Below are 57,671 nucleotides of genomic sequence, written 5' to 3'. Positions count from 1 at the left end.
ACCATTGGTATCAAAGTAACTTGAACTTATATTATATGCAGGTAAACTCGCCGCTTTACTTCCGCCCTGTAACTGAAATGAAGTCTGCTGCTTAGCAAAACGCGCCGTGTTAAAACCAACACTGACACTCGGATTACCTGTACCCTCACGGGTTGTCGCGAGAATAGTTCCTCCAGAAGAGTTACCATATAAAGAAGAAAAAGGTCCGCCAAGTACCTCAATTTTCTCCAGAGAATTTAAATCAATATTGGATGTCTGCCCCTGTCCATCAGGCATAGAAGACGGAATTCCATCAACATAAATCCTGATTCCGCGAACACCGAATGTCGAACGGGCACCAAAACCTCTCATGGATATTTGCATATCCTGAGCATAATTTTCTCTTTCGAGAGCTTGTAAACCCGGAATAGCTTTCAAAGCATCAGAGATATTAGTTTTAGGCGTATTTTTGAGTGTATTTGCATTTACAGTATAAACAGAAGCTGTAGTATCCAACCATTTTGAATTAGTGCGTAAAGCAGTGACTTCGATATCCGGCAAATCTGCTTCATCTTTTTTATCATTGGCATAAGCCATAAATGGCAGCGCTGTCAGTGACAAAGCTAATATTTTCAGATGTGTGTGTATCATAACTACTATTCTTAAAATTAAAAATATTAATATAAAATTAACCAACCGTGACAGATAACACTTATGAATATTTACTGTCAATAAACTATTAAATATATGGCTTGTAGATTAATTTATATTTTCCTAAACATAATATTATCTTATTAACATTTTAAAATATCACATTCTGAAAATACTTTTTTCAACACTGATAGAAAAATAATCAGGTAAAAAAACTGCCGGTTTTCAGCCGGCAGTTTTTTCATTATTAAAATTTATAACAACGGACCAACCAGACGCACTGTATTCTCCACCAGCCCCCACCACTTTGAACGAGCCTGCCATGTTTTCAGTTCGATATATTCACAAGCTTTCAAATAAGTGCTCTGTAACGCCACTACTGTTTCAGTCATACTTTCATCATAAATTGCCAGACTAATTTCCATATTGAGATAAAAACTGCGCATATCCATATTTACAGTACCAAACAAAGTGTAATCACTATCTACAGTTAAAGTTTTAGCATGTAACAGCCCGCCCTTAAACAAAGCAATTTTCACCCCAGCCTGTAATAGTTTTGGATAATATGCACGTGAAGCATATTTCACCAGCATTGAATCCACTGCTTCCGGTACAATCAGAGTAACATCTACTCCCCTGGTAGCAGCCGTAGTTAAAGCCAGCAGCAAAGCATCATCCGGAACAAAATAAGGCGTCGTAATAATAATACGTCGTGTAGCGGCATGAATTGCATTAACAATTGTGTCGTAAATAACCGGACTGCCTTGTTCAGGTGCTGAAGGAATCACTTGTACCACTACACCACTTTGTTCCTGTTGTGCAACTTGCAGATTATGCAGGAGCGCCTGTTTACCGTAACTGTCTACCCATTGCTGTACCTGCATTAAATTCGATTCAGTTTCTACTGCCATATCACCGGCAAATACTGCGGCCAGAGGTTGTACCAGACTTCCTTCACAACGCATCATTACATCAACCCATTGTCCGACACCGGCATTTTTTTTGAAAAAACGCGGGTCGACCAGATTAAAACTGCCGGTATAGCCAATTTTCTGATCTATAACCGCAATTTTACGATGATTCCGCAAATCTGCACGTACAAGAAAAGTGCGCCATAATTGAACGGGTAAAGCTTCAGTCAATGTAATACCCGCATTGCGTAAACGCTGAGGCCAGTCACTACGCCAGAATTTTACACTACCAATACTGTCAACCAGCATACTGGTAACCACACCTCGTTGTGCTGCTGCAATGGCATCATTCAGCAGTTCAATAATTTCTCCCTGCGGATCAACAATATAAAAAGCCAGTAAACAGCTTGTTTTCGCATGCTGAATATCATAACGAATGGCGGCAATAATTTCTTCATCATTGGTAAGAAGCTTTAAGTGATTGTATTCGGTAGCCTCAAATCCGGTTTTATCGGCTGCAATCAAACTGATACCATGATAACGCTCATTCAGACCACTACAAGCATGCTGATTGAAATTATGCAGATATTTATTACTGAATCCCTGATAAAATTTCACCAATTCATTCTGACGACGTAGCCGACGTGAACCCAGCCTGGGTTCGCCAATTAACAAGTAGCCTACAGCCCCGATTAAAGGAAAAGCCATTAACATCAGAATCCAAGCAACGGAAACTCCCGTATTACGCTGATGGTATAATACTCTCACTACCAGAACAGTAACCACAATCACATGTAATACAACAAGAATTTCAGCCCAGGGTATATCATGTAACATATAAGTAAACCAATTATTTAATGTCTAGAATATAGTAGATTATAAATGGATAAATAATCTATATAATGAATTGAGATAAATATCAGATAAAAAATTCTGGCAGGTACAGAAAACTAAGTCTGTGACTGCCAGAAATAGCAAGTAATTATTCACATCAATTATTTGTTGCAGAATTGATTGATATTCTCTGAAATACAAATAATTAATTCTGATGATATTCTGCAGAAATGCGATGTACCGCATCTACTGCACATTTCACCATTTCCGGATTAGTATATTGATTGATACCATGACCGAGATTAAATACATGTCCGCTGCCAGCTCCGTAAGCAGCAAGTAAACGTTTAACTTCGTCTGTAATACTTTCTGAATCACCAAATAGAGCCAGCGGGTCAAGATTTCCCTGTAATGCCACCTGCTGTCCGACCAACTGACGTGCCTGCTGTAAATTGACAGTCCAGTCCACGCCTAACGCATCAGCACCCAGTGCAGCTAATTGTTCCAGCCACTGGCCACCGCCTTTAGTAAATATAATGACTGGTACCCGACGACCATCTGCTTCACGCTGTAAGCCTGAAACGACCTGTTGCAGATAGCGTAAATCAAACTCCTGAAAAGCTTTATCACTGAGAATTCCGCCCCACGTATCAAAAATCTGTACGGCCTGTGCACCTGCAGCTATCTGTTCATTCAAATAAGCAGTTACTGTCTGTGCATTAATATCCAGTATCCGGTGTAACAATTGCGGTAGCTGATAAAGCATGGTTTTCAATAAACGAAAATCCCGGCTGCCTTGTCCTTCAACCATATAACAGGCTAATGTAAACGGGCTGCCAGAAAAACCAATTAATGGTACACGACCGTTTAAAGCTTTACGTATACTATAAACAGCATCGAACACATAGCGCAAACGGTTCATATCAGGAACCTGTAAACGTGTCACATCGTTTTCATGCTGCAATGGATGAGTAAATTTAGGTCCTTCACCTTCGACAAAATGCAAACCCAGCCCCATTGCATCCGGTACAGTAAGAATATCGGAAAACAAAATAGCAGCATCCAGTGCAAAACGCTCCAATGGCTGGAGAGTCACCTCTGTAGCCAGCTCTGGATTATGACAAAGTGAGAGAAAACTGCCGGCTTTCGCCCGTGTTTCTCTGTACTCCGGTAAATAGCGTCCAGCCTGTCTCATTAACCATACCGGCGTATATTCAACCGGCTGCTTTAGTAAAGCACGTAAAAAAGTATCGTTATGTAAAACTGCCATAATTAACCTCAGGCAGTTAGTACATACAGTACCAACTGCCTGTTAAATAAAAACTAAAAATTACAACTCATCATTATTACCAATTGTGGCCAGAATTTCATTACGCTGCTGCTCGGCAGCCTCGCTCTGACCTGATTGCTCCAGTACTTTAGCTAATAACAATCTGGTTACATTATTATTACTGGCCTGCAAACTGGCTTCGAGATAAGTTTTTGCCTTTCCCCACAGTTGTTGCTGATAACTTAACTCACCCATCAACAATAGTAAGTCCGGGTCTTGCGGATTCTGTTGTAACCATTTATCGACGGTTACCATATTTTTTTGCTGTTCTTTACTACTTAGATATTGATTGGCCTGATTAAATGCAGGTAATAGTGAAGCATCATGAGTGCGCGGATAATATTTTTTTACCCATTTCAATGCCTGAGTATACATACCTAGCTGAAGATATTTTTCTGCAATATTTGCACTAAGTGTACTTTCACGTTCATCTACCGGAATCAGATTAAGACTGCTTTTCAGCTCACCCGGCTCTTTAACATTTGCCAGTAACTGCCGATAAGCCCAGTATTGGTAATTATTCTGTTCGCTTTCGCTTAACGCTCCTGCGCGGCTTAATTTATCAACTGCTTCCAAAACACCCTGAGCATCATGCTTTTCCCAGTCATATCGTAACTGCAGCTTAACAAGCTGGGTTAAATTCGGATTGATTTTAGCTGCTGCTTCCAGTGCACTTCTGGCTTGCTGATCATTGTGCTGTGATAAAGCTGATTGGGCCAGAAGCAAATAGCGGGAAAGCTGCTGTTTTTCCGGCAACTTTGCAATTTCATCTAAATAACGGTCTCGTGTTGTACTGTCATCCATCTGATCAGCACTGTGCGCAGCCAGTAATAAGGCCAGAGCACGACTGTGCTGCCCCTGTTTATTACGTAAGACCCGCTCAGCCTCACGCTCAGCAAACTGATAGCGACCTTCAAAGTAGGCTAAACCAGCATGATTTAATGCTGTTTCAACCTGATGGCGCTGATGATTGATACGCCAGTGATGCCAATGACCGGGTAAATGCACAAAACCCATAATAATGCGTAAAAATATATACAACAGCACTACCGTTAGCAGCACAAGACCAATAAACAGCTGCAGATTGATACGTATCAGAGTTTGCTCAACTACAATATACACATCACCACTGTAATATTTCGCACCAAGTACGACACCCACTGCAACAATAAACAGAACAATCAACCATAATAGAGATCTCATAATGAATGGTCTCCCTGTCTGGAAGATGACGCTGCAGAAGCATTATTACTGTTTATAGGGCTAGCCTGTTGTTGTTCGGTATGTACCGGTACATTGCTGGCAGATGATGCACTTAAATCCGGCAACGCCGTTGACATATCCATTCCAGACTGATTCTGGTATTCACGTACAGCAGCCAGGCTGGCTGACAGACTATTGTCCTGACTAGTTTGCACGTTAAGTGTCTTTAACTGAGTTAATTCTTTCAGCCACGACTGCGTTGCTGCTGAACCACTGTCAAAATATTGCTTAACAGCAGCTTCTGCACCATTTAAATCAGCAACATAGACTTCTCCGCGACGCTGAATCAGAGCAATACGTGCATCCAGCAATCGCAGCCGCAGATTTTCACGTACAAAATATATCTGTTCAGGCGACATTAGCATTGAATCATTGTGATTAATGTGACGCACTTCTACCATACTGCGTAAAGAGTGCAAAGTATTTTGCCATGTACGCTGCCACCATGAAGCATTTGGATTTACCGGTGTATTACTTGTCACTCCGGGCTGTAACTGACTTTCAACTACTAACGGCAGACCTGCTATAGCAGACTCAAGACGATTCAGACGCAATGAAACACTGGCAACATCCAGATAAGGCCGGTTTTTCAGATTTTCCAAATCAGTGCTTATAGCCTTTTTGATAGGCAGCAATTGCGGCTGGTCAAAGCGGGATAGCCGGCCATCCAGACTTTCAAGTACATTAACTGCAACAGGAACATTACCGGAAATCAGCAACTGCTGAGAGGCAAGATTCAATGTAGCTTCTATTTCATCAACCAGCCAGTCAGTACGATTTTTTACCAGCTCCTGATAGGCACGGGTAAGCCGGTCTACATTATCACCCTGAGTTTTCTGTTGGGTTTGAATTTCCTGCAACTGACGACTTAACTCATCAATGCGTGTCAGGCTGGTTTCTATTGAAACAGCTGTTTTGCTGGCACTAATTCCAGCATTGTCGATTTTCTGATCAAATTGTATCTGCTGGTTTTTAAGCTGATTCTGTCCTTCAACAAATAAAAACCCACTGGCTCCCAGAGCCAGTAATGATAATACCAGTGCGCCCAGAGCAATTCCCTTACCTGAGCCGGATTGCGACTGTTTTGCCGGAGATGGCTGAACAGGAATACTAGATGCAGAAGCATCTGATACTGTGTTGTTTTTTTGGGAATTCATAGTTTGATGTGTCGTGTTTTGATCTTTATTGGTAGCTTCAGTAACCGCAGAAGTAGCCGATTCGGGCGGAGCACTAACTTCGCCTTGTTTATTCACCAGCATTGGCTGCTTTTCCTGTTCAGGAGGCTGGCCAGCCTGTGCATTCTGTTGTTCACTCATTCGGTATACTCCCTACTTTATATAATAGGTTAACAGCACTACTGAAGAAAATATCATCAGGTGCTGCGTGAATGCAAAAGTGCCAGTCCGCGACATAAGTCCGGAACATGAAGTGTCTGGACTCCATATCCGGATAACGCAGCATCTATGCGCGGATGGTGAACTAAGTATAACAAGCTTTTGCTAACTGCGTACAAATCCGGAGGTAATTGAGTAAACCACGCCCGGACTGCGGCAGTTGTCGTCATATACACTGCCTTCAAATTTCCCTGTTCGGCCTGTGTTGAAATAACTGACCAGTTTATAGGTACCGGATTTCGCTGATATACTTCTGCTACCTCAATTTGCCATCCTAGTTGATGCAGTTGCTTAATCAGCCAGTCGCGGCCACCTATACCTCTAATCAATAGCAATTTACCTTTACGCTGCTGCCATACAGGCAAATGTAAAACTGCTTCACTATCATGTCCGTTTTCCGGATAAACAATCTGTTTAAATCCATAACCGGATAACGCTGATGCCGTAGCAGCACCCACTGCTACATGTATTAATTTATCAGAACGTGAAACATAATTTGCAGCAATATGTACGGCACTCGGGCTAACCCAGAAAATAATATTCTGACTCTGGCTTTGACAAGATAGCCGGTTTAAAGCCGCTGATTGTGTTTGTAATTGAAGATATTCAAGTAAAATAGGTTGCCAGCCATAATGAATGCAACAGTCTATATCGGCAGTGGCTGCCAGCGGCGGACGCATTAGTACCAGACATGGTAAAGTATTCATCGGGTAGATAAAACATCATTAATTAACTGCTGCGCACCTTGATCAGCTAGCTGCTGTGCAACCATCAAACCCAGCTGCTCTGCTTCACTAATATTTGCCTTTTCACTGGCTCGCAACACTGTTACACCATCTGCAGATGCCACTAAACCACGTAACTCAAGCATGCCGGATTTTTCAGTACAATACGCTGCCAGCGGTACCTGACAGCTACCACCAAGTACACGTGCCAGAGTACGTTCTGCAGTAACACAGGCTGCTGTAACAGGATCGTGTAATGGTTGTAATAAAGTCAGTAAGTCCTCACGATGAGCGGCGACCTCTATAGCCAGAGCCCCCTGACCGGCAGCTGGCAGCAATATTTCTGGAGATAATATACACTGAATTCGCCGCTCTAAACCCAGTCGCTCAAGACCGGCTGCAGCAAGAATAATTGCAGCATATTCCTGTCTGTCAAGTTTCTCCAGACGTGTTTGCACATTACCCCGCAGAGGCTTTACCTGCAAATCAGGATACAGCAACCTAATCTGAGCTTCCCGACGCAGACTTGAAGTTCCGACTATGGCATTAGCCGGTAAATCAGCCAAACAGCTAAACTGATGAGAAACAAATGCATCAAACGGATTAGCCCGCTCAGTTATTGCTGCCAAGATAAAGCCATCCGGAAGTTGCATAGGAACATCTTTAAGAGAGTGCACAGCAATATCTGCTGTTTCCTTTTGCAAGGCTAACTCAAGCTCTTTTATAAATAATCCCTTACCACCTATTTTGGATAAAGACTGATGCAATATCTGATCACCCCGGGTTGTCATACCCTGAATTTCAACAGATAACCCCGGATATGCAGTCTGAAGACATTGCTGTACATAATGAGCCTGCCACATAGCCAAAGTGCTCTCGCGGCTGGCAATGACTAAATCATTTTTTGTCATATTAATTTACAAGAATCAAGAAAATCAGAACGGAAATTTTAGCACTAACTAAAATTTGATTTTGGTATACCACCCGTATCAGCAGGATAAAGAATGTGCATCAGGACGTTGCAGTAATTCATTAACCAGACCAGATACACCAGCCTGAGCCGGGGCGCGAATAATCTGTACATTTTGCAAGCCATCAATCGGCTGGGGATCAACAAGGTAAATTTCAGCGTTCGGTGGTATATACTGGATTAGACCAGCGGCCGGATAAACCTGCAAGGAAGTACCAATGATAATTGCAATATCAGCTGAACGCATCACTTGTATAGCCTGTTCAATCATAGGCACCGCCTCACCAAACCAGACAGTATGCGGCCTCATCGGAAAACCATTAACATCAACATCTGTTACGTTCTGATCCCCCAGGCAATCCACAATATAATTTTCATCAACACAGCTTCTGGCTTTTAACAACTCACCATGTAAATGTAAAACATGAGTACTTCCGGCTCGCTCATGCAAATCATCTATATTTTGAGTAATTATATCTACATCATAACCTTCTTCCAGACGTTTCAGAGCAACATGAGCAGAATTGGGTTCGGTTTTTAGCAGCTGACGTCTCAGTTGATTATAAAAATTAAGCACATATAATGGCTGACGCTTAAATGCCTCCGGTGTTGCCACATCCTCTACACGCTCACCTTCCCACAAACCTCCCTGATTACGAAAAGTCTGTAAACCGCTTTCAGCACTAATACCGGATCCGGTTAATACAACAATATGCTGTCTGTTTGAGTTGGGCATAAATTCCATCATCAGATATGTATAAAAGCCGTAATCGCTGCTTTCAGTCGTTGTAATCCTGCCTGTAAATCAGCATCATTCAATAACAGACTCGGAGCCAGACGCAAGACATTATTACCGGCAACCAAAACCAGCAAACCATGTTGTAAAGCCAATTGCATTAACTGAGCAGCCTTTCCGGTATATGTCTCAGACATAACACAGCCAAGTAGTAATCCCTGGCCCCTTACCTGAGAAAATACACCAGTTGATTCAGCCAATTCTTGCAATCCTGCCTTTAATTTTTTCCCTTGCTGAAGCACATTTTTCATCGTTTCCGGTGTATTAATAATATCAAATGCAGCACAGCCGACAGCACAAGCCAACGGATTACCACCAAAAGTACTGCCATGGCTGCCCGGCGTAAAACTATTCCCTATATGAGCTGTGGTCAGCATTGCACCAATAGGAATACCACAACCCAAAGCTTTGGCGCTGGAAACTATATCTGGCTGAACATCATAATATTGATGGGCAAACAGTTTTCCTGTTCGTCCCATACCTGTTTGTACTTCATCAAAAATCAATAAAGCCTGATGCCGGTCACAAGCCTCTCTGGCTGCCTGCAAAAATTCTTCAGTTGCCGGCAATACTCCGCTTTCCCCCTGAATAGGTTCAATGACAACTGCACAGGTTTTATCGTTAACAGCTGCCACAATAGCTGAGGAATCATTAAACGGAATATGTTTAATTCCGGTAGGTAAAGGTGCAAAATCATTGCTATATTTAGGTTGCCCTCCTACTGATACCGTAAACAAAGTACGTCCATGAAATCCGTTTACACAAGCTATAATTTCATGTTTTTCAGTTCCGGCAAAATGATCTCGTGCATACTTACGAGCCAGCTTGAAAGCAGCTTCATTTGCTTCAGCTCCGGAATTACAGAAAAATACTTGCTCAGCAAAGGTATTTTCTACGAGTCTTTTTGCTAAATCCTGTGCCGGCTGTGTTGTATAAATATTAGAAATATGCCAAAGCTTGTGTGCCTGTGTAGTCAGTGCCTGAATTAATGCAGGATGGCAATGCCCCAGTGCATTAACAGCAATACCGCCGGCTAAATCTATATATTCCTGACCATTATCATCCCACACCCGACTGCCCTGTGCATGATCCGGCAGGATAGGTGCAAAAGTAAAATTTGGGGTTAAGTAGTTGTGCATTTTTCTCTCTATTTATTATAAAAACATAATTTGATTTGTAAAATTATATATTGTTACAGCAATCATGAATTAAAGTCTGATGAATTAAAATATAGCCACAAAACAACTAAATTTTGTATAAGCAATGCAAGATTACCACTTAGATAATAATAAATTCAAATATGTATGCTATTTAATCAAAATATATCAATATCTTTTGCCGCTTAATAATTAAATTTGAAATTCTTTTCACTAAAACAGATACAAGCACAATCCATTAATTAACTTGGAGTTTTAAAAATCAGTCTTGATTAAAATTCAGATTTGTCAGATTGACAAAATAAAAACTACTTCAATCATATTAATATCACATCTGACGTAAGCGATTAATCCTGTTATCCAGTGTCGGATGAGTACTGAAAATCGTATCAGCAGTTTCACTGGCAATTCCGAAAGCCAGCATATCAGCAGGTAAATGGCTAGTTTCACCTTTTAATCTTTGCAAGGCAGCTATCATTTTAGGCGCACCTACCAGACGAGCCGCTCCTTCATCTGCACGGTATTCACGCTGACGGCTAAACCACATAACTATCAAACTTGCCAGAAAACCGAATACTGTCTGTAAAATCATGCTTACCAGATAATAAGTACCATGAGAAACCTCACCATTTTCTTTTCTGGCTATAACATCAGCAATACGGTTAGCCCAGAAAAAAACAAAAGTATTAACCACTCCCTGCAACAATGTCATTGTCACCATATCTCCATTGCCAATATGAGCCATTTCATGAGCAAGCACAGCTTCTACTTCATCCTGCGACATGTTATGCAGCAGACCAGTACTTACTGCCACCAGTGAGCTGTTACGTGTAGCTCCGGTAGCAAAAGCATTAGATTCAGGAGAATCATAAATAGCCACCTCGGGCATAGCAATATTCCACTGACTGGCCAGGCTGGCAACTGTATTTAACAGCCATGCTTCAGCTGCTGTTTGCGGCTGACCGATAATTCGTCCATTTACTGAATTAAGTGCCAGCGTTTTGGACATTATTAAAGAAATAATAGAACCGGTAAAACCAACAACAGCAGCCAGTAATAACAAAATACCATTGCCATTACTATAAATATTAATACCTAAAAGTGCACAAAGAATATTCAGAACAACATTAATAACAATGATGACTGCAAGATTGGTAGCAATAAACAATACAATACGTTTCACATTATGCCCTTTTAATTTCTGTAAAAATTCATCAGTACAATAATATCAGTGACATAAAAAATAATAATATTCAGTTTTCATTTAATCTGAAAACTGATATTTTATTTATAAGTTCATAAATCAATTATTTAATAGTTTTCGAAATCAAAACCTAAAATTATAATAATAAACATATAATGACATACACGTATATGCTTAAATAATATTATAGCGCTGAAATTTCAAAAACGTACTTGCCCCTGCCCCATAACGATCCATTTCTGACTGGTTAAACCATATAAACCCACCGGACCGCGTACATGGACTTTGTCAGTAGAAATTCCAATTTCTGCGCCTAAGCCATATTCATACCCATCAGCGAAACGAGTTGACGCATTCACCATAACACTGGATGAATCTACCATACGCAGGAATAACTGTGCATGAGATAAATCATTTGTAATAATACTGTCTGTATGATGGCTACCATAATAATTAATATGACTGATGGCTTCACTGACATCATTGACTACTTTTATTGAAAGAACCGGAGCCAGATACTCAGTTGACCAATCAATTTCTGAAGCTGGAATAATATCATTATGCAAAATTTTCTGAGTAAGCTGACAGCCTCGTAACTCAACACCTTTTTCTGAATATTTTTGTTGAAGTACAGGTAATAACTCTGCTGCACGACTAACATGAACCAGCAAAGTTTCCATAGTATTGCACGTGCCGTAACGCGATGTTTTAGCATTTACAGCAATATTAATCGCCATTTCTGCTTCTGCAGAAGCATCAATATACACATGACATATACCGTCCAAATGTTTGATAACCGGTATACGTGCTTTTTCATTTACCCGCTGCACCAGACCTTTACCGCCCCGCGGAATAATTACATCAATATATTCAGATAAACCCACCAGTATATCTACACCGGCACGATCAGTATCAGTCAGCAGATTAACAGCAGTTTCCGGTAAGCCGGCTTGCTTTAATGATGATGTAATGACCGAAGCGATTGCTTTATTAGTATTGATTGCTTCGCTGCCACCCCGTAACACGCAACTGTTACCTGCTTTCAGGCATAATATGGCTGCGTCCAGAGTCACATTCGGACGGGATTCATAAATCATACCTATTACACCTAACGGCACACGCATTTTACCGAGCGTAATACCATTAGGCAGTACACGAAACTCATCCATTTCACCCACTGGATCCGCTAATGCAGCAACCTGATGTACACCATCAATCATTGCCGCTATCCTGCTTTCATTAAGTTGCAACCGATCAAGTAAAGCAGTATCTATTCCCTGTTTTCGTGCTGCACTTATATCAGTTTCATTAGCAGCAAGAATCCTATTTCGTTCAGCAGACAGACCCGATGCAATAAATGACAATAACTGATTTTTCTGTGCAGTAGATGCCATATTAAGAGCATAACAAGCATCTTTGGCTGCTTTAGCCATTTCAGTAATATACTTGGTTAATTCCACGCAAATCTACTTTCTACAAAGACAACACAAAAATCATTCGTATTCTCATATAAAATCACACAAGATACATTTACCCAACTAAAACAACCCTTGCATACCCATTAAAAATTATATGATATGTTAATTAAATCCTCTTTCGAAATTGTCTTACAACGAAACAATTAATCAATATGCGTATCTGTTGAATCTTTAAACTGAGTCTGAGGTTTTAATACAATCAAATTATCTACTGCACCTATTGCAGCAATATCCTTGCCCGGATAATCAAGTTCAGTGAGGAAATGGCGTATACAATTGAGTCGTGCGCGTTTTTTATCGTCAGATTTAATTACTGTCCATGGCGCATCGCCGGTATGAGTATGGAAAAACATATCGTTTTTAGCTTCGGTATAATCATCCCAGCGATCCAGAGACTGAATATCAACAGGAGAAAGTTTCCAGTGCTTTAAAGGATCATCGCGCCGTGAAATAAAACGACGTAACTGCTCTTCACGGGAAACAGAAAACCAAAATTTAAACAAATAAATACCACTATTTACCAGCATACGCTCCAATTCCGGAGTCTGGCGCATAAACTGCAAATATTCATGAGGCTGACAAAAGCCCATTACACGTTCCACACCGGCACGGTTATACCAGGAGCGATCGAAAAATACCATTTCACCACTTGTAGGCAAGCGCTCAATATAACGCTGAAAATACCATTGACCCTTTTCAGTCTCAGTAGGCTTTTCAAGAGCCACTACCCGTGCACCACGAGGGTTAAGATGCTCCATAAAGCGTTTAATCGTTCCCCCTTTACCCGCTGCATCTCTGCCTTCGAATAAAGATACAATTTTCTGACCCGACTCCTTAACCCAGTTTTGCACTTTCAAGAGTTCAATTTGCAATTTGGCTTTTTCTCGCTCATATGTTGAACGTCTCATCCGGGTACGATAAGGATAATTTGAAGGTAATGGCGCTGTAGATGAATCTTCATCAGTATGCCTGCCTTCCAATACTCTTCTCTCAAAAACTTTCAATCTTGCTTCTTTATCATTCGTACTAATTTCATCAGACTGCTCAGTCTGTGATTGTTGCTCACTCATATTGTTCCTTTCTTTTTAAACCAAAATCAGGCATAAAATTTATTTTAAAGATTGTGATAATTCGTTTAAACATTGTAACTCAATGTTATGCAATTACACCAAACAATATGACAAATTTAAAATAAACTATTGATATAATTTTTATATATTTATAGACATACTATTCCCAAATTCAAATTTATATATTTAAAAATATATTTTACACATTGAATTTTAAGAACATTATTAATTAATTAAATATTAATGATTTAATATATTTATATTTCAATAGTAAATAAAAATGGACAATCCGAATGATTGCCCATTTTAGTAAATTACAATTTTATTAATACAAAATTTTAAAATAATGAGTCTAACTGACTATTAGTACCAGATTGCGGGACAACTGGTACTTCTCCGGCATCATCAGCATCACCACTTTTACCATTCGTTTTGGCTGTTACCGGTCCGTCAGCACGATTATCCAATGGTAAATCAGGATTAGTTGTCTGATGTTCTTTAAGAAAATATTCTCCGGATTTCTGAATAATACCGGCCGGAACAGGTGTATTCACAATAGGTTTGCCTTTTAATGCATAACGCATATATTCCAGCCATACCGGTACAGCAATTGTACCCCCAAAGGCTGAACGCCCCATACTGCGCGGACGATCATATCCTATATAAACTGCGCTAACGATGTTCGGATTAAAGCCTACGAACCAAGCATCCTTATTATCATTAGTTGTACCCGTTTTACCTGCAATATCGCTACGCCCAAGTGCGTGTGCACTATAAGCAGTACCATGATTAACTACATCCATCATCATGTGATATAAAATGAATGCATTGCGCGGATCAATAGCCTGTGGCGCATTTTGCTTAGCAACTAATGGCTGCATTTGCGCACGCAGGTTACCACGACTGTCATAAATCCGGTCAATCACATAATTGGAAACTTTAAAACCACCATTAGCAAAAATAGCATAACCTTCAGCCATCTGCATTGGCGTTACCTCACCACTACCAAGTGCCATGGATAGACTATTCGGAATCTGATCCAAACGAAAACCAAAATGCTGGATATATTGTCTGGCATAGTCAACACCCATAGCCATCAGTATACGGATTGAAACCATATTTTTGGATGCAGTTAAGGCCTGACGTAACGTGATAAACCCAGCATAACGACCGTCTGAGTTTTTAGGTGTCCAAGCACGCCCGCCTGCACCCATTCCCGGCATAACAATCGGAGCATCATTTACCACTGTCGCCGGCGTGAAGCCTTTAGCAATAGCTGCTGAATAAATAAAAGGCTTAAAAGAAGAACCAGGCTGACGTTTGGCCTGAGTCACACGGTTAAAACTTCGACGATAAAAATCATAACCACCTACCAAAGCTTTTACAGCTCCAGTCTGAGCATCCAGAGCAACAATCGCCCCCTGAAGCTCCGGCTGCTGTACAATTCGATAACTCTTACCATCACCTCGTACATGTACTACTGAGCCCACACGTACGGCAGCGTCATCCAGTTTCGCATTATTAATAGTTCGTTTAATCCAGTTATAACTACTACCGCTAATTCTGCTTTCACCTACACCGCCTATGTACACCACAATTGAATTTGAACCAAGTTCAGTTACTACAGCCGGCAACATACCGTCTACAGCAGAACGATTTGCCAGATACTGTTCTATCTGCTCATCACGAATATCTTCCGGGATTTTACTCAGGTCAAAAAATCCTTCCGCCCCACGGTAAGCCGAACCCCTATCAAAATTATTCAATGTTTTACGCAATGCTTCTGTTGCTACAGCCTGATCCTGTGAATTGACTGTTGTATAAACGCGAAATCCCTGCGTATAGGCTGCATCACCATATTTTTCATACATTTGCTGACGAACCATTTCAGCAACATAGAGCGCATTCTGATCTATAGGTTGCTGATAATGAACGTAATTTAATGGTTCTGCAAAAGCAGCATCAGCCTGAGCAGGTGTAATTTTGCCCATTTCCACCATATTATTGAGAATATAACGCTGGCGCATTTTAGCCCGTTGCGGATTTACAACAGGATTAAAGGTGGAAGGAGCCTTAGGTAAGCCAGCCAAAATCGTTGCTTCTGCCAAGTCCAGTTTTTGTACTGGTTTATTAAAATAAACCAGAGAAGCAGCAGCAAACCCATAAGCACGCTGCCCCAGATAAATCTGATTAAAATAAAGCTCAAGAATCTGATCTTTACTTAATTTTTGTTCAATCTTGTAAGCAAGAAGCGCTTCATTGAATTTACGCGTATAGGTGCGCTCATTAGTCAGATAAAAATTACGTGCAACCTGCTGAGTAATCGTACTGGCACCAGATTGCACACCGCCAGTTAAATTTGTAATCAAAGCACGGGTTATACCAATAAAATCGACTCCGCCATGATCATAAAAACGTTTATCTTCAGCGGCTACCACTGCATCTTTCAGCACCTGAGGAAAGTCATTGATTCTTGTAAAAGCACGTTTCTCCTCTCCAAACTGCCCCAGCAGTTTATTATCTGCCGAATAAATTGTAAGCGGCAGTTTGGGTTGATAATGCGTCACTGCTTCCAGAGAAGGCAGCTTCGGATAGGTAACCATAATCGCTACTGCCAGCAAACCGACAGCAAAAAGCGCCAGCCCGGCAAGCAAACCTACGGTTGAAAGTAATAATTTTCTAATCATAATCAACTAATTTTCATTTAAGGCTGCGAAATATATCCAAAATAAAGTAAACTTTGGTCTTAAATTTGTTAGCAACACAGAACAGTAATTTTCAACACCCGACATTACCCGTTTGATAAACAGACAGAAAGCCCTTTCATGAAACTGAATAATTTCAAAATAAATTCAAAGAATAAGAAGGTGGCCACAACATCCTCGAGACAAAGTCTTGGTATCAGTATTACTGATAAAAGCATTAATATGGTGCTATTAAATGCACGCAGTTTAAATCAATTTCGTCTCGAAAAATACGTTGTTGTCCCTCTACCAAAAAATATTGTAGGTAATGGCAGTATAGAAAATCATGAAGAACTTGTTGCTTACCTACAACAGGCAAAACAAAAAATACAAAGTAATTGCCGGAACATTACAGCGGCAATTTCACAAAAGCAGGTGTCAGTCCAATTCCTCGACCGTGATCCGGATACAGAGTATACCGAAGAAGAACAAATTATGGCTGAACTGAGTCAATATGACTCTCTGGATGAAGTCAGTTATGATTATCAGAAGATTGATGCAAACGATCAGGGGAAAGAATGTCTGTTACTGGTTAATGGTAAGCGGGAAGATGTAAACATACTGATGGATGTCTATACTGATGCCGAAATAATACCAAGTCAGATGGATGTAGATTTAATGGCGATAATGAATAGTGCTATCACCTGGATCAATTTCAGACAACCGGAACTTACCAATAAATGTGTTGCTGTCTTCAACATTGATTACAGTGAAACCCAGGCAATTATCATGTGCCATGGTAAATTACTCTACAAACAAGAAATTAATCTTGGCTATGATCATTTAATGCAGTCTTTAAGACGCAATTATCAGTTAACCGAAGAGGAAGCATGGAACATGCTTTATAATCCTTCCAAACCTGAAGATTACAATACAACCGTGGCACAGCCGTTCCAGCAACAGTTTATTCAGGAAATACAGAGGGTATTGCAGTTTTACTTTACTTCAGCCAGTCAGGAAAACGAAATCGATGAAATTCTGATTTTCGGCTACGGCAACAAAGGGGCTAATGAATTTACTGAAAATATTATTCAGCAGACACGAATACCTGCACAGCAAATCAACCCTGTATTACTGGCACAGCCAAGTGATAACATCCCACAGGCGAAACTACTTCAAGACAGCAGTTTATTAACCGTTCCATTTGGTCTGGCTATAAGAGGATTATAAGATGTTACCTTTATTAAAAATTAACCTGCTGCCTTACCGCGAAGCATTACAAGCCAAGCAAAAAAAGCAATTTCAGACATTATTAGCCGGAGCTGCTCTAATTGGGTTCGGTCTAGCTTTCCTCGGCTATCTGGCTGTTGAAAGTAGAGTAAGCAGCCAGGAAAGCCGTAATCTGGTGTTAGAGAACGGTATTAAAAAACTGGATTCAGAAATAGCAGAAATTTCCAAGCTGCAGGAAGAACGTAAGAACTTTATCGCGCGACAGGAAAAAGTTGAAGAACTATCAAACAAACGATTTGAAGCTGCGCGTATACTGGATACATTAAATACTGTAGCACCTTTGGGATTGTACATAACCAGTATTGAAGCTCAAAATTCCTCTACCTATATAGTCAATGGTAAAGCATTCAGTGATGCTAAAACTGCTGCATTTATGAATGCAATACCGGGACAATTATTCAGCACTCCGGAATTACTCAATATTAAACGGGTAAATAATGTACAAGAATTCAGTATTCGTATTCCTCTGAATAGCAACATTGGGCATCCATATAACATGAATCAGGCAAATCAGAATACTAATCCAATCTCAACAGATACTGCAGATCAAAATGAGTCAGCGTCTGATGCAGCAGCCGCATCAAACTGAAGGAGTAGTTGAACATGGCAAAAAATATTGATTTGAAAGCAATTGATTTAAACTCCTTACCTCAGCAAAGTAAACCTGTACAATTAGGTATTGCCGGAGCAATCATTGTTATTATTCTAATTCTCGCCTACTTCTTTGTTTACAGTGGTTTAAAAGAACAAATCAGTCAACTGCGGGAGGAAGAGGAAAAACTGAAACAAACATATACGGAAAAAAGTAGACAGGCTGCTCATCTGGATGCCTTAAAAGCAGAACTGGACTCTATTAATGGTTCATTTAATATATTATTAAAGCAGCTGCCGACACAGGCTGAAATTCCGAATCTGATTCAGGAATTACATGAATGCGCAACCAAAAACGGATTGAATATGGACAGTGTAACACCTGCCCAGGTTCAAAATACCGAATCAGATAATCAAACTGGCAAAAAATCTGAACAACAGGTAATTCAGACATTACCTTACAACATTACCCTGACAGGCAATTACAATCAGATTAGCCAGTTTCTCCGCGATGTAGGAAAATTATCACGAATCGTAACGTTGAACTCAATTGTTATCAAACGGAATGAAAAAGATAATACACTTACTTTAAACGCGGTTGCCAATACCTATAAAGCACTGACCGATGCAGAAATAAAAGCACAGAACAATGATAAAAAATAAGCCTAGTTTCTGTAAAACAGTACTTTATAATATATATGCAACGGATAAATTATGAATAAATATTTACTTTTTCTTGGTCTTTTCGCATTAGGTGCCTGTTCTTCAGCAAATGAAGATTTAGATGAATGGATGCAAAACACCAGACAGCAGGTAAAAACTCAGAATGTTAAACCCAATGAAACCAAGTTAAATATTCAGCCTACTTATACGCCACCTGTACAACCAAAACTGAATATTTTTGATCCGGCAAGATTTAAAGCCGGGGTTCAGGGTTCGAATGCACCAGATTTAAACCGACCTAAACAAATTCTGGAAAATTTTTCATTAGATGAATTACATTACGTTGGATTGATAAAGGGTGCAGGTAAAGCTCCTTCCGCATTTATTTCTGTAAACGGACATGTATATACCGTTAATGTGGGAAATTACCTCGGACAAAGTTTCGGACGTATTACGGCAATAACGCAAGATGAAATCGTTATTTCAGAATTAGTTGAAGATTCGTACGGTAATTGGACAACACATCGTGCCAGCTTACCTTTACAGGCTGAAGACAGTACCTCCACGGAAACATCCGAACAAGACGACTGATACAAGTAACCCATTTAAGAATAAAAGGTACCAAATATGAAAATTAAAACCATATCTATTTTATCCACTCTGGGTCTGGGTTTACTGAGTCAGAGTATAATGGCAGGAAATATTACTGCTATTAATGTTGGTGCACTGCAAAATCAACAACGATTGATTAAAATTCATTTTGATAAAGACCCGGCTCTACCACGTGGTTTTACAACCGAAAATCCTGCACGTATTGCACTGGATTTTGCGAGTACCGGTTTAACCGTACCGCAGAATCTGCTCAAATTTGATGATCCTGTATTACAGCAGATTGAAGCTGGTCAGACAGCCGACCGAACACGCATCATGCTTTCATTATCAAAAGCAGCACAATATAATGCAACCATAAAAGGTAATGAAGTCTGGGTTTATGTACAAGACCCGCTTCCGATTAAAAACAAAGCAAAAAATAAACAAGCTCCTGTTGATGCCGAACCTGCTCCGGTATTCAATGCACCATATCCGGCACCTAATATAACTGAACAAGTAGTTAACCGTCAGACTTCCAGTGCAGCAGATAATGCCTACAATGTTGCTGATCCGGTGCCGGTTAATGTAGATTTCCAGAAAGGAAAAAACGGTAATGGTGTGGTTTCCATTATCGGACTGAATGGTAAAGCACAGCCAACCATTAAAAGTAACGCTGCGACTCTTACTTTAACCTATAAAAATGTTCCCTTATTAACTGAACAGCAACGTAACTTAGATGTTACCGATTTCAGTACACCAGTACGAGCCATACGCTTACGCAGAATCGGTAACGACACTGAAGTCAGCATTCAGATGCAGGGTGACTGGGACTATACTCAAATGACAAGCGGCAATAATCTTGTCCTGCAGATTTCACGCAAATTTGATGTAGAAAATAAGGGAATACAAGCTAATAATAAATCATTTAAAGGTAAACGCGTATCTCTGGATTTTCAGGATATCGATGTCCGCACTATTTTACAAATTCTGGCAAAAGAATCTGGGATGAATATCGTCGCCAGTGACAGTGTTCAGGGTAAAATGACCATTTCATTGAAAGATGTTCCATGGGATCAGGCTCTGAATCTGGTTATGGAAACACGAAATCTTGATATGCGTCGTGAAGGAAATGTTATCAACATTGCTCCGCGTGATGAATTCATGTCCAGAGATACTGCCTCTCTTGAACAACAAAAGAAACTGGATGATTTAGGTCCGTTAATTTCTCAGACGTTCCAGCTCAAATACCGCAGTGTAGAGGACTTTAAAAAAATATTGCATTTGTCAGATGACGGTAGCTCAAGCGATAGTAAAAGTATTTTGAGCCCTCGCGGGAGTGCCTTACTCGATCCGGCAACTAACACTTTAATTATTACTGATATTAGTAGTGTAATTAAAAAATTTGAAAAACTGATAGCTCAGGTTGATATTTCTTCTCAGCAAGTATTAATTGAAGCAAGAATTGTTGAAACTACAGATAGTTTCGCGCGTGAACTAGGTACCAAGTTCGGTTATACTAGAGGAACTACCCATACTGATATTGGCGGTACAGTTTCTCTTCAGGATGATAATAAAGGTACGACCCGTAATCCGAATTTTGAACTTGGATTTCCAAATATTAATCTAGGTGTAACTAATCCTACTTCCGTTGTATCCTGGGTACATAAATTTGCTTCAGGCGCGTTAGCTTTGGAACTTTCAGCATCTCAGGCTCAAGGTAAAACCAAAATTATTTCTTCACCCCGTGTATTAACTCAGGACCGTAAAGAAGCCAAAATTGAATCAGGTTATGAAGTTCCGTACCAGGAAGCCACTTCAAGCGGCGCCACCTCAACCAGTTTCAAAGATGCTGTCTTAGGGTTGAAAGTAACACCACAGATTACTCCTGACGGCAATATCATTATGACATTGAATGTACAGAATGATCGTCCGATTGCCTGTTCAAATGTCGCACCGGATGTACTTCGTTCAGGCGATATCTGTATGCAAAAACGCAATGTTGTTACTCAGACCATGATTGAAAATGGTGGAACATTAATCATTGGTGGCATTTACAATGAAAATAATGAAAACAGTGTGGATAAAATACCTTTATTAGGTGATATTCCGGGCATTGGTAATTTATTTAAACACAGAAAGAATACCCAGCAACGTAATGAATTACTTGTTTTCATTACACCTCGGGTAGTTGATTCTGCCAGCGCACCTTTGAAATATTAATTAACCTTTTCACCAAAAACTTAGCCAGCCTGTAAAACAGGCTGGCTTTTTAATTATTAAATATCAATAAGGAAAAAACATTTATTAAAGTTATATTTTTTCTATTTATCAAATATAACTACTTTTCTCGCTATTATTTTTTAAAGTTAGAAAAACAGAAATATACTCATTTACAGATTATACTACTCATCAAGTATCTGCATCAGTTTACTAATGCATAAACTACAGCTCTCAGTTACAATAACAGACATGGATAATATAGCTGGCAATCTGATTCTGATCGGTTTGATGGGAGCAGGTAAAACTACTCTTGGTAAACAACTGGCAACAAAATTACATCGCGATTTTTATGATAGCGATCAAGTAATATGTGAACGTACTGGCGTATCTATTCCCACTATTTTTGAAGTTGAAGGAGAAGCCGGTTTTCGGTTTCGGGAAGCGGCCATTATCAGCGAGCTAGTGCAGCAAAAAAATATTGTTATTGCCACTGGTGGCGGTACTATTTTACAAATCGAAAACCGACTTAAACTGCAACAAAATGGCCACGTTGTTTATCTACATGCACAACCAGAAATACTGTTAAGTAGAATTCAGCACGACAAAAACCGACCACTACTTCAAGTTTCTGATCCTCTGGCAAAATTGCAAGAACTATATACCGTACGTGATCCTATCTATCGTGCAACAGCCCATACCATAATAGATGTAGACAGTCCTTATAGCTCCAAGACGATTAATCGATTAATTCGATTATTACGATACCCCTCTCAACAACTCTCTCTTTTATAACCCATCATGTATACCCTTTCTGTTGCAACTGCTTCACACCAGTACCCGATATTTATTGGCAGTGATCTGCTGAAATCCGCACAAAATATTCTTGCTCCTTATTTAAATCATAAGATTGCCATTGTTACCAATGTAACCGTTGCTGAATTGTATCTACCTCAGTGGCAGCAAATCATGAATCAGGCAGGTTATGATTATTTCAGTATTATTCTGCCAGACGGAGAACGGTATAAAAATTGGGAAACTCTCAATTTAATTTATGATGGTTTGATGCAAAACCGTGCAGAACGCCAAACCACTTTATTGGCTTTAGGAGGAGGTGTAATTGGGGATATGGTTGGTTTTGCCGCTGCGACCTATCAGCGCGGCGCACCTTTTATCCAGATTCCTACAACACTGCTCAGTCAGGTAGATTCATCTGTTGGCGGTAAAACAGCAATCAATCATCCTTTAGGAAAAAATATGATTGGAGCGTTTTATCAGCCCCAAGCCGTATTTATTGACTTAAACAGTTTGCAAACATTACCAACACGTGAGTTTTCTGCTGGTTTAGCAGAAGTAATCAAGTATGCCGTATTAGGTGATATCGAATTTCTTCAATGGCTGGAAAATAACATCACCGCATTAATGGCACAGAATCCATCAATACTGGCTGAAGCCGTTTATCGTTGCTGTCAGATGAAAGCTGAAATTGTGGGTGCCGATGAAAAAGAAGCCGGTATCCGTGCTTATTTAAATCTGGGACATACATTCGGCCATGCCATCGAAGCAGAAATGGGTTATGGTAATTGGCTGCATGGAGAAGCTGTGGCTGCCGGTACAGTACTTGCCTGCCGTTTATCTGAGCAACTGGGTTATTTGAACAAAAAAGATACGGAGCGTGTTATTGCATTATTAAATCAGGCCAGACTACCCGTTCTCCCTCCGGCGATGTCACTTAAGGCATGGCTTGGACATATGAGCCATGATAAAAAAGTAATTGATGGAAAATTACGTTTTGTTGCACTCAGACAACTTGGGCAGGCAATGATAGCTGATGATATTGTAACCGAAACACTGGCCACAACTCTGAAACCCTATATCTTGTGAAGCATGTTAGAATCTGCGCCTAATTCTATTATCGACTTTTACATTAAACACAAGATAAAGTATGACTAATCAATCCGATCTCCAGGCGGAAAATAATCACGATCATAAGCGCAGCATCCGCAGTTTTGTTCTTCGTCAAGGCCATATGACAGCTGCCCAGCAGCGTGCCATTGATACTCAATGGCCACTGTTTGGTATTGATTTTAACCAAAATCAAATTGATTTAGATATCATCTTCAATCGTCCTTCACCAAAAATTCTGGAAATTGGCTTTGGGATGGGAGTAGCAACAGCTGCAATTGCCCAAAACCTGCCTGAGTGTGATTTTCTGGCTATTGATGTACACGGCCCGGGCGTAGGTAATCTGCTAAAGCTGATTCAGGAGCAGAATATTCAGAATATACGGGTGATGCGCCACGATGCGGTGGAAGTCGTCAATTACATGCTCCATGATAATAGTTTGCATGGGATTCATATTTTCTTTCCTGATCCATGGCATAAAAAACGCCATAATAAACGACGTCTGATTCAGATACCTTTTATTGCCCAATTACTTCCCAAACTGAAGCAAAACGGCTATATCCATTTGGCTACCGACTGGCAGGAATATGCCGATCAGATGCTTGAAGTGTTATCCAACTTCCCTGAATTACAAAATACTGCTGATAATTTTGCTGCCACTCCGGCCTACCGGCCGGAAACTAAATTTGAAGCACGCGGAAAACGTCTGGGACACGGTGTGTGGGATTTGATTTTTGTAAAAAAATAACATCAAGAATTAATAAAAAGTAAAGACATTTAAGGTACAATCAACTTGATTGCATTGCGGCAATTCTTTTTTCTGTTAAATAATATTGCTGTCTTCTAAGGAACTGAGATGTTTCAGAATGTCGAATACTATCCGGGCGATCCCATTCTGGGTCTGATGGATCAATACAAACAAGATTCACGTAATCAGAAAGTAAATTTGGGTGTTGGCGTTTATTGTGATGATACCGGCCATGTCCCAGTACTGGAATGCGTTAGCACCGTAGAATCGCAACTGGTTAAAGAAAATTTACCACATGATTACCTGCCTATGGACGGACTGCCCGGTTATCGCCAGGCCTGCCAGAAATTATTACTTGGCAGTGAACATGAAGCTATTAAAAGTGCACGAGTTGCTACCATTGCCAGCCTTGGTGGTTCAGGTGCCCTGCGCGTCGGTGCTGAATTTATTCACCGTTGGTTTCCTCAGGCAAAAGTTTATGTCAGCAATCCTACCTGGGGTAACCACATCAGTATTTTTGAGGGTGCAGGCATAGAAGTACTAAAATACCCCTACTATGATCCTGAAACAATTGGCATTAAATTTACAGAATTAAAACAATTCCTTCAGCAACTGGATGCAGGCAATATTATTTTGTTACATCCATGCTGCCATAATCCTACCGGTGTAGACCCAAGCCAAGAACAATGGGATGAGCTGCTTGAGATTATCAAACAAAAACAGCTTATCCCTTTTATGGATATAGCATATCAGGGCTTTGGTGACGATATAGAAACCGATACCTATGCTATTCGTAAAGCTGTTGATTTAGGCTTATGTGTTTATATCAGCAACTCTTTTTCTAAAAATCTTTCAATGTACGGCGAGCGAGTGGGTGGTCTAAGTATTGTCTGCCCGACAGCTGAAGAAGCCCGTCTTGTACAAAGTCAGCTTAAATTTACTGTACGCCGTTTATATTCAAGCCCTCCTGCTCACGGCGGTCATGTCGTTGACCGTGTAATGAACAATAATCAGTTATTCAAGCAATGGGAACAGGAAGTCTATATGATGCGCGATCGTATTCGCGCTATGCGCAGCCGTTTGCATGAAGTCTTACAGGCAAAATTCCCAGAGCGCGATTTCAGCTATTTTGTAAAACAACGGGGTATGTTCAGCTTCACTGGTCTGAATCCGCAGCAGGTTCAACGTCTGAAAAGCGAATTTGGTGTATATATGGTTGAAAATGGTCGTATGTGTATGGCTGGATTAAATAGCAGTAATATAGAATACGTAGCCAATGCAATGGTTGCTGTATTAAAGTAGTTAGTGTTTGAACAATGAAACTGGCTGATTATTAATTAATCAGCCAGTTTCATTATTTGTATTACCAACACAATAAATTCAATTACAAAATAAATTTCTTAATTGGTTGGATGGATAGCAAACCGGCGCAACCGGAAAGCTAATGCAATATTCATGACACCGAATAATGCTGCATAAACACCAATTACCCAGGTTAATGCTATACCGCCCTGCACTGGATCAATTAACAGAATAATACCTACCAAAACCGATAAAATACCGGCAATAATCATCCACCATTCACCCTGAATAGTCTTGCGTAAACGTATTGCAGTTATAATTTGGAATATACCGGATATCAAAGCCCAAGCAGCAATAAATGTAATTAAAACCAGCCAGGTAATTCCCGGAACAAAAAATGTCAGGATACCGGCCAGAATACTTACAATACCCCAAATCAGCATTAACCACCAATCCTGATGACTTTTTCGACCATTAATAGAAATGATTACGCCCATTACACCATCTATTAAAGCATAAACACCGAAGAATATAACCATGACCATTATAGTTATGAATGGATAGAACCACGTTAGCAACCCAAAAATCAATGCAGCAATCCCACGTAAAAGTACTATCCACCAATTTTTTGAAAGTAAATTAGCTAACGGACTGCGAAATGTAAAATTATTCACAATATTTCCTTTAATTAAATGCCCATTTCTAAATGATAAAATATTAATGGATAAGATATCAATAAACGATTGCTATTGATAACGCTTATTTTTATATAACAGCCAGCCATCATGATGACGATGCTTTGGATCATGGTGTGTCCAATGGACTAATCCGCCACAGTTGTTACTGATATACTCACCAGAAAAGCCAACTGTGTCACCACGCTGCAAATTACTCAGCCTCGGTGCTAAATCAATATTATGCACTATTAAAACCGTACTATCTGTGCCTGTACGCAGTATAAAACGCTGATGACGACTGCCTTTATTATCATCAGGTAATGTTTTAATAACTTTACCTTCTCCATATACCTGTACTTTATCAAGATTTTCTTTTTGAGCTTGCTCAATCGACACATTTTCCTTTGAATTACTTGCAACAGGTGCAGCAGTAAAACTATGCCGCATAGATTTAAAAGAATTAATTACCTGTTCCTGTGCCTGACTTTTTGGCCGCTCGTCTGTTGTGCTTTGCAACCACAACCATAATCCCAGTGCCACAATAACCAGCAAAATAACTTTCTTCATAAGTAAAATTTTGATGTGCAGTTAGTAATAATTTAATTCATCATACAAAATGTAATCAGTGATAGCAAAATTAATCTTGATATAAATAAAAAATCAGGCTATCCGGAAACCCGGATAGCCTGATTCTAATAAAAACTATAATAATTTATTTTTTATAAGCTAATGCTGCTTTAATAAAGGCTGTAAACAAAGGATGGCCATTTTTTGGTGTTGAAGTAAACTCAGGATGAAACTGACAAGCAAAAAACCAAGGGTGATTCGGTAATTCAATTGTTTCAACCAAATGCTCATGCCCGGTAGATACACCACCAATAACCAAACCAGCCTGTTCTAACTGTGGCACATAGTAGTTATTAACTTCATAACGATGACGATGACGCTCGCGAATCAACTCATTACCATAAATGTTTCTCGCCAATGAGCCGTCAGCCAGTTTAACTTCTTGTGCGCCTAAACGCATCGTACCGCCAAGATTAGTATTAACATCGCGCTTTTCAATCTGCCCGTCTCTATCCTGCCACTCACTAATCAAAGCAACAACAGGATGCTGGGTTTTCAGATCAAATTCAGTTGAATTGGCCCCATCCAGATTAGCCACATCACGTGCATATTCAATCAGCGCGATTTGCATGCCCAGACAGATACCCAGATAAGGAATTTGCTTTTCACGCGCATAACGAACAGCAGCGATTTTCCCTTCAACACCACGCGTACCGAAACCACCGGGAACCAGTATGGCATCCATGTCTTCTAAGCAGGCCGTTCCTTCTATTTCCAGAGCTTCACTATCAATATAATGAATATCTACTTCAGTTTCGGTCTGAATACCGGCATGCTTTAAAGCTTCCGACAAAGATTTATATGACTCAGTTAAATCGACATATTTGCCGACCATGGCAATTTTTACTTTGTGTTTCGGATGTTGTACCAAATAAACAATCTTATTCCATGCAGTCAGATCGGCCTGCTGAACATTCAGTTGCAGCTGCTCACAGATAATATTGTCAATACCCTGATCATGAAGCATTGCCGGCACTTCATAAATGCTATTAACATCATAACAGCTTATAACCGCACGCTCTTCAACATTACAGAATAAAGCGATCTTACGTTTTTCTTCTTCCGGCATCGGCCGGTCCATACGGCAGATAAGCACATCCGGCTGAATACCGATTTCACGTAATTCTTTAACGGAATGCTGGGTCGGTTTGGTTTTTATCTCACCTGCGGCCGCAATATACGGTACATAGGAAAGATGAACAAAAAGGGTATTGGTTCGTCCCTGCTGGCTGCGCATTTGTCTGATGGCTTCCAGAAAAGGCAAAGACTCAATATCACCTACCGTACCCCCGATTTCGACAATCGCCACATCGAAACCGGCAGCACCTTCATGAATTTTGCGTTTGATTTCATCAGTAATGTGGGGAATAACCTGAACAGTGCCCCCCAGATAATCACCGCGGCGTTCTTTATGAATTACACTTTCATACACCTGACCGGATGTAAAATTATTGCGCTTTTGCATCGTAGCATCAATAAAGCGCTCGTAATGCCCGAGATCCAGATCTGTTTCAGCACCATCATCAGTAACAAATACTTCCCCATGCTGAAAAGGACTCATTGTACCCGGATCAACATTAATATAGGGATCCAGTTTAAGCATGGTTACTTTTAAACCACGGGATTCTAAAATAGCAGCAGTAGACGCAGCGGCAATGCCTTTACCCAGTGAAGAGACCACACCGCCAGTTACAAAAATAAACTTGGTCATGACAATCAGCAGGAAATTGAATTAAGCATTTTAGCCGAAAACAGCATGAAATGAAAGATACTGCCCAGTCGCATAAAAGAGTAAGAATATTATCTCCAGATTGGCGCAATAATCACGGTTGTGGCATAATTAATCACCGTAACCGCTAAATTTTTATTATGTTGCAATCTGGACATATTTTCATTGTTTCCGCCGCTTCCGGAACAGGCAAAACCACTCTGGTTTCACGTCTGAGTGCCTGTCAGCCTGATATCCGTATTTCTATCTCCCACACCACCAGAATGCCGCGAGATGGAGAACAAAATGGCATTCATTACCATTTTGTCAGCCGTGATGAATTTGAGCAAATGATTGCTGCCAATGCTTTCATAGAACATGCAAATGTCTATGGTAATTATTACGGCACCAGTTTAAAAGCTGTTGAGTCATTATCAAAACAGGGCTATAACGTTATTCTGGAAATAGATGTGCAGGGTGCTGAACAGATCCGCCGTTTATTACCGGAAGCCACCAGCATTTTTATTCTGCCTCCGTCAATGGCTGAACTGAACGAACGTCTGCGAAACAGAGGCACAGATAGTGAAGATGTAATAGCCTACCGGCTGGAAAAATCACGTGAAGAAATAGAGCAAAGCCTTTTATTCGATTATGTGATTGTTAATGAAGAGATTACTCAAGCAGAAAATGACCTGCTGGCGATTATTCGCTCAGTTGGCTTGCGTGCCAAAGCACAAAGCCAGACAATTATACAAATTTTATCCGAAAAATAATTTATTTACCTTTTATTACTTATCCTGATATCAGGAATGGAACTCAGATTATGGCTCGTATCACTGTAGAAGATTGTATCGGACGTATTCCGAATCATTTTGACCTGACCATGATAGCTGCTTTACGCGCCCGTCAGCTTGCCAACGGCGCTACTGCACTGGTCGAAGAAGATCATGATAAACCGACTGTCATTGCCTTGCGCGAAATTGCCGGCGGACAAATCGGAACAGAATTACTTAACCAGCAAAAATAATACAGGCAAACAGCCATGTACCCCCCCAGCGTGCCTTATAAACCACCAGTAAACCAATGGCGAGATAATCTTTTCGCACATACAGAATATCTGAATAAACAAGAACGCTGGGAATTGCTGGAACAGGCATGCGCCTATATATATTCTCTTGCAGACAAAACTGGCAAAACTGCATTACTGGAACGCAGTTTTGCCATTACTACATCTCTTGCCCAAAATCTGCACAGAGTACAGGCTCTTGCTGCCGTTTTAATCAAAATTGCTTTTGAAGATTTAGGTACTTCAGATTCTCACCTGCCAAGCCATGCATTAGGACAGGTGGGGATGAAAATTTTAAACGAAATTAATACCTCAGCATATACCGATATTGCCTCACAACTTAAATGCTGTGAGCAGCAAATAGAAAACAGCTATCATGCCATTATTACCGAGGCACAGAATAAATTATTGCACACCGCATCCTACCTCGGAAAAGATGATCTGCGATTACTTGGCAAAGCCTGCGAATTCGGTGCAACTGCACATCAGGGACAGTTTCGCAATAGTGGCCTGCCCTATATTACCCACCCTATAGCGGTGGCGACACAACTGGCTGAATGGCATGTAGACATTCAGGCTTTATGTGCAGGTGTATTACACGACGTACTGGAAGATACCGGTACCACCAAAGAAGAAATTATAGCCGTATTCGGAGAAACCATAGCCAATATGGTTGACGGTCTATCGAAACTGGAAAAACTGGAATATAACAGCCAGCAGGAAGCACAGGCTGAAAGTTTCCGCAAGCTTATTATGGCAATGACTCAGGACGTACGGGTGATCATTGTCAAGCTGTCAGACCGGCTGCACAATATGCGCACACTGTCAGCAAAAAAACCAGCCAGCCGAAGACGTATTGCTCAGGAAACCATGGAAATCTATGCACAGCTGGCCAATCGCATCGGATTAAACCATGTGTACCGCGAATTACAGGATCTGGCATTCAAGCATTTGTATCCGCATCGCTATGAAGTACTCGCCAAAGCTATTCAGTCATCCCGGCGTAACCGGCGTGACGTGGTAGGAAAAGTACTGCGCGCATTCAGCCAGCGTCTGGTTAGTGCCAATATCGAGGCACAGGTAAGAGGCCGGGAAAAAAATCTTTATAGCATATATGAAAAAATGCGCCGGAAAAATCTCCATTTTGCAGACGTAATGGATATATATGCATTCAGAGTTATCGTTAATAATATACCGGCCTGCTATACCGCTTTAGGCGTACTGCATAATCTTTATAAGCCTAAGCCGGGAAGAATCAAAGACTATATCGCCATCCCTAAAAATAATGGTTACCAGAGTCTGCACACCATACTGGTAGGTCCGTATGGTCTGCCAATTGAAGTACAGATTCGTACACATGAAATGGATACCATTGCCGAACGCGGTATAGCCAGTTACTGGATGCACAAAGATGGTGAACAGAATAGTTTTGATCAAGCTCAGATGCGTACTAATCAATGGCTGCAAAGCATACTTGATATTCAGGCGCATAGTGCCAACGCCATTGAATTCTTTGAACATGTAAAAACTGATCTGTTTCCAAACGAGGTATACGTTTTCACCCCCAAAGGCAAAATCATTACCTTACCGGAAGGTGCAACACCGGTGGATTTTGCTTATGCAGTTCACACCGGCATTGGTAATCGCACTGTTTCAGCACGTATTAATCACAATCTCATGCCATTACGTACCCGGCTGCACACTGGTGATACAGTAGAAATCATTACCTCCAGCAATGGTCATCCTACCCCGGCATGGCTTGATTTTGCCGTTTCCAGCCATGCACGCAGCGCCATTCGCAGCCAGATTAAAAAAATGAATCGCTCAGATGCTATCCGTCTGGGTGAGAAATTATTACAAAAAGCACTCTCCAGCCTGTTACCGGAAAACGTTTTACTTTCAGACAGCCTGAAAGATAAATATCTGGCCGATTTACAACAGAAAAATACTTCCTTTGAAAATATCCTGTGCGAAGTTGGTATGGGATTGTTGCAACCGGTTTCCATAGCCATGCACATCGCAGAGCTGGCCGGAGAACACTTTAACAACACCATTAAACTGGCACCCATTAATCTTACCGGCAATGAATCTACCCATATTCATCTGGCCAAATGCTGCCACCCTATTCCCGGCGATACTATTAAAGCCCTATTAATCAAAGATCAGGGAATCATCATTCATCGTGACACTTGCAACACCATTCTGAAAACAGATCCTGAGCTTCAGCTTGATGCTAACTGGGATATTATGCAGGCAAGCAACTATCAAACAACACTGTGTCTGAATGCAATCGATAGCCATGGCTTACTGGCCACTATTGCTCAGGCGATTTCCTCTAATGGTGGTGATATTAAGTCGGTTGAAACAACATCGAAAAAACTTGAAGGCATTGAGGGATTTATCGAATTTCGCTTTGTTTTACAGGTAAAAGATCTAGACCAGCTGAACCAGATTACACGGGATCTGCACTCTGTACCTCAGATTCGCCGCGTAAACCGCGTCTGAGCAATCTTTCCTGATAAATATTCATATATATATCCGTTAAATATCATCTTGACGAACGATATTTAATCAGACATAATTCTGCCTTATTTTTAAAATAAACCTATGTCTGTTATTACTTTGTTTATTACAGATATAGCCATTATTTACACCTTAGGAGGTGATGTTGTAAACGGTTATGCGGTACCGTAAACACCGCCCTAGCCCTAAGTGGCAATATTTAAATATTTAGCTGATTAATATAGTAATCAGCATCAAAACTCATTTATTCAGGAAAAAACATGCCTTCTGTACGTGTAAAAGAAAATGAACCTTTTGAAGTTGCGATGCGTCGCTTTAAACGCTCTGTTGAAAAAACCGGTCTGATGACCGAACTGCGTGCTCGTGAAGCTTACGAAAAACCAACTACTGAACGTAAGCGTAAAAAAGCAGCAGCCGTAAAACGTTTACAGAAACGCTTGCGCAGCCAGCAATTGCCACCAAAATTCTATTAATTGGTAGCTCCGGTTTATCATTTTTTGGTAACCGGAAATAAATACAATTGAAAACAATACCGCAGGCTATTGCTTGCGGTATTTGCATTTTACAGAAATAACTATCTGAAGCACCGCAATTTTAGCAGTATCATACTAAACTAATTTAATTTTTATTTATTGCGAGCAATATTATGAGCCTGAAACAACAACTGCAAGAAGATATGAAAACTGCCTTGCGCAATCATGATTCAGCTACCCTGTCCACCATTCGAATGGCACTGGCTGCAATAAAACAGATCGAAGTAGATGAACGAATCGAAGTAGACGATACCCGCTTCATAGCTATTATCAGCAAAATGGTGAAACAGCGCAAAGAGTCTGTACGCATGTATACCGAAGCTGGCAGAACTGATCTGGCAGAAAAAGAACAGTCAGAAATCGATCTGCTGCAAAATTATCTGCCCAAAATGCTCGACGAAGCTGAAATTGACGCAGCAATTAAAGAAGCCATAACCAGCACAGGCGCTGCGCAGCCAAGTGATATGGGTAAAGTTATGGGTGTACTGAAAAAAACACTGGCCGGTAAAGCTGATATGAGTGAAGTCAGCAAAAAAATCAAACAGCTTTTGAATTAAAAGTTATCTGCACTAACCATAACAGCAGATCAGAAAGACCGTTTTCCAATCTTTCATATTGAAGATAGCAGGCATAGTTGGCATGATTCCCAGTGAATTTATTGACGAATTATTAAATAAAATTGATGTCGTCGATGTAATTGAAGAGTTTGTACCGTTAAAAAAAAGCGGTGCCAACTACATGGCCTGCTGCCCTTTTCACAAAGAAAAATCTCCTTCCTTTTCTGTCAGCCCCAGCAAACAGTTCTATCATTGCTTTGGCTGCGGTGTACATGGTTCAGCCATTGGCTTTATCATGGAATATCAAGGATTAAGCTTTCAGGAAGCTGTGCAATTTTTGGCCGACCGGATCGGAATGACCGTACCCAGACAGATCGGCAACAGCAACTCACAGGCACATAAAGCCCTTAAACAGCAACAGCAGACACTGGAACAAACCACAGCTGATGCCGCCACCTTTTACCAGCAACAACTTAAAACCTCGCCAAGTGCTCAGAATTACTTACAGCAGCGCGGGCTGAGCGATGAAATCATTCTTCATTATGGTTTGGGCTATGCACCTGATGACTGGCAGGCACTGGCAAAAGTATTCCAGCCCTATCCAAGCAATGCACTGGTAAACAGCGGTATGGTCATCACCAAAGACGACCGCCATTACGACCGGTTCCGTAACCGTATTATGTTTCCAATCCGCAGTACCCGTGGTCAGATTATCGGGTTTGGTGCGCGCATTCTGGATTCAGGCGAACCTAAATATCTTAATTCACCTGAAACTCCCTTGTTTGATAAAGGTCGTAATCTGTATGGCCTGTATGAAGCACGTGCCGCCATTAAAGAAGCACAGCGTGTACTGGTAGTAGAAGGTTATATGGACGTAGTTGCCCTGGCACAGTTTGGTCTGGGCTATGCAGTAGCCGCACTCGGTACAGCCACCACCGCCGAACATGTGCGCTTACTGATGCGGCAAAGCGATCATATCTATTTTTGCTTTGACGGCGACAGCGCAGGTAAAAAAGCAGCCTGGCGGGCTTTAGAAAATGCCTTACCCCAGTTAAAAGACGACAAAATTTTACACTTTCTGTTCTTACCGGCCGAACACGATCCTGACAGTTATGTACGCAGCTATGGATTAAAACCATTTGAAGATGCATTACTCAATCAGAGTCTGCCACTATCAGCCTATTTCTGGCAGGTACTGACAGAAAATATTGATATGGATACACAGGAAGGCAAAGCAGAGTTAATTAAAACCGCCAGTCCTTTACTGGCGCAAATCAAAGCACCGGCACTTTCTTTTCTGCTGCGTCAGGAACTTAGTCAGAAAGTAGGTATTGATGAACACAATCTGGCACAACTGCTCGGGCAGGAACTGCCCAGACCTCAGACTATCAGACAGAAAAGTTATCAATTACCCCGCAATACTTTCCGGCAACCGCCAGTCATGTCATTAGTGCAAAAGCAGATACGCGCGCTATTGATAAATCCGCAATGGGCCGTATATATAGAACTACCAGAATATCTGGACCTGCACGGCGATTATGCATGCCTCGCCGCGCTGGCCGAACGTATTCAAGCCTCCGTTACCCCGTTAAACAGTGGTGCCGTGCTGGAACTGATGCGTAATACTGAATTTGAACCCGTTATCCGGCAGATTATTCATGATTATATGGACTCACCGGATGTCATGCAGCCAGGCAATGAAGATGACTGCACCACATTCAGACAGGGCATGCAAAAATTACTGGACAACCTTAAAACACAGCAGATTGATGCGTTGAAGCGCAAACTCCAGCATGAGCGACTAAGTGCCGACGAAAAACAGTTACTACTGCTACTTTTAAGTCCGTCCAAAATGCCGTCAGTATAAACCGGCGGTTATTGTAAACGCTTGCAGCGACAAAGTCGTTGTGAATACATCGAGTAAAATATGGCAAACTCCACACCTAAGAAATCCACTATTGATACCAGTCAGGAACAGGATGATACTCGCCCGTTAACCGCAGAAGAACAGCGTGCCCGCCTGCGTCAGCTGATTATTCAGGGTAAAGAGCGTGGTTATATTACCTACGCCGAAATCAATGATGCCCTGCCCGACGAAATGTCTGATGCCGATCAGATTGACAACATTGTATCGATGATCTCCGGTCTGGGTATCCAGGTTACAGAAGAAGCACCTGATGCCGAAAGTCTGCTCATGAGCGACAACACCGCCAACATGACCGATGACGATGCTGTAGCAGAAGCAGAAGCAGCACTATCCAATGCCGACAACGAATTTGGACGAACCACCGATCCGGTACGTATGTATATGCGTGAAATGGGACAGGTAGACTTACTGACCCGTGAAGATGAAATCATCATCGCCAAAAAAATCGAAAATGCCCTGCGTAACATGATTCAGGCCATTTCCGCATGTCCGGGATCAGTAGCAGAAATACTTGCTTTGATTGATGCCGTGCGCAAAGACGAAATCAAAGTAGACGAAATAGTCGAAGCCATTGTCGACCCGCATGAAGAGCTGCTGGATGAACTGGGCATTGGTCTTGATACCAAAAACGAAGACACCGAAATTACTGATGACAGTGATGACAGTGTAGACGTTGATGATGAAGAAAATGATGAAGAGAGTGCAGCACTGGCCGCTTCAGCTAATCTTGAAGAACTGCGCCAGAAAACACTCGAACATTTCGACGGCATTCAAAACCTGTACGATACCATGGTTGCCACCTTACAGGAAAAAGGCAGTCACCATGCCGATTACCTGAAATTACAGCAGGAAATTGCCGAACAACTGCTACAGGTGCGTTTCGCTACCCGTCAGATTGAAAGCCTGTGCGACAATCTGCGTATGCGCGTTAATCAGGTAAGACAGCTTGAACGTGAGATTCGCGATATTGCCCTGAACCGCGTCCACATGGAACGCGACTATTTTATTAAAAGCTTTACCAATCGTACTACCGACTTGGGCTGGGTAGATGAAGAACTCTCCCTGAACCGCGTATGGAATGAAGCATTGCGCCGTTTTCAGTATGCCATCATCGAAAAACAGACCGAACTGGCCAATCTGGAGCAGTCTGCCCAGATCTCACTGGATGAGCTTAAACAGATTAACAAAAACATGGTGAAAAGCGAGCAGGAAACTGCCGCAGCCAAACAGGAAATGATTCAGGCCAACCTGCGTCTGGTGATTTCCATTGCCAAAAAATACACCAACCGCGGTCTGCAATTTCTCGACCTAATTCAGGAAGGTAACATCGGCCTGATGAAAGCCGTAGATAAATTTGAATATCGCCGTGGCTATAAATTTTCCACCTATGCCACATGGTGGATTCGTCAGGCAATTACCCGCTCTATAGCTGATCAGGCGCGTACCATTCGTATTCCGGTACACATGATTGAAACCATCAACAAAATGAACCGTATCTCACGCCAGTATCTGCAGGAAAACGGCGAAGAAGCTGATTCTGCCAAACTGGCTGAACTGATGGAAATGCCGGAAGACAAAATCCGCAAAATCATGAAAATTGCCAAAGAGCCTATTTCAATGGAAACTCCGATTGGTGATGATGATGATTCTCATCTGGGCGACTTTATCGAAGACGCCAACAACGTCGCACCGGCAGATGCAGCCATGTACTCCAGTCTGCGCGAAGTAACCAAAGATGTACTTGAAAGCCTGACTCCGCGCGAAGCCAAAGTACTGCGCATGCGTTTCGGTATCGACATGAATACCGATCATACACTTGAGGAAGTCGGTAAACAGTTTGATGTTACCCGTGAGCGCATCCGTCAGATTGAAGCAAAAGCCCTGCGCAAACTGCGCCACCCTACCCGCTCTGACCGGCTGAAAAGCTTTCTTGATAGTGACGAAAATAAACAATAAACATTTTTTTGTTTAAAACCAGAATCATCCGCCAAGAGCGGATGATTTTTTATGTAAAACCTTGCAATACCCATCCGTATTGGTTACAATACGCGGCTTACGGGTCTGTAGCTCAGGGGTTAGAGCAGGGGACTCATAATCCCTTGGTCGTGGGTTCGAACCCCACTGGACCCACCAAATAACCCATAAAATTCTGTATCAGAAAACAGAGTTTTTATCAAAAAAGCCGCTGAAAGCGGCTTTTTATTGCTTATTAAAATTATATGCACAAATAATAAACACTGTAATTTTTATTATACAGACACGCATTTTCATTCAATACTCACAGAAAACACACCCTATAAATATTTTAAGCTAAAAATTATGTTTATTATATTCCGCAAATAGTATTTTAAAATATAGCTACTAAAAAATTGTTTAATTATGATTTTTATCATCTATATGCGGAATATATTTCAGACCGGATGATACATTTACATTAAAACAGTAACTTTCATTTAACATTTATTCATCATAAAAAAACTTTGGTTAATCATACTTTATAACAGACACATTTCTCCGAATTTAGCTTTAACAGATCAACTAATCATATTTTAAAAATTAACATAAAATTATTAATTTTAGAATAAAATCCTTTTTACATGCATATAGTTGCACAATTAATACACTTATTCCTGATTTTTAATCTTTTTTTTTAATTATCCGTAAATCTTGCGCCAGTACTAGCTACTATTCCGGCAATATTACTTAAACATAAAACAAAAAAACTGATAAATAACAACAATTTTTATTAACATTTTTAATTCTCACAATCACACCCAGTGTTATTAATCTGGAGAACGTTATAACTTATAAATATTAAATTTGCTTTTTTACACGTCAAAATATCAAATAGCATATTTACTTTTATTCTTATGAAAACACTTATTTTTCTAAAACATTTTGATCAACTTTCCGGCACTGATATACACTAATGTTTTTATCATAAAGTTAACCTAATTTGAATATGGTATAACATATCTTATATAATTATTTCGTATAAGATTATTTTTATTTGTTAATTAGCAATTAGTGTGTAAATTAAACAAATTCGTAAATTTATAGCTACTGTTTATTTTTAAATATTTGAGTAAGCAAGGGGAAGTGATGAATAACATATATAAATCCAAATGGAGTGAAGCAACACAGACATGGGTAGCCTGTTCGGAACTAGTACGTGGTAAAACTAAAAATAACTGTGCCAAAATCGCTGCAGCTGTTGCCCTTGCTTTAACCAGTTTAGGCTCATATGCTGCTGATCCTGCTCCCTGTGACAATAACGCAGGAAGTGTTGTAGTTTCAGGAACTAAATGTTCGTTACCTTCGTTACCAGACGACAAAACTTATACTGAAATTTCTGCATCAGGTGGCGCAGAGTTAATTGGAGAAGAAGGTAAAAAAATTGAAGCCACTGGGACAACTAAAGTCAAAAAAGTAATTAATGTAGATGGAGGATCCACACTGAAGGCTACAAATATAACGACTACAAATAAAGTTAACTCAAAAGGCACTAATGCTTTAGCTATTGCAGGCAGTTCAATAGTAGAAATTGATGAAAACCTGACAGCAACTAATATGGGGAACAAAGCGGATACTATCGTGAATTCGGGAGGGTCTACATTAACTGTTGGAAAAGATCTGACAATTAACGATGACAAAGGTTTCAGTAATGGTATACAAAATATAGAAAATAGTACGATAGGCGCTGAGAACATTACGATTACTTCGAAGAAAGTAGGTTTCAGTAATGATGGTATACTAAATAAAGATAATAGTGTGATAGATGTTAAAGGAGAAATTAGGATTACTTCGGAGGGTAGTGACGGAAACGCATCAATAGAAAATAAAGACGGTGGTAAAATTCATGCCGGTAACATAACTATAGATCAAGGAGGTAAAAATTATGCAATTCATCAAACGTCAGAAACATCATCTATTATTGTTGATGAAGATTTAAACATTACATCCGGAAATATTCCTGATGGAAATTCAACAGTTACAATCGAAGGCGGATCTATAGAAGTCAAAGGTAAAACTGATATTACAACTCATGTTGATTCAGAAAATATCGAAGAACCTGAAAACGTATCTGCTATTTCTATCACAAACGGAAAATATACAGCTAAAGGTGGAGCTGATATTAAAATTAAAGATGATGATGAAAAAGACTTTACAGCTGCTGCAGGAGTCATCATTGGAAACGAAGGAATTTTTGAAAATAGTGGTACTTTAACGGTAAATGATGGTGCCAATACTGTAATTGCTACTGATATAGAATCTAATGAACACGCAAAATTTACAAACAACGCAGGCGGGACTACAACGAGTCACGCTGATACAATTGTTCATAATTCATCTGGAATATTAACAGTAAACAATGATGGGACATTATATTCTGATGGAGATTCAGTTTTAAAAAATAATAAAAATGGTGACATTGTTGTTAACAATAATAAAGCCAGCTCTGTTATTAATGGTGATATTATTAATACTAAAAATGGTAATATTACTGTTAACAACAAAAATTCTGCCACTATTACCGGTAATATTACTAATCAAGATAGCGGTACAGTTACTATCAATAACAGCGGTAAGATCCAGAATGATAATACACGGAATAAGATTGAAAATTCCGGTACAGGTTCGATGGATATTACTAATACCGGTACTATAGCCAGCGATATTCTTAATGGAAATACTGGTGATATTGTTATTAACAACAATAAAACCAGCTCTGTTGTTAATGGTGAAACTGATTATACTAATCCTACTACTATTAATGGTGATATTATTAATAATAATGATGGGAATATTACTGTTAACAATAATGAAAGCACTTCTTTTATTAAAGGTGGTATTACCAATAGTCAGAAAGGTTCCATTACTATCAATAATAGCGGTAGTATTAGTGGTAGTGATGACACTAAAAAAATTACAAATTCCAATGATGGTGAAATTATCATTAACAATAATCATGAGGGCTCTTTTCTCAGTGACATTGAAAACGATGCGACCAGTACCGGTTTAATTAGTATAAAAAATGAAGGTCATGTAGTCAGCCATATATCAAATAAAAATACTGGTATTATTCAAATTATCAATAAAGATAGCTTTGGCGGCAGTATCGAAAATACCGGTGATATCCTGATTAATAACTATAATGCTTTTGGCAGCACTATTAATAATGATGGCAATGGTACTATTGTTATTAACAACAATGAAAACAGCTCTCCCACTGATAGATCTTCTATTTATGGCGTTATTAATAACAATCAGTCCGGTAATATTACTGTTAACAACAATGGAAACGAATCTGTAATTGATAGCGATATTAATAATAATGCTGAGAATGGTAATATTACTGTTAATAACAATACAGACAGCGCTATTATTAGTGGTAATATTACTAATAGTCAGGCCGGTTCCATTAATATCAATAACAGCGGTTTGACTGTTCTCTATAGAAAAGTTACTAATTCCGGTGCTGGTAAAATTGACATTAAAAATAAGGATAGCGGCGATTTTCAAAGTGCCATTGATAACGATGCAACCAGTACCGGCATGATTACTCTGAATAATGAGGGTACTGTTAATAGTAAAATTACCAATCAGAATACTGGTGCTATTATGATTATCAATAACGGTACCATTAATGGCTCTATCACCAATACCGGTACTAAAAATAATGTTGATAATATCTGGATTGATAACAATAAAGATTTAAAGAGCACTATTGAAAATCGCGATGGTAATATTGTTGTAAACAACAATAAAAAAGACTCTTCTTTTACCGGCAATATTTATAATAACACTGGTTATATTACTGTTAACAACAATGAAGAAGGTACTACAATTAATAGCCATATTAATAATGCTAATGGTGGCAGTATTTATATTAACAACAAGGCAAAAACCTCTACTATTGAGGGTGATATTACTAATATAAACGGTAGTGTTAAGATCGAAAACAGCGGTGAGGCTAATTACTCTAAAATTACTAATTCCGGTGGTCATCTTAACATTGATAATGAGCATGAAGGCAATTTTCAAGGTGACATTGATAATGATGCAACCGGTACCGGCATTATTTTTATTCACAATTATGGAAATACCTTTAACGGCTCTATTACCAATCAAAATACTGGTAATATTAGGATTATTAATGACAAAATCTTTAACAGCACTATCACCAATACCGGTGATACCAGTACTGTCGATAAATACAATATTAAGATCACCAACAATAAGGAGTTAACCGGCTCTATCGAAAATAATGGTACAGGCAGTATCTATATTGAAAATACCAAAGATACCGGCCGTATTAGACGTATTAGACGTATTACCGGTAATATTACTAATAACAATGCCGGTACTATCACCTTGGACAATGATGGTGAGATAGCTAGCGCTATTCTTAATGGAGGGGCTGGCGCTATTAATATTGAAAACAATAAAGACAGCTTTATTAATGGTAATATTACTAATAGTGGTGCTGGTAATATCAGCATTAAGAATCAAGATAAAGCTGTATTAAACGGCAATATTAAGAATGATGGTTCCGGATCAATTACATTTACTAACAATGGTGATGTAGATGCTAGTGTGGTTAATAATACCAGTGTAAGAATTAACGATACTAGTCTGAGGCAAATTCAGAATACTGGTAATGGCACGATTACTATTATCAATAATAAAACTTTGAACAGACCAATCAGCAATGCCAGTGAGGGTACTATTGGTATAACCAATAACGGTACTATGAAAACGGATATAACCAATACTAAAAGCAGTACAGGTGAAATTGAATTTATCAATACACAGGAATTCGAAGGTAATCTGATTAATGCTAACACAGGATTTATTTCTGCCCTAAATACCAAAAACTTTACCGGTATAACAGACAATTCCGATTCAGGAAAAATAAATCTGGATAATCAGGGTATCTGGAACAATACCGGAAACTCTGTATTAACAAAGCTGCAAAACACTACCGGGACAATTATATTTCCGAAAGTATCTGAAGTTAATGCCGGTGACAAAGACCAGTACCATACTATCACTGTTAATGGTAACTATACCGGTGGCGGTCTGATGCGTGTTAATACTGTATGGAATAAGGATGGCACTTCTTATAGCGACCGCGTTGATATTCATGGCGATGTAGACGGTGCCGCTACAACAGTGCAGACATTAAACGGTATCTATGGCGATGTGACCCTGAAAGAGATACCTATTCATTCTGCAGTTGTGGTGCATGTAGCCGGTAAGAGTAGCGGCAATGATTTTACCGGTTCCGCTCCGACTACCAATGCCGGTGAAGCTCAGCTTAAAAAAATAGATACTACTTCAGGAACTGATTATGCATGGACATTAACTGCACAAAATAAAACACCTGAACCAACTAATCCTAGTGTGTCTGGACCTACTGATCCTAATATTTCCGAACCTACTGATCCTAATGTGTCTGGACCTACTGATCCTAATATTTCCGAACCTACTGCTCCTGATAAGCCTATTTTGCCAGCACCACCTATAACAGAAGTACCAATTTATGCAGAACCGGTTTCCGGTTATGTGCAGATGCCTACAGCAGATATGGAACTTGGCTTTACCACGGTTGGTACATTACATGAGCGCCGCGGTGAAAACCAGACTTACAATATCACAGGCTCAAATAATACTGCTCTTGGTGATGATCAGCAGCAGACATGGGGCAGAGTTCTGGTTAAACATCTGGATAAAGATGGTAAAAAACGTCTGGATACCGCCGGTAATCAATCTGTATTACAGATTGGTCATGATTTTATTCTGGATGAAAATGAGAAAACCGGAACACGTCGGCATATTGGCGGCTATGTAGCTTATGGCCATAATGAAAATGATTTCCGCGATCAGTACCGAGCTAAGAATGGTTACATCGTTGATGACCATTACACGGGCAAAGGCCGTACTGATGCAATAAGTGTTGGTGGTTATGGTACCTTCTACGGCAATAATGGCGGTTATGTAGATCTTGTTGGTCAGGTAACTTATCTGCGCAATAAATACAATGCCCGTTCGAACGAATCTGTACATCAGAACGGCTGGGGTGCAGCTTTATCAGCTGAAACAGGTAAATCATTTATTGTATATGGAAATAACTGGTTCGTAGAGCCGCAGGCTCAGCTGGTATACCAATATCTGTCTCTGGATGATTTTAATGACAGAATCCGCCATGTTGACCAGCATGATCCGTCTGCACTGCGCGGTCGTGTAGGTATGCGCTTCGGCTATAATGGTGATATCCGTGATAACCTGCCGTCATCCTCTTTCTATGGCATTGCGAATATCTGGCATGATTTCGTTAATCCCAAATCAGTTGATATTGGTCGTGACAAACTAAAAGAAGATTATGCCAAAACCTGGGGCGAAGTCGGTCTGGGTATTCAGTTGCCAATCACCCGTCAAAGTAATTTCTACAGCGATATCCGTTACGAGAAAAATTTTGGCAGTGATAAACGCAAAGGCTTTAAAGGTACTATGGGTTATAAATATACCTGGTTATAATGCATTATCCGGCAGTAGCCATATGGTTACTGCTGCTTGCAGCAGGGCACAGCATTTAATGCTGTGCCCTGTTTCTGTTTAAATATTCTTTAGTTATCTTTTCAGCAGAAAAGGCTTGACATTCAACTTAGGTGAAGGTTTAAGCTGTTTTTTTCTTCATAAGAATCATTATGCACAGAAGAGACTTTCTCAGATATTCGGCCATGGTAAGCGCCGCAGCTACGCTACCGCTTTCTGCTTATGCTCTGAATACTCCGGATTTACCGGTATTGGCTATTCCGCCATTATTAGATACCAGTAAAGATAACAGGATTCAGCTTACTGTTCAGCAGGGCACCAGCCGTTTTGGCAAATATCAGACGCAGACATGGGGCTATAATGGTGCTTTGCTTGGTCCTGCTATACGTATTTACCGGGGCAAACCGGTACAGATAAAACTGCAAAACCGATTAACTGAAGCCACAACAGTACACTGGCATGGTCTGAAAGTACCGGGTGAAGCAGATGGCGGACCTCAGGCCTGTATCCCAGCCGGACAAGCACGAGTAATTGAATTTACCTCAAGCCAGCCTGCTGCAACATGTTGGTTCCACCCGCACCAACATGGGCAGACTGGCCGTCAGGTAGCAATGGGGCTGGCTGGTTTGCTGTTGCTGGAAGATACTGTCAGTACTGGTCTGCCTATCCCCAAAAACTGGGGATTAGATGATATTCCTCTGATCGTACAGGATAAAAAATTTAATACAGCCGGACAAATTGATTATCAGCTTGATGTTATGAGTGCAGCCATAGGCTGGTTTGGAGATACTCTGCTGTGTAATGGTCAGATATATCCGCAGCATAACGCGCCGCGTGGCTGGTTGCGATTACGTCTGCTTAATGGCTGTAATGCTAGAACTCTGAATTTTGCCTGTAGTGATGGCCGCCCTTTATATGTTATTGCCAGTGACGGTGGCTTTCTGCCTCAGCCAGTAACAGTGTCCGGCCTGTCGGTATTGCCCGGCGAACGTTTTGAAGTAATGGTTGACACCAGTAACGGTAAAGCTTTTGATTTGCTTACTTTACCGGTAAAACAGATGGGCATGAATCTGCCGCCTTTTGATCAGCCCTGCCCGATAGTTCGTGTGTCTGTACTTTCTTCGCGTAATGATGCATCTTTACCCGATCAACTTACCAGCTCTCTGCCTGTATTACCGGCTCTGTCTCAGCTTGTACACCGCCATTTTCAGCTGTCTATGGATCCTGAGCTGGACAGTATGGGTATGCAGGCTTTAGAGCAACTGGCGGGAAAATCAGCTATGCCAATGGAGCATATGTCTATGCATCAGTCTCATATGGAAATGATGCATAATATGCACACGGATAAAAACGCATTAGATTTAATGCATGCCAACAGGATTAACGGACTGACTTTTGATATGAATAAACCGGCATTTGCCGCCAGTAAAGGGAAATATGAGTGCTGGGAAATATCCGGTTTAGGCGATATGATGCTGCACCCGTTTCATATTCATGGTACTCAGTTTCGCATTCTTAATGAAAACGGACAACCGCCTGCTGCTCATCGCTCAGGCTGGAAAGATACGGTACGGGTAGAAGGTGGTGTAAGTAAGGTATTGGTGAAATTCAACCACAGTGCGCCAGCCAGTTTTCCTTACATGGCTCATTGCCACATACTGGAACATGAAGATACGGGAATGATGCTGGGGTTTACTGTCTGAATATACGCTCGTTATAAGTTGAATTTTTTCAGATACTTAAAAACTGAATTTAATAATACGTATGGATTAATAAAACGTTAAATTAGCTGCGCCACTAAATATTTGTCCATAAGCCGGATTAGCATAAACAATGAAATTCTGGTATGAAAAGATATGATGTTTTCAATAATATTCCATAAATGTCATCGTATCAGGTCTGTAGATATCCCGATAAAAATATAAACCACTCAAAACGATTGGTTTTGAGTGGTTTCTTATGTCAGTTATTAATTAGCTGCACTGGTACGAATCAGATAATCAAAAGCACTTAATGCTGCTTTAGCACCTTCACCGGCAGCAATAATAATCTGCTTATAAGGTACGTTTGTACAGTCACCGGCGGCAAAAACACCCGGCACACTGGTTTTACCAAAAGCATCAATTGCAATCTCGTGCATTGGCTCAGTTAAGTCTACTGTACCTTGCAAAAATCCGGTATTCGGTAATAAACCAATCTGAACAAAAATACCTTCCAATGCCAGATGATGTTCTGTATTGCTTACCCGGTCCAGATAGTTCAGGCCATTAACTTTGCCATTTTCGCCGGTTACCTCGGTAGTCTGAGCGTTCATAATAATCTGAACATTAGGCAGACTATGCAATTTTTGCTGTAATACTTCATCAGCACGCATTTTGCCGGAAAATTCCAGCAAAGTAACATGCTTTACAACGCCAGCCAAATCAATGGCAGCTTCTGCACCGGAATTACCACCACCAATTACGGCTACATCTTTGCCTTTAAATAACGGACCATCACAATGCGGACAATAAGTCACTCCTTTCGTACGGTATTCCTGCTCACCGGGCACATTCATTGAGCGCCAGTGTGCACCTGTAGACAGGATAACGGTACGCGATTTTAAAACAGCACCACTTTCTGTATGTACCTCAATCAGTCCGCCTGTAGTTTTAGCCGGTACCAGCGCACTGACTCTTTGCAAATTCATAATATCGACATCATAACTGCGTACGTGGCTTTCCAGATCATGGGCAAAACGCGGACCGTCTGTACGTAAAACTGATATGTAATTTTCAATATCCAGCGTGTCGAGAACCTGACCACCAAAACGTTCGGCCACAATACCGGTACGAATACCTTTACGTGCTGCATATACAGCGGCAGCAGCACCGGCAGGTCCCCCGCCCACAATCAGCACGTCAAACGGTGCTTTTGCATTCAGTTCATCAACTGCCGCACTGGCAGCATTGCTGTCCAGTTTAGCAACAATTTCTGCCAGTTCCATTCTGCCCTGACCAAATGGTTCACCATTCAGAAAAACTGCCGGCACACCCATAATCTGTTTCGCTTCAATCTCTTCCTGAAACAATGCTCCGTCAATAGCTGTATGGCTGATATTCGGATTGAGAATAGACATCAGATTCAATGCCTGTATAACATCCGGACAATTGTGACAGGTAATAGAATAATAAGTTTCGAAGTGATAACTGCCCTGCAAATTTTTAATTTGTTGCTGTAATGATTCTGCTTCTTTAGATGGATGACCGCCCACCTGCAATAAAGCCAGTACCAGTGAACTGAATTCATGCCCCATTGGATTACCGGCAAAAACCAGTCCTGTATGCACACCGGGATTAGTGATTTCAAAAGATGGCTTACGTTCAGACTGACCATCAGTACGCAGACTGACTTTATCGCTTAACGCCTCTACTTCCTGTAACAATGCCAGCATGTCGCGAGCACCTTTACTTTCGTCCAGCGTAGCAATAATTTCAACCGGTCTGGTTACATATTCAAGATAAGCTTTTAGTTGGTTTTTCAAAGTGTCGTCTAACATTTTACTGCTCCATTACATTAATAAAAATAAACTATAGATATTCTGTTTTTGATAGCCTGCATTTTTGTTTTAGTAAAAAGCCCGGATACCGCAGCCGGTATTCGGGCTGAATGACTGTTTATTTAACAGTAAGTTTCTGATGTGTGTATTTAAGTGTGTTAGATTTTACCAACCAGTTCCAGAGAAGGAGCCAGAGTTTTTTCGCCTTCTTTCCATTTAGCAGGACAAACTTCACCCGGATGAGAAGCAACATATTGTGCAGCTTTAACTTTACGTACCAGATCTGAAGCTTCACGACCGATACCTTCAGCAGTTACTTCCACACACTGGATAATACCCTGCGGGTCAACCAGGAATGTAGCGCGGTCGGCAGAACCCTGACCTTCACGCAGTACACCAAAATTAGTTGCCAAGGTAGCATTGCGGTCACCCAGCATAAAGTATTTAATTTTGGCAATTGTATCAGAAGCATCGTGCCATGCTTTATGAGTAAAATGAGTATCGGTAGAAACGGAGTAAACTTCTACGCCCAGTTTCTGCAATTCTTCATAGTGGTCAGCCAGATCACCTAATTCAGTAGGACAAACAAAAGTGAAATCTGCCGGATAGAAAAAGAATACAGACCATTTACCTTTTACGTCAGCATCACTGATGTCTACAAATTTACCATTATGAAAGGCAGTGGTATTGAACGGTTTGATTTCAGTGTTAACATTAGCAACCATGAAATATCTCCTTGAATGTACAGGTTGAATTAATCGATGGATGTATAGTACACAAATTTACTCAATAAATATAATCAAATGATTTTATGTAATCGATAGTTTTTATTTTACATAAAAAACAATGTATTATATTTTCAAGATTATAAAAATAACTTACAGACCAGATAAATACACTAAATTCATATATAAAAACTATTATAAACAGCCATTAGCTGTATGGGAGTTACTCTGCCAAAATCTAAAATTGCTGTAACTAAACCGGTCACAGCTTGTATGCTGCACATTACTGATATTTGCCCTGTGCATTTATCAAGATTAATATACAGATTATCATAAAAAAAGAAGTCAAATTAAGATTGATACCGGCAAAAAATTTTTTCACTTTTTAGTTTCAGTTTAATTCTGCTACTGAATATTTGCAGGTGATGTATGGTATGAAAACACATATTCTGCAATTGATAATATTTATACTGGTACTCATATGGTCTGCTTATCAGCCGCATGACTACCCTACCTGGTGGCTTGAAGTTTTTCCGGCATTGCTAGGATTGATACTTCTTGTATTCACCTATTCCCGTTTTCGTTTCAGTCAGCTTATGTACTGGGTAGTTTTAGTTCATGCAATTATATTACTGATTGGCGGACATTACACTTATGCCGAAGAGCCGGTATTTAATTATCTACGCGGTGTATTTGGCTGGACACGTAATAATTACGATAAGCTTGGACATTTTTTTCAGGGTTTTTCACCAGCTATTATAGCCAGTGAATTACTATGGAGATTACGAATTGTACGCTACCGCGGCTGGGTGATATTTTTGAGTGGTTGTGTCTGCATGACGATTAGCGCCATATACGAATTGTTTGAGTGGCTGGTAGCCATACTGAGTAATCAGGAAGCTGTCACTTTTCTTGGCACACAGGGCGATGTATGGGATACACAGAAAGATATGCTTTGGTGTCTGATAGGTTGCAGCACCATGCTTATCTATCTTTATTTTAGTAAACGGCACTTACGGAGACCATCACGTTAAAACCGCAGTTACCATTACAAGTAAAAATCAGATCGGATCCAACTGACAACAGCAAAGTATCTGATTAGTCTTGCATGGCAGCTTTGACTAAAGCTGCCATCTCTTAAAGCTCAGGTAATCAGGCGGAAACAGATTGTGTTTTTTCCAGTTTGATTTTCAATTCTTTGATATCTTCTTCAAATATCATAATTACGCCCAGATAGGCCATACCAAACATCATAGCCGTAATGAATGAGCTGGCAATTGCCATGGTATTCATCCAGACCAGACCCACAGCAAATACCAGAAAACACAAAGCAAATATGACGTTAAAATAGAACTTTACTCTTTTAAATTTTTGCTCTTTGTGTGCAAGCTGTACACTTAGTTCATTACTGTTTGTTGCAAATTCAGCAGTTTGGTTCATGTGTTCAAACTCCAGTAAATGTAAAGCTAATGAATATTATTGTAATGTCAAATTTCAAGACAAGGCTATTTTAACCGGTATTACACTCGTAATGAAGTACTATTTTAACAAATTGATATAAGAGAATAACTCTGAAAAAATTTTGTTAACGCATATTTAATCAGATATACATCCGCAAAATTATCAATTTATTTATATGACATATTGTAAATATTTTTAATTTATAACTAATATTCAAATATATATATAGTTTTAAAACTGCATAGCTTCAAAAATTTTATTTACTGTCTGTTCAGATTACGGCTAATTTTTCATCAAATTTATATATACTTATTAGCTATAAGAACTGATTTATTTGCCACACTTTATTAGGTATAAATAGAATAAAATGTTATCAGTCTGAATTTTAAAAAATTAAAAAGGCTGAAACCATCAGTCAGTTTCAGCCTTGTTTATCAATAAACAAATTACTTCTTATCTGCTAAGAAGATATTCTATTAATAACAATCGTTATTTAACTATCTTCAAACCTTTTTTCGCACCAGATTTATTACTGTCATCTGCAGGTAAACTCTCTGGTACAGAAGGCTGGCTTTCAGATACAGTGTTATCCTCGCCTGCTGTCGGGTGTTCACTGCTTTCAGTAAGAGGTTCTACATCAAACCCCATGCCGTCACCAGTTTCTCTGGCAAAAAGACTGATTACATGACCAACCGGAATCCATATATCATGGGAAACACCGCCAAAACGGGCAGAAAAACTAACCCACTCATTATCTATATTCAGATTATGTGCGGCTACAGGCCCGATATTAAGCACAATTTCATTGTCTTTTACATACTGAAGCGGTACCTGAGTTTTATCATTTACCCATACAGCAATATGCGGTGTATAACCACTATCCAGCGCCCATTCATACAGTGCGCGCAGAATATACGGTTTGGTGTTCAGCTTGCTCATTGTCCTCCCCTTTGTCAGGATAATTTAACGACGCATTGCTTTCTCGGCAGGTGTTAAGGCATCAATAAACGCTTCACGCTGAAAAATACGTTCCGCATATTTAAGCAATGGCGCAGCTGATTTTGGCAGCTTAATATCATAATGATCCAGACGCCACAAAAGCGGAGCCAGCGCCACATCAATCATGGAGAAATCATCGCCGATAATATATTTGTTTTTAGTGAATGCAGGAGCCAGCATTGTTAAGCCCTGAGTAATGGCTTCGCGGGCTTTGTTCATTTCCTTATTACTTGATTCAGGATTTTCCAGCACCAGTACATGACTGAACAGTTCTTTTTCCAGACGATATAAAACAAGACGGCCACGACCACGCATAATCGGGTCTGCCGGCATTAGCTGCGGATGCGGAAACCGCTCATCAATATATTCATTAATAATATTGGATTCATACAAAATCAGGTCACGTTCAACCAGAACAGGAACCTGATTATACGGATTCATCACAGCCAGATCTTCCGGCTTATTAAAAACGTCTACATCTTTAATTTCAAAATCCATGCCTTTTTCATACAGCACAAAGCTGCAACGCTGACTAAACGGGCAAGTGATGCCCGCATATAATGTCATCATAATTAGTTTCCCAGAATTACTGTATAATCAATACAGTGTGGTGTTTAAAAATTATTCAATTATAGACAAATGACTCTATTTTTACCAGAAAAATAGCTTAAGTTTATGTTTATTAAAATTTTTATTATATAAATTACCACCAATCACACAAAATTCATTTAAGCCGGATTAGGCTCATCAAAAAACTGCTGAGTAATCCCGAATTCACTGGCTAATGCATGAGCAAGTGCCTGAATACCATATCTTTCGGTAGCATGATGCCCTGCCGCAATGAATACCACTCCGCATTCCTGCGCCAGATGGTATTGCGGTTCGGATATTTCACCTGTAATAAATGCATCAACCCCCGAATCAATAGCCTGCTGAAAAAAACTCTGGCCGCCGCCGGTACACCAGGCCAGCCTGCGTACTGGTTGTTGTTTATCGGCACATAACAATATGGGTTTGTGATTCAGGCCTATCTCAATCTGCTGAGCCAGCTGTTCTGCAGTTTGCTCATAGGTTAAAGCACCGTACTGAATTAAATTCTGTTCACCGCCACAGCCGGTAATCTCCCAGCCTAAACGCTGAGCCAGTTGCACATTATTCCCCCAGCGCGGATGCGCATCCAGCGGTAAATGATAGCCAGCCAGATTAATATTATTGGCTAATAATGTCTGAATACGGCGTTTTTTCCAGCCTGTAATCACAGCCGCTTCATTTTTCCAGAACATACCATGATGAACCAGCAGCATATCTGCCTGCTGCTTTACGGCAAAATCAATAGCAGCCTGACTGGCAGTGACAGCACAAACAATAGTGCTAACTTCATCCCTGCCTTCTACCTGTAACCCATTCGGGCTGAAATCGCGAAACTGAGCAACCGCCAGCTCCTGAGCGCACCAGTCTAAAATTTCTTTTCTGAAAGCCATAAATTTCCTTTAATCGTGCAAAACATTGCAGTCTGCTTTGTTAATACATAGCTTTATTCTTATTACAATAAAGTCATTATACTAACAAGCACAGGGAGAAAGCTGAAAATGTCTGATTACAGCTGAGTGAATATGAAATTATAAAAAATCATTATCTTTAAATAAAAATATTTATATGCTTTGTGATTAACTAAATAAATGTTATTTTATGTTAATATTTATTAAAATAATGTAGTATTAAATTTAAAAGCTCGCAGATATTTGGAATATCAAAATGAAAATATTGCTTTTGTTATTAATTTTAAGTTTAAGCGGATGTCTTAACAGCAACAATGATAGGGAACAGGATAAAATTAAAAAATTGGAGGAACAACGGATAATCACAGACACTACAGAGATTACTGTGCGCATTCCATCAAAAGTATCAGGTAAAAAACTGGAGATTACCCTGCCACGCTGCATGTTTGGTTTTAGTATAAAAAATAAAATTATTGATGGTATAGTCGAGCAAAAGGCAGCAGCAATTATATTTGCCTTACCTACTTTATCAGGTTTTCCCAATGATGAAGAAGCAATTCATCGATGTCCTGATTTTTCTAAGCCTGTTGTAGGCCTCAGTTTTGCACCGTTATATCGCAACATAAAAGCAGAAAAACTGGAATATGGAAATCATTGGTTCAAACGGGAAAATTACCGATTCCGATTAAAAGAAAAGAAAAATAATCAGGAATTGTATTATATTGGTATTTCAGGAAAACAAACTATGTTTATTAATAAATCCGAAACCAATCAACAAGATTTAAGAATTGATTTCTGGCCATTTGATGTTAAGGATGAATACAATGCTTTTCCGCATCAAATTGATATTTATTCTGTTTTAGATAAAGAGTTTAGTGTTGCTTACACTGTATATTCCTCGAGATTTCTACATGGGAAATATAAACCACCAGTAAGCCAGAACTATTTTGCTGATGGATTAATTCAAATATATAAGCACAATGAAAGCTTACTTGATCATCCGGAAATTCAACTGGGTTTCATTCAGAATAATAACCGTATTCTGAATTATATCCATCAGCACAGTAAAGTCGTTGATTAGCTAGTGCATTAGCTAAAGATTTTTACAATAAGACAGACTTAAATATAATTTTTGGGTAGTGAAAACAATTAATATATATATTAATTAATCATAATTAAAATTTCGATTTAGCAATTTTGTGCTTTAATGAATATTTAAAGTACAATAAATATCATATTCTGACTAAATAAAAAGAATTTTTTTTCAATTTAAATCTTCAATACACAATATTTGAATGCATTATGCTTTTGCTATTTATCTGATTAAATGTTATTTTTCGGTTGATTTTATCAAAAGTAAGGGGAATTTTAAATAAATATTTAAACCAGACAGTACAAGGAAAAATATGAAATATTGGCTTTGTATACTGCTTTTATGCTTAACCGGCTGCTTTAATGGCAACAGTGAACAGGACAAAATTAAAAAATTGGAGGAACAAAAGATAATGACAGACACCACAGAGATTACTGTCCGTATTCCGTCAAAAGTATCAGATAAAAAGTTAGAAATTACACTTCCTCGCTGTTTCTTTGGTACAAATCTGAAACATCAAATTATTGATGGAAAGGTTGAAGAAATTGCTGTTAGCATTATGTACCAGTTACCTACATTTTCCGATTTCCCTAATAATGAAGAAGCCATTTATCAATGTCCTGATTTTTCTAAACCAATTACAACATTAGGTATTTTCCCATTGTTTCCCATAGTTGGCAAAACTGAATTGGAATATGGAAATTACTGGTTAAAACAGCAATACTTTAGATTTTCTATTAAAGAACAAAAAAATAATTTGGCACTATATCGTGCTGGCATTGATAGGAAATTAGCCATATTTGCTAATCAATCTGATAGTAGTCAACAAGATATTAGCATTGAATTTTGGCCTTTTGATTCCAATAATAAAGATGATTCCTATCCACATCAGACTGATATACATTCTGTATTATACGAAGAGTTTGGTTTAAGTTATACGATATATTCTTCAAGATATTTACATGGGAAGAATAAACCGGACGATCAGAACTATTTTGCCGATGCTTTAATAAATATATATAAAAATAATGAAAGTCTACTTGATCATCCAGAAATTGTAAGAGATTTTGTTAAAAATAATAATCGTGTTGTTAATTTTATTCAAAAACATAGTAAAGTAATTGATTAATTGGGAGAACTTATGAACTGTTTTACTAAAGGTGAAGATTTTAAGGGATATTTAAACTTAGAGGCATATTTAGCCGAAAATGCGTCCTATGATTTAACTGAAGCTCAACAAAAAGAATTAACATCAATTTTAAATGATATTAGAGAAAAAATAGCTAATGGTGAGGATGCAAATTATTCAAAAGCATATGAATATTTAAAATCAACTATACCACAGGGTAATCCAGATGCTGCAGGCTTAAATACTTGGTTAGACGTGGCAGTAGCTACTAATAGCCGCGGAGCTGGCGGATTTTTGAATAATGTTATTGATAAAGCTTTGCGCTTTGCTACTGATGTAATTATGCGCTCAAGACTATCGAAGTATGATGATAAGAACTATAACCATTTTTCTAATAATATGGCTGATGTGTTGCTGACTAATATAGCACAATCAGGAAAAGTCTCATTAGACGGAATTTTAAAATCAGACGCACAGGGTTTTACCCGTTTTGATCCTGAATCTTTAACACCTTCAGATTGGCCCGGTTCTGCACTGGACTGGCATAATCTTGATAATCTAGGTGCATTAAATCCACTCGGTTTTGTACAAACTTTAGGTAATCTTTATTTCGGATATAACCATTTTACCCTAGATCCTTTTAATTTCGGAAACTGGATATGTGAACATACTAGAGAATGGTTAAATTGGAATCGTGACGGTAAGTATTATATCTATGATCCTCTGGTACTGGATCTTGACGGAGATGGTATTGAAACAGTTGGTTCCAGAAAATTAAACGGGGCTGTCTTCGATCATGACGGAGATGGTATCCGCACGGCTACCGGCTGGGTAAAGGCTGATGACGGTCTGCTGGTTGTTGACCGTAATGGTGACGGTATCATTAATGACGGTACTGAACTGTTTGGTGACAGTACGTTGCTGGCTGACGGCACTAAAGCAAAAGACGGTTATGCTGCATTACGTGAATTTGACAGTAATGGTGATGGTAGAGTAGATGCGCAGGATAAACATTTCAATCAGTTACGTGTATGGCGAGATCTGAATCAGGACGGCATCAGCCAGACTAATGAATTGTTTACGCTGGAACAAGTTGGTGTTAAAGCATTGAATCTGGCTAATAAAAATACAAATACTAATCTGGGTAACGGCAATACTTTAGCGCAAATCGGAAGTTATGAAACTACAGACGGGCGTACCCATGAAATGGGTGATGTCAATTTTGAGCATAAGCCGATTTTCAGTGAGTATGCCGAAGAAGTTAAACTGACAGAACAGCAAAAACAGGCACCGAATTTAAAAGGTACAGGCCGGGTGCGTGACTTACGCGATGCAGCAGCGCTTTCAGATAAACTCGCTGAGCTTTTAAATACTTATTCGAATACCGAAACGCGGGCCGGACAATTGTCTTTACTAGATAAATTATTGCTGGAATGGGCAAAATCCGATCCTCAGTTTGATGAGAATGCTAAATATTCTCTGGGTACAGACTGGATAAGAGTTAGCTCAAATAGTGGCGGTTCAGGTTTTACACCTTCACAAGAAGGTGGCTTAAAAGTTGCAGATCCGGAATGGCTCAAAAAATTTGATACTTACAGCAATAAGCTGAACATTCTGAATGCTTTTACAGGTGAATCTTCTAAACTATTTTATGCAGGCACCGCAAAGCAACGTCAGAAACTTCTGGATACTATTGATGATACTTATAACAGTATCCGTGATAGCCTGTATGAAAGTTTGCTATTCCAGACACGTCTGAAACCATATCTGGAGAAGCTAACATTCAAATTAGAAAATGATCAGATATCTATAGATTTTTCAGATACTACTGCGGCTTTCAATCAGGTTTTCCAGCATAATCCGGAAAAAGCTTTTGTTGACTTAGGAGAATTTCTTGCCTATCAGTACGATGGTTTCTGGCCGGAAGGATTTAATCTTTTAAATCAGTATATTGATTATGCTAAAACTCATGGTGTATATGAACAATGGTGTAATCATCTGGGGCAGACGGCACAGGATAAACTGAGTGTATGCTCAGGCAGTGATGGCGACGATATTCTGATTGGTACCAATCTTCTGAGTGATGGCAGAGATATTATTAAAGGTGGTGCCGGTAATGATATTCTTATCGGCGGAATAGGCAACGATGACCTGGATGGAGGTGCTGGCTCAGATATTTATGAATTCGCACGCGGATTTGGTCAGGATGTTATTCACAATCATGATACCGGTACAGATAAAATAGATAAAATACGTTTTACTGACGGTATTTTAAGAAGTGAAGTGATATTTGTTCGCGAAGGTAATGATTTATTCCTGAAAATCAGAAATACTACCGATCAAATTAAAATAGAAAATTTCTTCATTAAAGATGGTCACGGCGGATATGAAATTGATCTGATTGAATTTGCTGATGGAAAACAGCTTAATGTAGAGGAAATCAAAGCATTATTGTTACAGGCGACAGATAATAACGATATTATTCATGGTTATGAATCAAATGATTCGCTGATGGGCCTTGCTGGCAATGATACTTTGAAAGGTCATGGCGGGGATGACTTGCTTGACGGTGGAGATGGTAATGATAACCTTGATGGCGGTGCTGGTAATGATGTATTAATCGGTGGTGCCGGTAATGATATTCTTTATGGCGGCGATGACGATGATATTATTATTGGTGGTACCGGTAATGATTATCTGGAAGGTGGTGAAGGCTCAGATCTATTCATCTTCGACAAAGATTTTGGCAACGACAAGTTACTCGAATTCAATCCCTCAGGTAAGGATATTAATACTGTATACTTTAATAATTGGATAAAAGATGATTTTATCTATTATCGCAAGGGTTTGGATTTTTATATTGTGGCTAAAAATTCAGCTGATTCATTACAACTTATCAACTTCTTCCGTGCTTCCGGTGAAAATCAGCTAGACTATATTAAATTCTCAGATGGCAGCCAGCTGGATATCTCAGATATTCGCACCCTTACTCAAAACGGAACTGATGGTGATGATGAGTTGTATGCATATGGTACAAAAGATACATATCTGAATGGCGGGAAAGGCAATGACCAGCTTTATGGTGCAAACGGTAATGATACATTGATTGGCGGCGACGGTAACGACCGTATTTATGGTGGTGCCGGTAATGATGTTCTGACCGGCGGCACAGGAAACGACTATCTGGAAGGTGGTGCCGGTTCTGATATTTATATATTCGGCAGCAATTTCGGTCATGATGTTATTAATAACTATGATTCATCCGGTAATCGTGAAGATATTATCCGCTTTACCGAT

At 39.8% G+C, this 57,671-nt stretch carries 44 protein-coding genes and 1 tRNA gene (2 of these 45 cut by a window edge); 23 read left to right on the top strand and 22 right to left on the bottom strand.

Going from position 1 to position 57,671, the window contains the following annotated elements:
• From H3U82_RS02075 to H3U82_RS02015, 13 genes are all read right to left on the bottom strand, one after another.
• A protein-coding gene (locus tag H3U82_RS02075; protein WP_198208977.1) for a TonB-dependent receptor crosses the window boundary here: on the bottom strand, positions 1 to 630 show its 5' portion. The gene continues 1,467 nt to the left of window position 1, outside the view; the window shows 630 of its 2,097 coding nt (coding positions 1-630); its start codon is at positions 628 to 630; its stop codon lies beyond the left edge, outside the window.
• 254 nt (positions 631 to 884) lie between these two features.
• A complete protein-coding gene (cls, locus tag H3U82_RS02070; RefSeq protein ID WP_198208976.1) occupies positions 885 to 2,378 on the bottom strand; it encodes a cardiolipin synthase in 1,494 nt (497 codons plus the stop codon).
• Between the two features lie 202 nt (positions 2,379 to 2,580).
• Positions 2,581 to 3,645, bottom strand: a complete 1,065-nt coding sequence (hemE, locus tag H3U82_RS02065) for a uroporphyrinogen decarboxylase (RefSeq protein ID WP_198208975.1) — start codon at positions 3,643 to 3,645, stop codon at positions 2,581 to 2,583.
• A 60-nt stretch (positions 3,646 to 3,705) separates the two neighbouring features.
• Positions 3,706 to 4,908, bottom strand: coding sequence for a heme biosynthesis HemY N-terminal domain-containing protein (locus H3U82_RS02060; protein WP_174831965.1), 1,203 nt, complete (start codon positions 4,906 to 4,908; stop codon positions 3,706 to 3,708).
• Entirely contained in the window at positions 4,905 to 6,284 is a 1,380-nt protein-coding gene (locus H3U82_RS02055) for a uroporphyrinogen-III C-methyltransferase (RefSeq protein WP_232336093.1), read from the bottom strand. The genes H3U82_RS02060 and H3U82_RS02055 overlap by 4 nt, the downstream gene beginning before the upstream one ends.
• Before the next feature lie 56 nt (positions 6,285 to 6,340).
• Entirely contained in the window at positions 6,341 to 7,069 is a 729-nt protein-coding gene (locus H3U82_RS02050) for a uroporphyrinogen-III synthase (protein WP_198208974.1), read from the bottom strand.
• Positions 7,066 to 7,998, bottom strand: coding sequence for a hydroxymethylbilane synthase (gene hemC / locus H3U82_RS02045; RefSeq protein ID WP_198208972.1), 933 nt, complete (start codon positions 7,996 to 7,998; stop codon positions 7,066 to 7,068). The genes H3U82_RS02050 and hemC overlap by 4 nt, the downstream gene beginning before the upstream one ends.
• Positions 7,999 to 8,076: 78 nt before the next feature.
• Positions 8,077 to 8,793 carry an NAD-dependent deacylase gene (locus H3U82_RS02040; RefSeq protein ID WP_198208970.1) on the bottom strand — a complete coding sequence of 239 codons (717 nt, stop codon included), beginning with the start codon at positions 8,791 to 8,793 and terminating at the stop codon, positions 8,077 to 8,079.
• Between the two features lie 11 nt (positions 8,794 to 8,804).
• Entirely contained in the window at positions 8,805 to 9,992 is a 1,188-nt protein-coding gene (locus H3U82_RS02035; protein WP_084549811.1) for an acetylornithine/succinyldiaminopimelate transaminase, read from the bottom strand.
• Positions 9,993 to 10,338: 346 nt separating this feature from the next.
• The gene (gene htpX / locus H3U82_RS02030; RefSeq protein ID WP_198208968.1) at positions 10,339 to 11,193 is read right to left on the bottom strand and encodes a protease HtpX; all 855 of its coding nucleotides are present in this window, start codon (positions 11,191 to 11,193) and stop codon (positions 10,339 to 10,341) included.
• A gap of 221 nt (positions 11,194 to 11,414) precedes the next feature.
• Positions 11,415 to 12,674 carry a glutamate-5-semialdehyde dehydrogenase gene (locus H3U82_RS02025; RefSeq protein WP_370524407.1) on the bottom strand — a complete coding sequence of 420 codons (1,260 nt, stop codon included), beginning with the start codon at positions 12,672 to 12,674 and terminating at the stop codon, positions 11,415 to 11,417.
• A gap of 161 nt (positions 12,675 to 12,835) precedes the next feature.
• Positions 12,836 to 13,762: a polyphosphate kinase 2 gene (gene ppk2 / locus H3U82_RS02020; RefSeq protein ID WP_198208966.1), complete on the bottom strand. Its 927-nt coding sequence runs from the start codon at positions 13,760 to 13,762 to the stop codon at positions 12,836 to 12,838.
• 338 nt (positions 13,763 to 14,100) lie between these two features.
• Entirely contained in the window at positions 14,101 to 16,449 is a 2,349-nt protein-coding gene (locus tag H3U82_RS02015) for a penicillin-binding protein 1A (RefSeq protein WP_198208964.1), read from the bottom strand.
• 180 nt (positions 16,450 to 16,629) lie between these two features.
• Between H3U82_RS02015 and pilM the strand changes: the two genes are divergently transcribed.
• From pilM to H3U82_RS01970, 9 genes are all read left to right on the top strand, one after another.
• Complete coding sequence (gene pilM, locus H3U82_RS02010) at positions 16,630 to 17,676, top strand: type IV pilus assembly protein PilM (RefSeq protein WP_198208962.1); 1,047 nt, start codon at positions 16,630 to 16,632, stop codon at positions 17,674 to 17,676.
• Position 17,677: 1 nt separating this feature from the next.
• Positions 17,678 to 18,325, top strand: coding sequence for a PilN domain-containing protein (locus tag H3U82_RS02005; protein ID WP_198208960.1), 648 nt, complete (start codon positions 17,678 to 17,680; stop codon positions 18,323 to 18,325).
• Positions 18,326 to 18,339: 14 nt separating this feature from the next.
• Complete coding sequence (locus H3U82_RS02000; protein ID WP_078474764.1) at positions 18,340 to 18,990, top strand: type 4a pilus biogenesis protein PilO; 651 nt, start codon at positions 18,340 to 18,342, stop codon at positions 18,988 to 18,990.
• 51 nt (positions 18,991 to 19,041) lie between these two features.
• Positions 19,042 to 19,581 carry a pilus assembly protein PilP gene (locus H3U82_RS01995; RefSeq protein ID WP_078474763.1) on the top strand — a complete coding sequence of 180 codons (540 nt, stop codon included), beginning with the start codon at positions 19,042 to 19,044 and terminating at the stop codon, positions 19,579 to 19,581.
• A gap of 36 nt (positions 19,582 to 19,617) precedes the next feature.
• Entirely contained in the window at positions 19,618 to 21,801 is a 2,184-nt protein-coding gene (gene pilQ / locus H3U82_RS01990) for a type IV pilus secretin PilQ (RefSeq protein WP_198208958.1), read from the top strand.
• Positions 21,802 to 22,050: 249 nt separating this feature from the next.
• The gene (locus H3U82_RS01985) at positions 22,051 to 22,593 is read left to right on the top strand and encodes a shikimate kinase (RefSeq protein WP_078474768.1); all 543 of its coding nucleotides are present in this window, start codon (positions 22,051 to 22,053) and stop codon (positions 22,591 to 22,593) included.
• A gap of 6 nt (positions 22,594 to 22,599) precedes the next feature.
• Positions 22,600 to 23,682 carry a 3-dehydroquinate synthase gene (gene aroB, locus H3U82_RS01980; RefSeq protein ID WP_198208956.1) on the top strand — a complete coding sequence of 361 codons (1,083 nt, stop codon included), beginning with the start codon at positions 22,600 to 22,602 and terminating at the stop codon, positions 23,680 to 23,682.
• A gap of 61 nt (positions 23,683 to 23,743) precedes the next feature.
• Complete coding sequence (gene trmB, locus H3U82_RS01975; protein WP_174833726.1) at positions 23,744 to 24,451, top strand: tRNA (guanosine(46)-N7)-methyltransferase TrmB; 708 nt, start codon at positions 23,744 to 23,746, stop codon at positions 24,449 to 24,451.
• 108 nt (positions 24,452 to 24,559) lie between these two features.
• Positions 24,560 to 25,753 (top strand): amino acid aminotransferase, encoded by a 1,194-nt coding sequence (locus tag H3U82_RS01970; protein ID WP_198208954.1) that lies wholly within the window; start codon positions 24,560 to 24,562, stop codon positions 25,751 to 25,753.
• Positions 25,754 to 25,851: 98 nt separating this feature from the next.
• Here the strand turns inward: H3U82_RS01970 and H3U82_RS01965 are convergent, their stop codons facing one another.
• The 3 genes from H3U82_RS01965 to H3U82_RS01955 form a co-directional block, all read right to left on the bottom strand.
• Positions 25,852 to 26,427 carry an HdeD family acid-resistance protein gene (locus H3U82_RS01965; RefSeq protein WP_198208952.1) on the bottom strand — a complete coding sequence of 192 codons (576 nt, stop codon included), beginning with the start codon at positions 26,425 to 26,427 and terminating at the stop codon, positions 25,852 to 25,854.
• Between the two features lie 72 nt (positions 26,428 to 26,499).
• Complete coding sequence (locus H3U82_RS01960; RefSeq protein WP_232336092.1) at positions 26,500 to 26,997, bottom strand: DUF3465 domain-containing protein; 498 nt, start codon at positions 26,995 to 26,997, stop codon at positions 26,500 to 26,502.
• A 145-nt stretch (positions 26,998 to 27,142) separates the two neighbouring features.
• The gene (locus H3U82_RS01955; RefSeq protein WP_198208950.1) at positions 27,143 to 28,768 is read right to left on the bottom strand and encodes a CTP synthase; all 1,626 of its coding nucleotides are present in this window, start codon (positions 28,766 to 28,768) and stop codon (positions 27,143 to 27,145) included.
• A gap of 158 nt (positions 28,769 to 28,926) precedes the next feature.
• Here H3U82_RS01955 and gmk point away from each other — a divergent pair, with 158 nt between their 5' ends.
• The 10 genes from gmk to cueO all read left to right on the top strand — a co-directional run bounded on the left by gmk (position 28,927) and on the right by cueO (position 45,633).
• Positions 28,927 to 29,538, top strand: a complete 612-nt coding sequence (gmk, locus tag H3U82_RS01950) for a guanylate kinase (RefSeq protein WP_025331048.1) — start codon at positions 28,927 to 28,929, stop codon at positions 29,536 to 29,538.
• Positions 29,539 to 29,588: 50 nt separating this feature from the next.
• Positions 29,589 to 29,792, top strand: coding sequence for a DNA-directed RNA polymerase subunit omega (rpoZ, locus tag H3U82_RS01945; RefSeq protein ID WP_025331049.1), 204 nt, complete (start codon positions 29,589 to 29,591; stop codon positions 29,790 to 29,792).
• Positions 29,793 to 29,807: 15 nt separating this feature from the next.
• The gene (locus tag H3U82_RS01940; RefSeq protein WP_025331050.1) at positions 29,808 to 32,336 is read left to right on the top strand and encodes a bifunctional (p)ppGpp synthetase/guanosine-3',5'-bis(diphosphate) 3'-pyrophosphohydrolase; all 2,529 of its coding nucleotides are present in this window, start codon (positions 29,808 to 29,810) and stop codon (positions 32,334 to 32,336) included.
• A gap of 278 nt (positions 32,337 to 32,614) precedes the next feature.
• A complete protein-coding gene (rpsU, locus tag H3U82_RS01935; protein ID WP_025331051.1) occupies positions 32,615 to 32,827 on the top strand; it encodes a 30S ribosomal protein S21 in 213 nt (70 codons plus the stop codon).
• 173 nt (positions 32,828 to 33,000) lie between these two features.
• Entirely contained in the window at positions 33,001 to 33,444 is a 444-nt protein-coding gene (locus H3U82_RS01930; RefSeq protein ID WP_110414365.1) for a GatB/YqeY domain-containing protein, read from the top strand.
• Positions 33,445 to 33,526: 82 nt separating this feature from the next.
• Positions 33,527 to 35,311 (top strand): DNA primase, encoded by a 1,785-nt coding sequence (dnaG, locus tag H3U82_RS01925; RefSeq protein WP_100125895.1) that lies wholly within the window; start codon positions 33,527 to 33,529, stop codon positions 35,309 to 35,311.
• A gap of 60 nt (positions 35,312 to 35,371) precedes the next feature.
• Positions 35,372 to 37,327, top strand: coding sequence for an RNA polymerase sigma factor RpoD (gene rpoD, locus H3U82_RS01920; RefSeq protein ID WP_198208948.1), 1,956 nt, complete (start codon positions 35,372 to 35,374; stop codon positions 37,325 to 37,327).
• Between the two features lie 101 nt (positions 37,328 to 37,428).
• Positions 37,429 to 37,504: transfer RNA gene (locus H3U82_RS01915), tRNA-Ile, on the top strand.
• 969 nt (positions 37,505 to 38,473) lie between these two features.
• The gene (locus H3U82_RS01910; RefSeq protein ID WP_198209950.1) at positions 38,474 to 43,912 is read left to right on the top strand and encodes an autotransporter outer membrane beta-barrel domain-containing protein; all 5,439 of its coding nucleotides are present in this window, start codon (positions 38,474 to 38,476) and stop codon (positions 43,910 to 43,912) included.
• Positions 43,913 to 44,082: 170 nt separating this feature from the next.
• A complete protein-coding gene (gene cueO / locus H3U82_RS01905; RefSeq protein WP_198208946.1) occupies positions 44,083 to 45,633 on the top strand; it encodes a multicopper oxidase CueO in 1,551 nt (516 codons plus the stop codon).
• 266 nt (positions 45,634 to 45,899) lie between these two features.
• Here cueO and ahpF read toward each other — a convergent pair whose 3' ends face one another.
• Together ahpF and ahpC are read right to left on the bottom strand one after the other, a co-directional pair.
• Positions 45,900 to 47,468: an alkyl hydroperoxide reductase subunit F gene (gene ahpF / locus H3U82_RS01900; protein WP_198208943.1), complete on the bottom strand. Its 1,569-nt coding sequence runs from the start codon at positions 47,466 to 47,468 to the stop codon at positions 45,900 to 45,902.
• A gap of 158 nt (positions 47,469 to 47,626) precedes the next feature.
• Positions 47,627 to 48,193, bottom strand: coding sequence for an alkyl hydroperoxide reductase subunit C (gene ahpC, locus H3U82_RS01895; protein WP_084564464.1), 567 nt, complete (start codon positions 48,191 to 48,193; stop codon positions 47,627 to 47,629).
• A gap of 434 nt (positions 48,194 to 48,627) precedes the next feature.
• On the opposite strand from ahpC, the gene H3U82_RS01890 reads away from it, so the two are divergent.
• Complete coding sequence (locus tag H3U82_RS01890) at positions 48,628 to 49,227, top strand: DUF2238 domain-containing protein (RefSeq protein WP_198208941.1); 600 nt, start codon at positions 48,628 to 48,630, stop codon at positions 49,225 to 49,227.
• A gap of 118 nt (positions 49,228 to 49,345) precedes the next feature.
• On the opposite strand, the gene H3U82_RS01885 is transcribed toward H3U82_RS01890, so the two are convergent.
• The 4 genes from H3U82_RS01885 to H3U82_RS01870 form a co-directional block, all read right to left on the bottom strand.
• Complete coding sequence (locus H3U82_RS01885; protein WP_025331060.1) at positions 49,346 to 49,633, bottom strand: hypothetical protein; 288 nt, start codon at positions 49,631 to 49,633, stop codon at positions 49,346 to 49,348.
• A 510-nt stretch (positions 49,634 to 50,143) separates the two neighbouring features.
• Positions 50,144 to 50,593 carry a ClpXP protease specificity-enhancing factor gene (locus tag H3U82_RS01880; protein WP_096766079.1) on the bottom strand — a complete coding sequence of 150 codons (450 nt, stop codon included), beginning with the start codon at positions 50,591 to 50,593 and terminating at the stop codon, positions 50,144 to 50,146.
• A gap of 24 nt (positions 50,594 to 50,617) precedes the next feature.
• Positions 50,618 to 51,223, bottom strand: a complete 606-nt coding sequence (locus H3U82_RS01875; RefSeq protein ID WP_025331062.1) for a glutathione S-transferase N-terminal domain-containing protein — start codon at positions 51,221 to 51,223, stop codon at positions 50,618 to 50,620.
• A 158-nt stretch (positions 51,224 to 51,381) separates the two neighbouring features.
• Positions 51,382 to 52,134, bottom strand: a complete 753-nt coding sequence (locus tag H3U82_RS01870; protein ID WP_198208939.1) for a Nif3-like dinuclear metal center hexameric protein — start codon at positions 52,132 to 52,134, stop codon at positions 51,382 to 51,384.
• Between the two features lie 274 nt (positions 52,135 to 52,408).
• Here H3U82_RS01870 and H3U82_RS01865 point away from each other — a divergent pair, with 274 nt between their 5' ends.
• From H3U82_RS01865 to H3U82_RS01855, 3 genes are all read left to right on the top strand, one after another.
• Positions 52,409 to 53,233, top strand: coding sequence for a hypothetical protein (locus tag H3U82_RS01865; protein ID WP_174830404.1), 825 nt, complete (start codon positions 52,409 to 52,411; stop codon positions 53,231 to 53,233).
• Positions 53,234 to 53,558: 325 nt separating this feature from the next.
• Positions 53,559 to 54,374, top strand: a complete 816-nt coding sequence (locus tag H3U82_RS01860; RefSeq protein WP_078474742.1) for a hypothetical protein — start codon at positions 53,559 to 53,561, stop codon at positions 54,372 to 54,374.
• 12 nt (positions 54,375 to 54,386) lie between these two features.
• Positions 54,387 to 57,671: the 5' portion of a calcium-binding protein gene (locus tag H3U82_RS01855; RefSeq protein ID WP_198208937.1), read on the top strand. The gene runs 2,538 nt beyond the window's last position; only the first 3,285 of its 5,823 coding nucleotides appear in the window; it begins with the start codon at positions 54,387 to 54,389; its stop codon lies off the right edge, out of view.

The sequence above is a fragment of the Snodgrassella sp. W8132 genome, assembly GCF_016100865.1.
GTDB classification, from domain to species: domain Bacteria; phylum Pseudomonadota; class Gammaproteobacteria; order Burkholderiales; family Neisseriaceae; genus Snodgrassella; species Snodgrassella alvi.
The sequence above is the reverse complement of the archived record's forward strand: the minus strand, read 5'-3'. Positions and strand labels throughout refer to the sequence as shown.

What these genes read in the sequence shown, in the direction of transcription:
- cls (WP_198208976.1), bottom strand. Translation starts at nt 2,378, where the DNA reads ATGTTACATGATATACCCTGGGCTGAAATTCTTGTTGTATTACATGTG.
- hemE (WP_198208975.1), bottom strand. Translation starts at nt 3,645, where the DNA reads ATGGCAGTTTTACATAACGATACTTTTTTACGTGCTTTACTAAAGCAG.
- H3U82_RS02060 (WP_174831965.1), bottom strand. Translation starts at nt 4,908, where the DNA reads ATGAGATCTCTATTATGGTTGATTGTTCTGTTTATTGTTGCAGTGGGT.
- H3U82_RS02055 (WP_232336093.1), bottom strand. Translation starts at nt 6,284, where the DNA reads ATGAGTGAACAACAGAATGCACAGGCTGGCCAGCCTCCTGAACAGGAA.
- H3U82_RS02050 (WP_198208974.1), bottom strand. Translation starts at nt 7,069, where the DNA reads ATGAATACTTTACCATGTCTGGTACTAATGCGTCCGCCGCTGGCAGCC.
- hemC (WP_198208972.1), bottom strand. Translation starts at nt 7,998, where the DNA reads ATGACAAAAAATGATTTAGTCATTGCCAGCCGCGAGAGCACTTTGGCT.
- H3U82_RS02040 (WP_198208970.1), bottom strand. Translation starts at nt 8,793, where the DNA reads ATGCCCAACTCAAACAGACAGCATATTGTTGTATTAACCGGATCCGGT.
- H3U82_RS02035 (WP_084549811.1), bottom strand. Translation starts at nt 9,992, where the DNA reads ATGCACAACTACTTAACCCCAAATTTTACTTTTGCACCTATCCTGCCG.
- ppk2 (WP_198208966.1), bottom strand. Translation starts at nt 13,762, where the DNA reads ATGAGTGAGCAACAATCACAGACTGAGCAGTCTGATGAAATTAGTACG.
- H3U82_RS02015 (WP_198208964.1), bottom strand. Translation starts at nt 16,449, where the DNA reads ATGATTAGAAAATTATTACTTTCAACCGTAGGTTTGCTTGCCGGGCTG.
- H3U82_RS02005 (WP_198208960.1), top strand. Translation starts at nt 17,678, where the DNA reads ATGTTACCTTTATTAAAAATTAACCTGCTGCCTTACCGCGAAGCATTA.
- H3U82_RS02000 (WP_078474764.1), top strand. Translation starts at nt 18,340, where the DNA reads ATGGCAAAAAATATTGATTTGAAAGCAATTGATTTAAACTCCTTACCT.
- H3U82_RS01995 (WP_078474763.1), top strand. Translation starts at nt 19,042, where the DNA reads ATGAATAAATATTTACTTTTTCTTGGTCTTTTCGCATTAGGTGCCTGT.
- pilQ (WP_198208958.1), top strand. Translation starts at nt 19,618, where the DNA reads ATGAAAATTAAAACCATATCTATTTTATCCACTCTGGGTCTGGGTTTA.
- H3U82_RS01985 (WP_078474768.1), top strand. Translation starts at nt 22,051, where the DNA reads ATGGATAATATAGCTGGCAATCTGATTCTGATCGGTTTGATGGGAGCA.
- aroB (WP_198208956.1), top strand. Translation starts at nt 22,600, where the DNA reads ATGTATACCCTTTCTGTTGCAACTGCTTCACACCAGTACCCGATATTT.
- trmB (WP_174833726.1), top strand. Translation starts at nt 23,744, where the DNA reads ATGACTAATCAATCCGATCTCCAGGCGGAAAATAATCACGATCATAAG.
- H3U82_RS01970 (WP_198208954.1), top strand. Translation starts at nt 24,560, where the DNA reads ATGTTTCAGAATGTCGAATACTATCCGGGCGATCCCATTCTGGGTCTG.
- H3U82_RS01960 (WP_232336092.1), bottom strand. Translation starts at nt 26,997, where the DNA reads ATGAAGAAAGTTATTTTGCTGGTTATTGTGGCACTGGGATTATGGTTG.
- H3U82_RS01955 (WP_198208950.1), bottom strand. Translation starts at nt 28,768, where the DNA reads ATGACCAAGTTTATTTTTGTAACTGGCGGTGTGGTCTCTTCACTGGGT.
- gmk (WP_025331048.1), top strand. Translation starts at nt 28,927, where the DNA reads ATGTTGCAATCTGGACATATTTTCATTGTTTCCGCCGCTTCCGGAACA.
- rpoZ (WP_025331049.1), top strand. Translation starts at nt 29,589, where the DNA reads ATGGCTCGTATCACTGTAGAAGATTGTATCGGACGTATTCCGAATCAT.
- H3U82_RS01940 (WP_025331050.1), top strand. Translation starts at nt 29,808, where the DNA reads ATGTACCCCCCCAGCGTGCCTTATAAACCACCAGTAAACCAATGGCGA.
- rpsU (WP_025331051.1), top strand. Translation starts at nt 32,615, where the DNA reads ATGCCTTCTGTACGTGTAAAAGAAAATGAACCTTTTGAAGTTGCGATG.
- H3U82_RS01930 (WP_110414365.1), top strand. Translation starts at nt 33,001, where the DNA reads ATGAGCCTGAAACAACAACTGCAAGAAGATATGAAAACTGCCTTGCGC.
- dnaG (WP_100125895.1), top strand. Translation starts at nt 33,527, where the DNA reads ATGATTCCCAGTGAATTTATTGACGAATTATTAAATAAAATTGATGTC.
- rpoD (WP_198208948.1), top strand. Translation starts at nt 35,372, where the DNA reads ATGGCAAACTCCACACCTAAGAAATCCACTATTGATACCAGTCAGGAA.
- H3U82_RS01910 (WP_198209950.1), top strand. Translation starts at nt 38,474, where the DNA reads ATGAATAACATATATAAATCCAAATGGAGTGAAGCAACACAGACATGG.
- cueO (WP_198208946.1), top strand. Translation starts at nt 44,083, where the DNA reads ATGCACAGAAGAGACTTTCTCAGATATTCGGCCATGGTAAGCGCCGCA.
- ahpF (WP_198208943.1), bottom strand. Translation starts at nt 47,468, where the DNA reads ATGTTAGACGACACTTTGAAAAACCAACTAAAAGCTTATCTTGAATAT.
- ahpC (WP_084564464.1), bottom strand. Translation starts at nt 48,193, where the DNA reads ATGGTTGCTAATGTTAACACTGAAATCAAACCGTTCAATACCACTGCC.
- H3U82_RS01890 (WP_198208941.1), top strand. Translation starts at nt 48,628, where the DNA reads ATGAAAACACATATTCTGCAATTGATAATATTTATACTGGTACTCATA.
- H3U82_RS01885 (WP_025331060.1), bottom strand. Translation starts at nt 49,633, where the DNA reads ATGAACCAAACTGCTGAATTTGCAACAAACAGTAATGAACTAAGTGTA.
- H3U82_RS01880 (WP_096766079.1), bottom strand. Translation starts at nt 50,593, where the DNA reads ATGAGCAAGCTGAACACCAAACCGTATATTCTGCGCGCACTGTATGAA.
- H3U82_RS01875 (WP_025331062.1), bottom strand. Translation starts at nt 51,223, where the DNA reads ATGATGACATTATATGCGGGCATCACTTGCCCGTTTAGTCAGCGTTGC.
- H3U82_RS01870 (WP_198208939.1), bottom strand. Translation starts at nt 52,134, where the DNA reads ATGGCTTTCAGAAAAGAAATTTTAGACTGGTGCGCTCAGGAGCTGGCG.
- H3U82_RS01865 (WP_174830404.1), top strand. Translation starts at nt 52,409, where the DNA reads ATGAAAATATTGCTTTTGTTATTAATTTTAAGTTTAAGCGGATGTCTT.
- H3U82_RS01860 (WP_078474742.1), top strand. Translation starts at nt 53,559, where the DNA reads ATGAAATATTGGCTTTGTATACTGCTTTTATGCTTAACCGGCTGCTTT.